The sequence below is a fragment of the Alteromonas macleodii genome, assembly GCF_903772925.1.
Taxonomy (GTDB): Bacteria; Pseudomonadota; Gammaproteobacteria; order Enterobacterales; family Alteromonadaceae; genus Alteromonas; species Alteromonas macleodii_A.
The window spans coordinates 1,081,673-1,139,343 of record NZ_LR812090.1 but is presented as its reverse complement, the minus strand read 5'-3'; the positions used below and the strand labels follow the sequence as shown (position 1 = coordinate 1,139,343).

Annotated in this window: 54 protein-coding genes (2 of these 54 running past the window's edge); 9 read left to right on the top strand and 45 right to left on the bottom strand. The window is 43.9% G+C overall.

The features are described 5' to 3' along the window. The 12 genes from PCAR9_RS20045 to PCAR9_RS04880 form a co-directional block, all read right to left on the bottom strand. A protein-coding gene (locus PCAR9_RS20045) for a flagellar hook-length control protein FliK (protein WP_232091122.1) crosses the window boundary here: on the bottom strand, nucleotides 1-1,099 show its 5' portion. 38 nt of this gene lie to the left of the window's left edge; only the first 1,099 of its 1,137 coding nucleotides appear in the window; it begins with the start codon at nucleotides 1,097-1,099; the stop codon falls past the left edge of the window. Nucleotides 1,100-1,142: 43 nt separating this feature from the next. Beyond that, a complete protein-coding gene (locus tag PCAR9_RS20040) occupies nucleotides 1,143-2,225 on the bottom strand; it encodes a hypothetical protein (protein WP_232091121.1) in 1,083 nt (360 codons plus the stop codon). Nucleotides 2,226-2,575: 350 nt separating this feature from the next. Then, on the bottom strand, nucleotides 2,576-3,022 hold the full coding sequence (gene fliJ, locus PCAR9_RS04925) for a flagellar export protein FliJ (RefSeq protein ID WP_179982661.1): 447 nt from the start codon (nucleotides 3,020-3,022) through the stop codon (nucleotides 2,576-2,578). Between the two features lie 72 nt (nucleotides 3,023-3,094). After that, a complete protein-coding gene (gene fliI, locus PCAR9_RS04920; protein WP_179982660.1) occupies nucleotides 3,095-4,429 on the bottom strand; it encodes a flagellar protein export ATPase FliI in 1,335 nt (444 codons plus the stop codon). After that, entirely contained in the window at nucleotides 4,422-5,204 is a 783-nt protein-coding gene (fliH, locus tag PCAR9_RS04915) for a flagellar assembly protein FliH (protein WP_179982659.1), read from the bottom strand. The genes fliI and fliH overlap by 8 nt, the downstream gene beginning before the upstream one ends. Before the next feature lie 104 nt (nucleotides 5,205-5,308). Continuing rightward, nucleotides 5,309-6,349 carry a flagellar motor switch protein FliG gene (fliG, locus tag PCAR9_RS04910; protein WP_025254367.1) on the bottom strand — a complete coding sequence of 347 codons (1,041 nt, stop codon included), beginning with the start codon at nucleotides 6,347-6,349 and terminating at the stop codon, nucleotides 5,309-5,311. 12 nt (nucleotides 6,350-6,361) lie between these two features. Next, nucleotides 6,362-8,056 (bottom strand): flagellar basal-body MS-ring/collar protein FliF, encoded by a 1,695-nt coding sequence (gene fliF, locus PCAR9_RS04905; RefSeq protein WP_179982658.1) that lies wholly within the window; start codon nucleotides 8,054-8,056, stop codon nucleotides 6,362-6,364. A gap of 12 nt (nucleotides 8,057-8,068) precedes the next feature. After that, complete coding sequence (gene fliE / locus PCAR9_RS04900) at nucleotides 8,069-8,404, bottom strand: flagellar hook-basal body complex protein FliE (protein WP_179982657.1); 336 nt, start codon at nucleotides 8,402-8,404, stop codon at nucleotides 8,069-8,071. 243 nt (nucleotides 8,405-8,647) lie between these two features. Continuing rightward, the gene (locus PCAR9_RS04895; RefSeq protein ID WP_179982656.1) at nucleotides 8,648-9,985 is read right to left on the bottom strand and encodes a sigma-54-dependent transcriptional regulator; all 1,338 of its coding nucleotides are present in this window, start codon (nucleotides 9,983-9,985) and stop codon (nucleotides 8,648-8,650) included. Between the two features lie 16 nt (nucleotides 9,986-10,001). After that, nucleotides 10,002-11,141, bottom strand: coding sequence for a sensor histidine kinase (locus PCAR9_RS04890; protein ID WP_179982655.1), 1,140 nt, complete (start codon nucleotides 11,139-11,141; stop codon nucleotides 10,002-10,004). A gap of 136 nt (nucleotides 11,142-11,277) precedes the next feature. Next, nucleotides 11,278-12,741 (bottom strand): sigma-54 dependent transcriptional regulator, encoded by a 1,464-nt coding sequence (locus PCAR9_RS04885; RefSeq protein ID WP_179982654.1) that lies wholly within the window; start codon nucleotides 12,739-12,741, stop codon nucleotides 11,278-11,280. A gap of 163 nt (nucleotides 12,742-12,904) precedes the next feature. Beyond that, nucleotides 12,905-13,702, bottom strand: a complete 798-nt coding sequence (locus PCAR9_RS04880; protein WP_179982653.1) for a flagellin — start codon at nucleotides 13,700-13,702, stop codon at nucleotides 12,905-12,907. Nucleotides 13,703-13,983: 281 nt separating this feature from the next. On the opposite strand from PCAR9_RS04880, the gene pseB reads away from it, so the two are divergent. Together pseB and pseC are read left to right on the top strand one after the other, a co-directional pair. After that, on the top strand, nucleotides 13,984-14,985 hold the full coding sequence (pseB, locus tag PCAR9_RS04875) for a UDP-N-acetylglucosamine 4,6-dehydratase (inverting) (protein ID WP_179982652.1): 1,002 nt from the start codon (nucleotides 13,984-13,986) through the stop codon (nucleotides 14,983-14,985). Further along, a complete protein-coding gene (gene pseC / locus PCAR9_RS04870; protein WP_179982651.1) occupies nucleotides 14,982-16,151 on the top strand; it encodes a UDP-4-amino-4,6-dideoxy-N-acetyl-beta-L-altrosamine transaminase in 1,170 nt (389 codons plus the stop codon). Before pseB ends, pseC begins: the two co-directional genes overlap by 4 nt. Here the strand turns inward: pseC and pseI are convergent. From pseI to PCAR9_RS04795, 15 genes are all read right to left on the bottom strand, one after another. Next, nucleotides 16,132-17,157: a pseudaminic acid synthase gene (gene pseI, locus PCAR9_RS04865; RefSeq protein ID WP_179982650.1), complete on the bottom strand. Its 1,026-nt coding sequence runs from the start codon at nucleotides 17,155-17,157 to the stop codon at nucleotides 16,132-16,134. The two genes, pseC and pseI, sit on opposite strands and share 20 nt — an antisense overlap. Nucleotides 17,158-17,160: 3 nt before the next feature. Then, complete coding sequence (locus PCAR9_RS04860) at nucleotides 17,161-17,388, bottom strand: acyl carrier protein (RefSeq protein ID WP_179982649.1); 228 nt, start codon at nucleotides 17,386-17,388, stop codon at nucleotides 17,161-17,163. After that, nucleotides 17,378-18,316, bottom strand: a complete 939-nt coding sequence (locus tag PCAR9_RS04855) for a ketoacyl-ACP synthase III (RefSeq protein WP_179982648.1) — start codon at nucleotides 18,314-18,316, stop codon at nucleotides 17,378-17,380. The genes PCAR9_RS04860 and PCAR9_RS04855 overlap by 11 nt, the downstream gene beginning before the upstream one ends. A 1-nt stretch (nucleotide 18,317) precedes the next feature. Further along, complete coding sequence (locus tag PCAR9_RS04850; protein WP_179982647.1) at nucleotides 18,318-18,908, bottom strand: hypothetical protein; 591 nt, start codon at nucleotides 18,906-18,908, stop codon at nucleotides 18,318-18,320. Then, a complete protein-coding gene (locus PCAR9_RS04845; protein WP_179982646.1) occupies nucleotides 18,908-19,552 on the bottom strand; it encodes an acetyltransferase in 645 nt (214 codons plus the stop codon). The genes PCAR9_RS04850 and PCAR9_RS04845 overlap by 1 nt, the downstream gene beginning before the upstream one ends. A 9-nt stretch (nucleotides 19,553-19,561) precedes the next feature. Beyond that, nucleotides 19,562-20,665: a UDP-2,4-diacetamido-2,4,6-trideoxy-beta-L-altropyranose hydrolase gene (gene pseG, locus PCAR9_RS04840; protein WP_269475080.1), complete on the bottom strand. Its 1,104-nt coding sequence runs from the start codon at nucleotides 20,663-20,665 to the stop codon at nucleotides 19,562-19,564. A gap of 20 nt (nucleotides 20,666-20,685) precedes the next feature. Further along, on the bottom strand, nucleotides 20,686-21,381 hold the full coding sequence (pseF, locus tag PCAR9_RS04835; protein ID WP_179982644.1) for a pseudaminic acid cytidylyltransferase: 696 nt from the start codon (nucleotides 21,379-21,381) through the stop codon (nucleotides 20,686-20,688). A 78-nt stretch (nucleotides 21,382-21,459) separates the two neighbouring features. Further along, the gene (locus tag PCAR9_RS04830) at nucleotides 21,460-24,822 is read right to left on the bottom strand and encodes a motility associated factor glycosyltransferase family protein (protein WP_179982643.1); all 3,363 of its coding nucleotides are present in this window, start codon (nucleotides 24,820-24,822) and stop codon (nucleotides 21,460-21,462) included. Beyond that, on the bottom strand, nucleotides 24,822-25,139 hold the full coding sequence (locus tag PCAR9_RS04825) for a hypothetical protein (protein WP_179982642.1): 318 nt from the start codon (nucleotides 25,137-25,139) through the stop codon (nucleotides 24,822-24,824). The genes PCAR9_RS04830 and PCAR9_RS04825 overlap by 1 nt, the downstream gene beginning before the upstream one ends. Then, nucleotides 25,136-25,564 carry a flagellar export chaperone FliS gene (gene fliS, locus PCAR9_RS04820; RefSeq protein ID WP_179982641.1) on the bottom strand — a complete coding sequence of 143 codons (429 nt, stop codon included), beginning with the start codon at nucleotides 25,562-25,564 and terminating at the stop codon, nucleotides 25,136-25,138. The genes PCAR9_RS04825 and fliS overlap by 4 nt, the downstream gene beginning before the upstream one ends. 21 nt (nucleotides 25,565-25,585) lie before the next feature. Continuing rightward, complete coding sequence (gene fliD, locus PCAR9_RS04815) at nucleotides 25,586-27,016, bottom strand: flagellar filament capping protein FliD (protein WP_179982640.1); 1,431 nt, start codon at nucleotides 27,014-27,016, stop codon at nucleotides 25,586-25,588. Between the two features lie 11 nt (nucleotides 27,017-27,027). Then, nucleotides 27,028-27,528: a flagellar protein FlaG gene (locus tag PCAR9_RS04810; protein WP_179982639.1), complete on the bottom strand. Its 501-nt coding sequence runs from the start codon at nucleotides 27,526-27,528 to the stop codon at nucleotides 27,028-27,030. Nucleotides 27,529-27,616: 88 nt separating this feature from the next. Continuing rightward, the gene (locus tag PCAR9_RS04805; RefSeq protein ID WP_179982638.1) at nucleotides 27,617-28,456 is read right to left on the bottom strand and encodes a flagellin N-terminal helical domain-containing protein; all 840 of its coding nucleotides are present in this window, start codon (nucleotides 28,454-28,456) and stop codon (nucleotides 27,617-27,619) included. Between the two features lie 765 nt (nucleotides 28,457-29,221). Next, on the bottom strand, nucleotides 29,222-30,070 hold the full coding sequence (locus PCAR9_RS04800; RefSeq protein WP_118490019.1) for a flagellin N-terminal helical domain-containing protein: 849 nt from the start codon (nucleotides 30,068-30,070) through the stop codon (nucleotides 29,222-29,224). Between the two features lie 705 nt (nucleotides 30,071-30,775). Beyond that, nucleotides 30,776-31,618, bottom strand: a complete 843-nt coding sequence (locus PCAR9_RS04795; RefSeq protein ID WP_179982637.1) for a flagellin N-terminal helical domain-containing protein — start codon at nucleotides 31,616-31,618, stop codon at nucleotides 30,776-30,778. A gap of 239 nt (nucleotides 31,619-31,857) precedes the next feature. Here PCAR9_RS04795 and PCAR9_RS04790 point away from each other — a divergent pair, with 239 nt between their 5' ends. Beyond that, a complete protein-coding gene (locus PCAR9_RS04790; protein WP_179982636.1) occupies nucleotides 31,858-32,832 on the top strand; it encodes a hypothetical protein in 975 nt (324 codons plus the stop codon). A 6-nt stretch (nucleotides 32,833-32,838) separates the two neighbouring features. Here the strand turns inward: PCAR9_RS04790 and flgL are convergent, their stop codons facing one another. The 13 genes from flgL to PCAR9_RS04725 form a co-directional block, all read right to left on the bottom strand. Further along, entirely contained in the window at nucleotides 32,839-34,062 is a 1,224-nt protein-coding gene (gene flgL, locus PCAR9_RS04785) for a flagellar hook-associated protein FlgL (RefSeq protein WP_179982635.1), read from the bottom strand. A 7-nt stretch (nucleotides 34,063-34,069) separates the two neighbouring features. After that, nucleotides 34,070-36,112 carry a flagellar hook-associated protein FlgK gene (flgK, locus tag PCAR9_RS04780; RefSeq protein ID WP_179982634.1) on the bottom strand — a complete coding sequence of 681 codons (2,043 nt, stop codon included), beginning with the start codon at nucleotides 36,110-36,112 and terminating at the stop codon, nucleotides 34,070-34,072. A 28-nt stretch (nucleotides 36,113-36,140) separates the two neighbouring features. After that, a complete protein-coding gene (flgJ, locus tag PCAR9_RS04775; protein WP_179982633.1) occupies nucleotides 36,141-37,091 on the bottom strand; it encodes a flagellar assembly peptidoglycan hydrolase FlgJ in 951 nt (316 codons plus the stop codon). Nucleotides 37,092-37,155: 64 nt separating this feature from the next. Beyond that, nucleotides 37,156-38,268, bottom strand: a complete 1,113-nt coding sequence (locus PCAR9_RS04770) for a flagellar basal body P-ring protein FlgI (RefSeq protein WP_179982632.1) — start codon at nucleotides 38,266-38,268, stop codon at nucleotides 37,156-37,158. Nucleotides 38,269-38,288: 20 nt separating this feature from the next. Next, nucleotides 38,289-38,969, bottom strand: coding sequence for a flagellar basal body L-ring protein FlgH (flgH, locus tag PCAR9_RS04765; RefSeq protein ID WP_179982631.1), 681 nt, complete (start codon nucleotides 38,967-38,969; stop codon nucleotides 38,289-38,291). An 11-nt stretch (nucleotides 38,970-38,980) separates the two neighbouring features. Then, nucleotides 38,981-39,769 carry a flagellar basal-body rod protein FlgG gene (gene flgG / locus PCAR9_RS04760; RefSeq protein WP_015066437.1) on the bottom strand — a complete coding sequence of 263 codons (789 nt, stop codon included), beginning with the start codon at nucleotides 39,767-39,769 and terminating at the stop codon, nucleotides 38,981-38,983. A gap of 46 nt (nucleotides 39,770-39,815) precedes the next feature. After that, nucleotides 39,816-40,559, bottom strand: a complete 744-nt coding sequence (locus PCAR9_RS04755; RefSeq protein WP_179982630.1) for a flagellar basal body rod protein FlgF — start codon at nucleotides 40,557-40,559, stop codon at nucleotides 39,816-39,818. A 225-nt stretch (nucleotides 40,560-40,784) separates the two neighbouring features. After that, on the bottom strand, nucleotides 40,785-42,170 hold the full coding sequence (gene flgE, locus PCAR9_RS04750) for a flagellar hook protein FlgE (protein ID WP_179982629.1): 1,386 nt from the start codon (nucleotides 42,168-42,170) through the stop codon (nucleotides 40,785-40,787). A 14-nt stretch (nucleotides 42,171-42,184) separates the two neighbouring features. Continuing rightward, on the bottom strand, nucleotides 42,185-42,871 hold the full coding sequence (flgD, locus tag PCAR9_RS04745) for a flagellar hook assembly protein FlgD (RefSeq protein WP_179982628.1): 687 nt from the start codon (nucleotides 42,869-42,871) through the stop codon (nucleotides 42,185-42,187). Between the two features lie 31 nt (nucleotides 42,872-42,902). Then, nucleotides 42,903-43,325, bottom strand: a complete 423-nt coding sequence (gene flgC, locus PCAR9_RS04740; RefSeq protein WP_179982627.1) for a flagellar basal body rod protein FlgC — start codon at nucleotides 43,323-43,325, stop codon at nucleotides 42,903-42,905. A gap of 2 nt (nucleotides 43,326-43,327) precedes the next feature. Next, nucleotides 43,328-43,762 (bottom strand): flagellar basal body rod protein FlgB, encoded by a 435-nt coding sequence (gene flgB / locus PCAR9_RS04735; RefSeq protein WP_179982626.1) that lies wholly within the window; start codon nucleotides 43,760-43,762, stop codon nucleotides 43,328-43,330. Nucleotides 43,763-43,965: 203 nt separating this feature from the next. Next, the gene (locus tag PCAR9_RS04730) at nucleotides 43,966-44,796 is read right to left on the bottom strand and encodes a CheR family methyltransferase (RefSeq protein ID WP_179982625.1); all 831 of its coding nucleotides are present in this window, start codon (nucleotides 44,794-44,796) and stop codon (nucleotides 43,966-43,968) included. A 15-nt stretch (nucleotides 44,797-44,811) separates the two neighbouring features. Then, entirely contained in the window at nucleotides 44,812-45,741 is a 930-nt protein-coding gene (locus PCAR9_RS04725; protein WP_179982624.1) for a chemotaxis protein CheV, read from the bottom strand. 270 nt (nucleotides 45,742-46,011) lie between these two features. Between PCAR9_RS04725 and flgA the strand changes: the two genes are divergently transcribed. From flgA to flgN, 3 genes are all read left to right on the top strand, one after another. Beyond that, on the top strand, nucleotides 46,012-46,743 hold the full coding sequence (gene flgA, locus PCAR9_RS04720; RefSeq protein ID WP_232091119.1) for a flagellar basal body P-ring formation chaperone FlgA: 732 nt from the start codon (nucleotides 46,012-46,014) through the stop codon (nucleotides 46,741-46,743). A gap of 102 nt (nucleotides 46,744-46,845) precedes the next feature. Then, entirely contained in the window at nucleotides 46,846-47,175 is a 330-nt protein-coding gene (flgM, locus tag PCAR9_RS04715) for a flagellar biosynthesis anti-sigma factor FlgM (RefSeq protein WP_179982623.1), read from the top strand. 71 nt (nucleotides 47,176-47,246) lie between these two features. After that, complete coding sequence (flgN, locus tag PCAR9_RS04710) at nucleotides 47,247-47,678, top strand: flagellar export chaperone FlgN (RefSeq protein ID WP_179982622.1); 432 nt, start codon at nucleotides 47,247-47,249, stop codon at nucleotides 47,676-47,678. Between the two features lie 158 nt (nucleotides 47,679-47,836). On the opposite strand, the gene PCAR9_RS04705 is transcribed toward flgN, so the two are convergent. Next, nucleotides 47,837-48,274 carry an LPP20 family lipoprotein gene (locus PCAR9_RS04705; protein WP_232091118.1) on the bottom strand — a complete coding sequence of 146 codons (438 nt, stop codon included), beginning with the start codon at nucleotides 48,272-48,274 and terminating at the stop codon, nucleotides 47,837-47,839. Between the two features lie 333 nt (nucleotides 48,275-48,607). On the opposite strand from PCAR9_RS04705, the gene PCAR9_RS04700 reads away from it, so the two are divergent. The 3 genes from PCAR9_RS04700 to PCAR9_RS04690 all read left to right on the top strand — a co-directional run bounded on the left by PCAR9_RS04700 (nucleotide 48,608) and on the right by PCAR9_RS04690 (nucleotide 52,578). Then, on the top strand, nucleotides 48,608-49,789 hold the full coding sequence (locus tag PCAR9_RS04700; protein WP_179982620.1) for a flagellar assembly protein T N-terminal domain-containing protein: 1,182 nt from the start codon (nucleotides 48,608-48,610) through the stop codon (nucleotides 49,787-49,789). 167 nt (nucleotides 49,790-49,956) lie between these two features. Then, a complete protein-coding gene (locus tag PCAR9_RS04695) occupies nucleotides 49,957-50,637 on the top strand; it encodes a transglutaminase-like cysteine peptidase (protein WP_179982619.1) in 681 nt (226 codons plus the stop codon). 6 nt (nucleotides 50,638-50,643) lie between these two features. Beyond that, nucleotides 50,644-52,578, top strand: a complete 1,935-nt coding sequence (locus PCAR9_RS04690; RefSeq protein ID WP_179982618.1) for a bifunctional diguanylate cyclase/phosphodiesterase — start codon at nucleotides 50,644-50,646, stop codon at nucleotides 52,576-52,578. Here PCAR9_RS04690 and PCAR9_RS04685 read toward each other — a convergent pair. The 4 genes in view from PCAR9_RS04685 to PCAR9_RS04670 are tightly spaced (at most 17 nt apart) and all read right to left on the bottom strand, a layout consistent with a single transcriptional unit that may run on beyond the window. Next, nucleotides 52,553-53,149, bottom strand: coding sequence for a helix-turn-helix transcriptional regulator (locus tag PCAR9_RS04685; RefSeq protein ID WP_179982617.1), 597 nt, complete (start codon nucleotides 53,147-53,149; stop codon nucleotides 52,553-52,555). The two genes, PCAR9_RS04690 and PCAR9_RS04685, sit on opposite strands and share 26 nt — an antisense overlap. Next, nucleotides 53,149-54,516, bottom strand: coding sequence for an HlyD family type I secretion periplasmic adaptor subunit (locus PCAR9_RS04680; RefSeq protein WP_179982616.1), 1,368 nt, complete (start codon nucleotides 54,514-54,516; stop codon nucleotides 53,149-53,151). Before PCAR9_RS04680 ends, PCAR9_RS04685 begins: the two co-directional genes overlap by 1 nt. Then, nucleotides 54,513-56,672 carry a type I secretion system permease/ATPase gene (locus PCAR9_RS04675; RefSeq protein ID WP_232091117.1) on the bottom strand — a complete coding sequence of 720 codons (2,160 nt, stop codon included), beginning with the start codon at nucleotides 56,670-56,672 and terminating at the stop codon, nucleotides 54,513-54,515. Before PCAR9_RS04675 ends, PCAR9_RS04680 begins: the two co-directional genes overlap by 4 nt. A 17-nt stretch (nucleotides 56,673-56,689) precedes the next feature. Then, nucleotides 56,690-57,671: the 3' portion of a TolC family outer membrane protein gene (locus PCAR9_RS04670; protein WP_179982615.1), read on the bottom strand. The gene runs 965 nt beyond the window's last position; only the last 982 of its 1,947 coding nucleotides appear in the window; the start codon falls outside the window, past its right edge; its stop codon occupies nucleotides 56,690-56,692.

Genomic DNA, 57,671 nt, shown 5'->3' with positions numbered 1-57,671 from the left:
TCACTGATTGCTCGATAATCCGCGTTTCGCCCATATCGTCTAAACCGTCATTTTCTCCACGGTTTTCGGTGCCACTTCCTCTGCTATTATCGTTTGCAAGTTGCTGGCCATTTTCGTTACCCGAAGAATTATCTTTTCTTACTTCAGCATCACCTAACTCAATGCCTTGTTCAGAAAGCATATCTCTTAATTTAGGCATGGCATCGGCTAGCGCTTCCTTCGCTTGTTGAGATTGAACAACAAAGCTTACGCTTGCTGCGTCACCTGCAACATTTACCCTAACTTGCATGCTGCCCATTTCCGGGGGATCGAGTCGTATTTCAGCCATGGTGTTGCGCGCGTTCACCATCCAGCGAATTTTTTCATTTAGCTGCTGCTGGCCCTCTGGCTTATGAATGTTGACCGCCTTATCAAAGCCTTCAAACTGCTGCTGAGATTTTGACGCTTCAGCGCGAAGCTGGGTGTTTTCTTGTATTACCGTATCGGTTTGACCTACCATACTTGCGAAAGCTTGTTGGGCGCTGGCCTGTGTTTGCGTCATCAAGTTAAGGAACTGACTCGCCTGGCTATCGACCCTTGCAGTCATTGAAGCAATTACTTCGGTATTTACTGCTGCCTCGTTGGCGGCATCACTCACAATAGCCGTCAAATCAATACCAGGCTCTCTACCTTGCTGAACTTGTTGCTGAAATTCATTAATACCAGCAATGATATTTGCCTTCACAGCTTGTTGTTGGGCACCACTTGGCATTACTGTAACTACACGTTCAGCAAATGCCTCGGTAGCTTTTTGTGCGCTTTGTGGGGAAAGTTCACTTAACGCAGTTAGTAAGTCGCTTTGTGAATCACCGGTCATTTCAAAGCTATTATTTATAGGCATAGCACTTTGAGAAATAGCATTTGGGGCATTCATTACTGACGCTGTGGCAGTTGCCTTATTTTTGTCTGCCTCATTAGTTACATCTCCATTTTCTAAGACAGCTCCGTCAACGGCTATGTCAGTGGTTGCGTCAGAATACAATGCTTCTAACTGAGAGCTGGCTTCATCTGAAGATAACTTTTGCATCGCTTTAAGCTCATCAGATAACAGACTCAACACAAGAGATTCATCTGATGCGTTTGTACTATTTGTCAGCGTTTCCTCATCTGTATTGCTTACACTTTAGATCTGCATCGATATCGCTTTCTTTTTGCTGCATGAGTTGTGCAATTAGTGCAGAAAGTTCACTGGCATTTGAATCTAATTTATCATTGGCGAGGATTTGTGACAGCTCAGCGTTTGCTTCGCCGTTAGCACCACTTTGTTCGCTTTCAGCGCCAAGCAATAGTGCGGTCAAAGCACTCAGTGTTTGTTGTGCTTCGGTTGAAAGGGATTCGATAGCGATTTCCCCCTCACTGCTGCCACTATTAAGCTGAGAAAGTAAATGCGCCATTACCGAGGGTGCGTCGCTGGCATCTACACCGTCTGGGATCTTCCAAAGCTTACCGTTTTCTTTTACAGAAAGAACATTAACCGTCTCATCTGAAACCTCAGAAATACCATTGGTTGTTCTGTTGTTAGTTTGCTCTTTGTTATCAGTCTTACCAAAGCGTTCGACTAGGGTTTCAACATAGGCAATCCAGTCGGGCTCTTCATCAGCCTTATCCGGCTTTCCATCAGGCCTACCAGGTGTGGTAATAACGCCTGCCTCAGCATCTTTTTTGCCGCCTTCTCCAATAACAAACTCTGCTTCGGTTACGCCTTTTTGTTCAACCCCACCTTCAATGTCATCTACCGTCAAACTGGCCTTTTCTTTATCACCCGAGTTGAGCTGTGCTTCTGTCTCTTCTGCTATCTCTTTTCGAGCAAAGGCAGCGTTTTCTTCTTTTGTACCTGGCGCTGACTCTGCAGGATTGTCTGTTACTTTCTTTTCAACAGGAAGATTAGTATGTCCGGCATCGCGGTCTTTACCCTTCTTCACTGTTTCATCAGAAACTGAATTGTTAGCAGATGAGCCTGCCGAACGGGTTGTCTCCCCGGACTGAGCGCGTATTGCATCTTTGTCATTTAAAACAAAATCTGATTTGCTCGATTTTGCTTCCTGATAAAGTCGATTAAATGCTTGGTTGTTTTCGCTATTCGCTTGCTGTTGCGTACCAATACCTGTTTCAACCGCTTTAGCTGTGCTAGAAGCAGAAAAAGGTAATGCGGCAATGTCTGTTTTATGTGCGGCAACTTGTTGCATATTGTCCTACCGTCCTACATTTATCTCGTCTTTCACCAAGAAGACGTAATGTGATGCGAATCAATCACTGGGCGTTATTTTTAAACATACCGAGAGAAGTAAATCGCAAACCCACCAACGCTTATCTAAATTTCAATCACTTAGCTCTACTCAGATAGCCTTTATGGCTATCGTTTGGCATTAGGTTTTATGCTCGCTATCGTTGAATTTCTTACTTTGTAATAAGTGTAGAACTTCAAACAAACACTGTTAGAGCGTAATAACCATTGCATTGAAACTAAAGCGCGCTGTTACATTTCATATTGATTTTGCAAGGGTTGAGCCAAAGTGGCTTGAGAACATACTATTTATTAGAAAGGAGAGCGCTTAGCTCTGAAAAATCGTTGTGTGGCAAATTCATCCATCATGGCCTGCTCGGCTTTAGCTTCTTTTTTCTGTTCAGCCAACTTCTTCTTATCAAGCAACAAGGTAACAGCTTTAACTTTCTGCTGCTGCTTTAGCCATATTTGCTTGCGCTGGTCCGCTGCCATTCGTGCACGAGCAATCACTTGCATTTGCTGTTCACACGCTTTATCTAATTTTCCAACAAAAGATAGGTGTTGTTGATAATAAGTCGCCGTAACGCCGGCTTGACCTGTTTGTTGGATACCTTTGATATAATCAATACGGTACTGCTCAAGGCTAGTTAGTTTTTGCTTTTGCTGATTAACATTTTGCTGAGCCTGCTGATAATACTGGGCTTCTCGCTGCTCTTTTTCTCGCTCAAACTCGGCTAGACGCTCTAGTTGTTTAGACATTTTTAGCGCCCTTACTCAAGAGTTCTGATTTCTTCTTCACAAACGTTTTAATACTGTTGACTAACAAAGCCATCATCCCTGCCCTAACCCTTTGGCAAGTGCCGCCATACCTTCTAGGCTTTCGTCATAAGGAATGACTTGCTTTATTCCTTGCTGTAACAAAGCGTTGATTGCAGGCTCTGCACGAATCGCTAAATCAATACGTGGGTCTGACCCTTTTGCATAAGCACCAATAGAAATAAGGTCTTGGTTTTGTTTGTAGTTTGAATAAACCTGGCGAATGCGACGAGCCATAAGTTGATGCTCTTCACTCACCACCATTGGCATTACACGGCTTATCGACGCTTCAATATCAATTGCAGGGTAATGACCGCTATCGGCAAGGGCTCTTGATAGGACCACGTGACCATCCAAAATGGCACGAGCAGCATCGGCTATGGGGTCTTGCAAATCGTCCCCTTCTGTTAGTACCGTATAAAAGGCCGTAATAGAGCCTTGGCGCTCGCTGCCATTACCAGCTCGCTCAACTAATGCAGGTAACCGAGCAAAGACCGATGGCGGATAGCCTTTTGTTGCTGGAGGCTCACCCACAGCCAGCGCAATTTCACGCTGCGCCATGGCATAACGGGTTAACGAATCAATAAGCAACAGCACTTTCATGCCTTTGTCACGAAAATATTCCGCAATAGTTACCGCAGTTTCACAGCCCTTTAAGCGCATAAGCGGTGAAGTATCAGCTGGTGCTGCAACTACAACCGCACGTTTGCGTTCTTCTTCTGTTAGGATTTCGTGAATAAATTCTTTTACTTCTCGGCCACGCTCTCCGACAAGCCCTACAACAACCACGTCGGCTTCACAGCCCCGGGTCATCATGCCTAATAACACACTTTTACCCACGCCACTTCCTGCGAATAGCCCCATACGCTGACCTACACCAACCGTATTGAGTGCGTTAATGGCGCGTACGCCTACATCCATCGGGGTGTTTATGGGACGGCGGATAAGCGGGTTCATTGGCGGTCTAGTCGTCGGCGCTCGGGCTTCGGCATTTATCTCACCTAAACCGTCAAGGGGCTGACCATTACCATCTACCACTCTCCCTAAAAGCCCCATACCTACCGGTAAACCGCTTTGTCGGTTTAACGGCATCACGCGACTTCCTGGTACAATACCGCGTACCGCTTCGGTGGGCATTAAATAAGTTATATCATCGCCAAAACCAACCACTTCGGCTTCTATCTCACCTTCAATGGTCTGTACTAAACATTGACTGCCAACGGGTAGCTGACACCCCACCGCTTCGAGAGTTAAACCGATACCACGAACTAACTTGCCGGCAGCGACTACCGGCGGAGAAGAGACCTGTTTTGTGAGGGATTCAAAATGCGAATGCCAAGGGCTAGTCATCTGACAAACCTTGGTTTAGTAAAAATTTATCTATAACGTTACGGCACCGGCGCTCAATAGACACATCTACGGCGTTTTGTGCAGTGGTAATATCGCAACCTCCGCGTTCCATCGCCGGGGCTTCAACCAGACTCCATCCTTTTTTAGCAATTTCTTCGTCGCCGAAATGCGCTTTTACCAATTCAATATCGTCTGGGTTCATGTGAATTTGATAATCTGCTTGATTAATGGGTAACGCCTTAATGCCTTCACTTAACGCTTGAAGTATCACTTGTTGGTTAGTGCTGACCTCTGTTTTAATAACTGCTTTTGCAAGTGTTACAGCAAGTTTAACCAGCTGGTCACGGGTTTCATCGTTAGCCTGAGAAAGTGGGTCGTGGAATTTTTCAGCAAGCATTTGCCACACTTCGGCTTGTTCAGCCATCTGCTGGCGACCTTCTTCTAAGCCTTGCTCAAGACCTTCGTTATGACCTTGTTCCTTACCTTCGGCCAAGCCAGTTTCAAAACCTTTAGCTTTACCTTCTTCAAAACCTTTTTCCTTGCCTTCCTGAAAACCTTCATCATAGGCAGCCTGGCGAATAGCTTCTATCTCTTCAGCGGTAGGAGGCTTGATTTCTTCTTCAACTTCAGGGGGCTCATACTTCCAATCTGAGCGTTTGTTCAGTGCATTGGTTGTCTCGTCTTTTCTAGCTGCCCTTGGATCATCGACAAACGGTAGATCCCATGCTTTAGCTTCGTTTATTTCGTTTTCACTGAAATTTTTATTACCAGACATTTTTTTATTACCAAAGACTTTTTATTTCGAGGCTGTTTATTACAAAGTTCTTTATTACGAGACTTGTTTCTACCTCAGCTACAGCTCTAAGGGCATCAGAGTGCTTACAAGAACTCTTCACCGCCACCGCCGCCAAGCATGATTTCACCTGAGTCAGAAAGTCGACGGGCAACAGAAAGAATTTCTTTTTGTGCAGTTTCCACTTCACTGATACGAACAGGGCCGAGAGCTTCCAAGTCATCGCCAAGCATTTCAGCAGCACGCTTAGACATATTGCGCATAATCTTATCTTTAAGCTCTTCGTCAGCACCTTTAATTGCCTTAAGCAGCGCATCTTGCTGCACTTCGCGCAATATTGCCTGAATGCCTTTGTCGTCTACATCGACCAAATTGTCGAAGACAAACATAAGATCCTGAATTTGCTGACTCATCTCTTCGTCTTGCTCGCGAATAGCGTCCATCAGCTGACCTTCTATCGCGGTATCCAAGTAGTTCATGATGTTCGCTGCAGACTTCAAACCGCCCATTTTCGCCGCTTGCGTTCCCGCTTGACCAGCGAACTGCTTCTCCATAATTTCGTTTAGTTCTTGCAATGCTGCTGGCTGAACTTCTTCTAGATTCGCAATACGCATCAACAGATCAAGACGTACTTTTTCTGGGAATTGCGCCAAAATTTCAGCGCTTTGCTCAGGCTCTAGATAAGACAGTACAATGGTTTGGATCTGCGGGTGTTCGTTGCGAATAATACTCGCCACCTGCTTAGAGTCCATCCATTTCAGTGAATCTAGACCTTTTGCGCCACTGCCCATTAGGATCTGATCGATAAGGTTTGCCGCCTTATCTTCACCTAAGGCCGCAGTTAGTGCTCGCTTAACAAAGTCTTGGCTCTGGAAACCAATCGTGCTGTAGTTCTGAATCTCTTCAATGAAGTGTTTGTGAACTGACGTAATTTTGGTTTGCGTCATATCGTCCACTTTCGCCATTTCAGAACCCAGCTTCTGCACTTGTTTTGGTTCAAGGTGCTTTAATATCTGCGCCGCATCTTCTTCAGATAAGCTAAGTAGTAAGATGGCAGCTTTTTCTACGCCTTCTAATTTACTGACGTCGTATGACGGTTCTTCAACATTGGCAAGTTCTTCAGCCATAATCTTATCTCACTACTCGTCTTGCATTAACCAGCCCTTAACTACCTGGGCTGATAATTCTGGTTCATTGGCCACTAGCGCGCGTACGGCTTTAAGTACATCTTCGTCTTTGTGCAAGTCAGGTAGCATAAGTGAACCATCTGGCGCAAAGCCTACCTGTCCTTCGTCAAAGTCAGACGTTAACATGCTAATTGTGTCATCGCCTAAGTCTAAGCCTTCATCGGCATCAAATTCATCTGCCTCGTTAGACTCATCTGGGTTGATAAGACGACGTAGCATAGGTCGAATCACAAAGATGATAAGTACTATTATAACCAAGCCACCAACAACTAGCTTAAGAATTGGCAGAAAACCAGGCTGTTCCCACAAAGGCGCATCTTCAATTTCACCTGCATCCATACGAGTAAAGGGTACGCTAACCACTTCTAGCGAGTCGCCGCGGGTTACGTCAAAGCCAATCCCGCCTTGTAATAGTCTGCGAATATTAAGAATTTCTTCTTGTTTGCGTGGCGTTGGCGTCATAGCGCCGTCTTCACCTGCAACTTGGGTATAGTCCACTGCCACTGACACACTTAGTCTGCGGATTACACCTGTCTGTTTTTTAGTATGACTAATGGTGGTATCAAGCTCATAGTTGCGCGTTGACTCTTTTGCCGTGCGCCCTGGCATGGTTTGTTGACTGCCGCCCACAGCATTTTCTGGAATATTAGAATCTAACGGAGGCTGATTTGATAATGCACCTGGAATACCGCCAACACCGCCACCTACGCTGTTCTCTTCGACGATCATTTCACTGCGAACCGCAGGCAAGTCTGGGTTATAGCTACGCTGGGTTTGCTCCATTGCAGTAAAGTCCATCGTAACATCAGCTTGCGCCGTGTAGTTACCTATGCCCAAAACTGGAATCAATATAGCGTCAATTTTTTCTAAATACTCTTGCTCGCGCTGGCGTTCAATTTCGTACTCTTTTCTGGCACGAGCACTCATTGAATCTTGCGAGCCTGAGTTAAGCAGACGACCGTTGCTGTCAGTTACCGTTACTTTAGACGGCTCCATGTTTTGAACTGCTGATGCCACAATATCGACAACCGCATCAACCTCTTCACCAGCAATGACGGCACCGCGTTTAGCGGTTAATACCACTGTTGCGGACGCTTTCTTCTCTCTACGGGCAAACACGTTTTCTTTTGGCATCGCCAGCAGTACTCGAGCTTTTTGAATACTTGCGATATCTTCGATGGTCGAGGCAATTTGCTGTTCACGCGCATGTTTAAGACGTTCCATCTCAACACGCTGACTTACACCAAAACCCATGTCCTGCATGATGATATCGGTACCAGTATCTGAGCTTTTAGTTAACCCTTGGCGTGTCATACCCAGGCGGATATTTTGGAATTCGTCACTTCTTACATAAACAGTATTGCCTTCAAGCTTATAATCGATTTGATTCGCATCCATATAATCGAGAGTTTCGATAAGCTCTTGGGTTTCCATCTTAGCGAGGGGACGATAATCAGGCTCTTGTGACCAAATAAGGATGAAAATAGCAATGGCCACACAAATGACCAAAACAACCACAAGGGCCATCTGGCGCATCATATCTGCGCTACCTAACGTATCCATGAAACCAGATTTGTTTTCTGGCTCATTGTCCGCTGCTTGATTTTGATCAGGAACCGTAAGGTTTGTACCTGTTGCTTCAGCCATAACCTACTCCACCTATACCGGCATATTCATTATTGTTTTATAGGCTTCAAGTACTTTGTTACGTACCTGAACAGTAGCTTCGAAAGCAATGCCTGCCTTTTCTTTTGTCAACATGACTTGGGCTAAACTTAGACTTGGGTCGCCCATTTCAAAGCGCTGTTGAGCATCTTTTGACTCAAGCTGCATACCGTTTACACCGTCAACCGCGTTCTTAAGCATGGTCGAGAAATCGCTTGCAGAGCTGTTTATTTCAGTAAGCGATTGCTGCTGAGGCTCGTTAACTTGAAGACGAGTTTGCCCTATCATGTTTTGCATTTCTTGATACAAACTATTGGCTTTAACGTCCATACCCACTCCTAGCGTTTCTTTAAAAACCGCCTGAACAACGGCGAATAACTAATTATATGAGTGATTTAGCAAAGGGCTTGCCAACTTTAAAAACCCATATATATCAATATGATAAGAGTAAAAAAAAAGGAAGGAAGCCAAATTTATGGCGTTTGATTTGATGGGAGCAACAAAAAACCGCCGCCTTCTTTACTACAGAGGCGACGGATAACGGGGTTAAACGAGAGGTTCAAAACAGCAGTATTAAGCCGGTACTTCAATGCCGTCTTCACGCATGCGCGCTAGTTTATAACGAAGGGTTCTAGGGCTAATGCCAAGTTTTTCCGCAACGTCCTTACGTTTACCATTGCACGAGACTAATGTATCAAGAATAATTTGGTGCTCTTGATAGCGAAGTTCTGAGCCCAATTTGTTGTCTTCAACCTGCTCTTGTGTAACTTCAAGCGGGGCCGACATGTCTTCGTCAATCATTAGATCGCTTGCATCTATTTCATTGTTTTCACAAAGAATAAGTGCTCGCTGAACCACATTCTCTAATTCTCGAACGTTTCCTGGCCAGCTGTATTGCGATAATTTATTGCGTGCTGCAGCACTTAACCTGATTGTGCCTAGGCCCTGTGAACTTGCGTGACGCTGAACAAGGTGCTCCGCAAGTGGAACAATGTCTCCCGGGCGTTCCGATAGAGGACGCCATTCAATAGGAAATACGTTTAAGCGGTAGTATAAGTCTTCTCTGAATTCACCTGCATCTACTGCTTTTCTTAAATCTCGGTTACTCGTAGCAATAACTCGCACATTTAGTTTAACGGTTTTTCGGCCGCCAAGACGTTCAACTTCACGCTCTTGCAGCACGCGCAGCAATTTAGCCTGAAGCGCCAAATCCATCTCAGTTATTTCATCAAGTAGCAGGGTGCCGTCTTGAGCTTGTTCGAACTTACCCGGACAGGCCTGAATAGCGCCAGTAAACGCCCCTTTTTCGTATCCAAACAAAGTGGCTTCCAACATATTTTCTGGAATAGCAGCACAGTTGATGGCAACAAAAGGCGCATCGCTTCGCGGTGACTGGTCGTGAATATAGCGGGATAGCACTTCTTTACCCGACCCGCTTGGGCCCATGACCATAACGGTAGCTTCAGACTTCGCCACTTTCCGCGAAAGCTCAAGTAGCTTCAAACTTGAGGGGTCGGCTACGATTGGCGTACGTGATTCAATTTTTTGTGCAGGCGCGTAGCGCCCCACTAAGTTTAGCAATACTTCTGGCGCAAAAGGCTTTGAAAGGTAGTCCGTTGCGCCATCACGCATCGCTTGTACCGCATCATCAATAGTGGCGTAGGCCGTCATTAAAAGCACAGGCATATTAGGGTATTTAGCTTTAATGCTTTTTAGCAGCGTTAAGCCACTCATTTCGCCCATTTGTATATCGCTAACCACTAGGTCTACATTCTGAGACGACAGCATCATTAACGCTTCTTCTGCACAATCGGCGGCAATCACGTTGTAGTTACCTAATAATAGAGTATCTAGGAGCGCTTCGCGTAAACCCGCGTCATCTTCAACAATTAGTATGGTAGTTTTAGACATTATTCTCTCCTATGACTTACGCGACATGAGTCAATGTTTGTGAGGTTTTAGCATTCGCCGAGCACGGTAATGACACGCTAAAACATGCTCCGCCCTCGGGTACGTCAATTACATTGAGTGCGCCGCTATGCGCACTTACCACCGACTTCACCACAGCAAGACCCAAACCGGTACCGTGAGTTTTAGTTGTAAAGAAGGGTTCAAAGATTTTGGTTTTTAACCGTTCTGGTACACCAGGGCCTTTATCAATAACTGAAACATGTAAACGCTGATTGCTTACTGATGCCTGAACATGCACACACTCGCCTTTCGGGGTGACTTGGCTTGCATTATGTATGAGGTTTAACAACGCCCCCTGAAGAGCAGTTAAATTCCCAGTTATTGCTACGTTTTGCTCAAAACCTGAAAACGTTAGCTTTTGCTGCGCTTGAGCTGTCATGCTTTGTGCATTGCCCTCAATGGAGCCGAATAATTCAGCGAGACTAATTTTGCTTACCACTTGCTCTTCGCCAGATTTAGCAAAAAGCAGCATGTCATTAACCTGGCTTTCCAGCTCTTTAAGCCTGTCTGTTAATTTGTTCGCAAATTGTGTTTGTGCTTCTTCCCCTAACCCTTTACGCGTTAAGTTTGACGCATAAAGCATGGCTGCAGAAAGTGGAGTTCTGATTTGATGGGCTAGTGATGCCACCATTTTTCCAAGAGAAGACAACCGTTGCATGTGGCTAACGCGCGCTTGCAGTCGACGGGTTTCAGTTAAGTCTGTGATAACAATTAGCTGACCTGGCTCATTGTCTAATGGGGTAATGGAAAGCTTCACTCGTCTACCATCAACAAGCGATACTTCATGACCATCATCTGCGCGAGGCTTGAAAGAGCGAGTAATAATACTGCGCCACACTTCCTCTTCCAGCGGTTCGCCTAACAATGCTTTTGCCTGCTCGTTCGCTTGGCGAACAATACCCTTGCCATCAATAACAATAACACCCGCGGGCATTACTTGAAGTAAATGTTCGAGTCGACTCGCCTGCAATCTCAGGGATTCAATATCATCATTTTGCGACGTTTGATAATCATCTTGAGATACCGCAGAGCCGCCATTAAGTGCATAGGCAGATGCGAAATACTCTGTAGATTGTTGTGTGCTATCGAAAGCCATATCATCCTCGTCAAATTGCAGACGCTGTTTAACTATGGCTTAGATAAAGCAGAAGATATGCCAACTTAACATTGGCTTATTTATCAGTAAGATAGATGGTATTTTTGAGAGAAAGCGTAACGTCAATTAGCTGACATTACGCTTCTTCGGTACGCTGAATATCGTATTTTCGCATTTTTTCAACGAGGGTAGTTCTGCGCATTCCAAGCTTGTCGGCGGCACGTGCGACCACCCAATCTTGGTTTTCTAGGGCTTGTTTTATGAGATTCACTTCAAGCTCAGAAAGATACTCTTTAAGGTTAACCCCTTCTGCAGGTAACGAGGACGACACCATGCCGTTTAGGCCGTCGTGATTCTGCTCGCTAACGTCTTCTTCTGGCTCTTGCGCTGCAGCCTCAGCAAATAGTTCATTAAAGGCTTCACGCTCAAGCATTTCTTCTGGATAGTCTGGCTCGTAAGCCTGAACATCACCGTACTGGTACTTTTCCGGTAAATCAGCAATATCAACAATCTGCCCAGGATAAAGGATTGTTAATCGCTCAACTAAATTTGAAAGCTCACGAACGTTCCCCGCCCACTCATGCTCCATAAGCGACGCAATCGCTTGCTCGGTAAAGCGTACGCTTTCAACGCCATCCCCTTGAATTCGGCTATTCAATTCCTGAAGTAATAAGGGGATATCGTCTTTTCTTTGTCGAAGCGCAGGGCTGTCGATCGGGAAAACGTTGAGTCGGTAATACAAGTCTTCTCGAAACTTGTCTTCGCTGATCATGGTCTCCAAGTTGCGGTGCGTTGCCGCAATAATACGTACGTTGCATTGAAGGGGCTTATTCCCCCCTACGCGTTCAAACATACGTTCTTGCAACACACGTAATAACTTAACCTGCATTTGAAGCGGCATATCACCGATTTCATCGAGGAATAATGTGCCGCCTTCGGCTAACTCGAAGCGCCCTTTACGTGCACTGATAGCGCCTGTGAAAGCACCTTTCTCGTGACCAAACAATTCGCTCTCTAAAAGCTCGCCGGGAATAGCGCCGCAGTTTACAGGAATAAATGGACCATCTTTACGTTCAGACAAAAAGTGAACATTACGTGCAACCACCTCTTTACCCGTACCAGACTCACCTAAAATCAACACGGTAGCGTCTGTGGGAGCTACTTGCTCTACTAAACGCCTTACAATTTGAATTTGCTCACTCTTACCAATGAGGCTTCTGAATAATCGGGTTTTTGTTCCCGAAGCACGAGATAAGCTGGGTTTGCGTCTAGAGTATTCTTGGCAACGGTGTATAGCCTGCGTTAAAACAGGGTACGTTAGTGGTGTAGCAATAACACTAACCAGGTTACAACTCGCTGATGCTTGCGTGTTGCTTTCAACTAATGCAACGAACGGTATGTGTGGAAACTTTTCTACCAAATTACTTACAGCGGTGGGCGAGCGGTACTCGATAAGCACGGCGTCTGCACCACTTTCATGGAGGTATCGCTCGCATTCACTGAAGCCTCGTGACTGGCACGACTCTCCCATGAAGGTAACGATAGTTTCCAAGTTTTGAATAAGTTCCTGATTATCACTAATCAGCAAAATGTTCTTCATCAATTCCCCGAGAACGCTTTGTTATTATTTACAGTTTAGCGCATTTCTAAATTGTAACGACAAAAGATCGGAGCGCAACCGCTGTTTTGGGAAATATATCAATAAAAAAAGCAGGTTACCCTGCTTCTTTCGATTAAATTTAGCCTAACCTACACCATTTAGTCTAGCTTAATAGCGATAAAACTTGGCTTTGCTGCTGGTTCGCCTGCGCTTGAACAGTAAGTGCAGCTTGGCCTAATACGTCGTTTGAAGCTTGTTGCGAAGTCGCTTGCGCAAAATCTAAATCTTGAATACGACTTCGAGCCTCTGCAGTATTTACGTTAGCTTGAGTGAGTGAACGCGCAGCACTTTCAAAACGATTTTGTGTAGCGCCTAAATCGCCCCGCGCGCTGCCGAGGGTTTCTATAGCCGCATCTGCTGCACCTAGTGCATCTTCAATACTAGTGCCTGACGTAATATCGATAGATAGAACATCGTTAAGCTGCGCCGCAACATCCTGCGTGTTAACGCTAATCGATTGACCAGGGCTAGAACCTGACTGAAATTCTAGTGAGCCATTTTCAGATAATAACGGCTTGCCAGCAAAATTTGTTTGCTCAATAGTTTGCGAGATGTTTTCTTGTAGCTGAGTTATTTCAGATTGAATAGCACGGCGATCGCCACTGCTAAGCACACCATTACCAGACTGCAAAGTAAGCTCGCGAATACGGTTTACATCATCATTAATGCTGCCTAGACCACCTTCTGCAACCTGCGCGACAGAGATGCCATCATAAACGTTGTTTAATGACTGGCGATTACCTTCGACTTCTGATGTTAATCGGTCGATGATTTGTTGGGCCGACGCATCATCTAAGGCATTGTTTACCTTTTTTCCAGAAGCCAGCTTCTCAAATAAGTTGTCCTGCTTTTCTTGGATTTGACCAATTAGCGATGTTGAGCTGCTGTTATTGATTTGCATAATTGCGCCCTCTCATTAACACTTCATCCAAATATAGCATAACGCTGTATAACTTCTAATCAACACAAAGTATAAAAGTTCATACTCTCTAAGGAAAAACTATAAACGAGAGGCGCTTTTGAGCCTAAGCCTTTGGCACTTTTTAAATAAACATACTGGTAGTTGAATACCTTTATTTTGTAATTATTTTTGATGAATAATCGTTGTGGCCTAATGGTTTATGGCATTGTTGCCGACACATGATATATTTAAACGATAATCATAAAAATCGTGGGCGATCTATGTTTGACGGTAAGTCTATATTGATAACAGGTGGTACAGGTTCATTCGGTCATAAATACACCGAAAACTTGTTGTCACGCTACAACCCCAAGCGCTTAATCATTTATTCGCGTGATGAACTCAAACAGTTCGAAATGCAGCAAAAGTTTAACGCTCCATGCATGCGCTATTTCATAGGCGATGTGCGAGACAAAGACCGCCTTACCCGAGCAATGCAGGGTGTGGATTACGTTATTCATGCAGCCGCTATGAAACAAGTCCCCGCTGCTGAATATAATCCCACTGAATGTATCCGCACTAATATTGATGGTGCTGAGAATGTTATTAACGCAGCTATTGATAATTCGGTAAGCAAAGTCATTGCCTTGTCGACAGACAAAGCGGCTAATCCTGTAAACCTATACGGCGCTACTAAACTTGCCTCCGACAAGCTATTTGTAGCGGCAAATAATATGGTAGGCTCAGGAAAACCTCGATTTTCGGTAGTGAGATATGGAAATGTAGTAGGCTCTCGTGGCTCGGTTGTTCCTTTTTTCGAAAAGCTCATTGCAGAAGGTACAGACCATATTCCTGTTACGCATACAGATATGACCCGCTTTTGGATAACCCTTCAACAGGGCGTAGACTTTGTTCTAAAGAATTTCGAGCGGATGCTTGGCGGCGAAATATTCGTTCCTAAAATACCATCAATTAGAATCACCGATTTGGCCGAAGCTATGGCACCAGGTGTGCCAATAAAAATTGTGGGCATTCGACCAGGTGAAAAGCTTCACGAAATGATGTGCCCCGGCGACATGGCTTTTCATACTTTTGAGTATGATGACCACTTCGTGATTGCGCCAGCTATTAAATTCTTCAATAGAAGTAACGACTTCACCGTAAACGGGCTAGAAGAACAGGGTAAACCTGTGTCTGATGGCTTCGAATATGTTTCTGACACTAACCACCATTTTCTTACAGTTGAAGAAATTATTTCTTGTAATAAGGACGCTGCTAAGTGATCCCTTACGGACGCCAGTCAATTGATGAAGATGACATTAACGCTGTTGTCGACACACTAAAATCAAGCTGGCTGACACAGGGGCCTGCTGTTCCCGCTTTTGAAAAGGCCTTGACTCAATTTTGTGGTGCCGAGCATGCGGTCGCAGTAAATAGCGCTACGTCTGCGCTGCACCTTGCTTGCCTCGCTCTTGGGGTACAACAAAACGATATTGTATGGACAAGTCCCAACTCTTTCGTAGCTTCAGCAAACTGTGCTGTTTATTGTGGTGCGACAGTCGACTTTGTTGATATAGAGCCTAACACTGGCAATATATCTGTTAATGCATTAGAGGCTAAATTAGCACAGGCCAAAGAGCAAGGGACCCTCCCTAAAGCTCTGATCCCAGTGCATTTCGCAGGTCAGTCATGCGATATGAAAGCGATTGCCACACTTGCTAAGAAATATAACTTTTGTGTCATTGAAGACGCTTCCCACGCGATTGGTGGGAAATATTGCGAACGCCCCGTAGGTAGCTGTCAGTTTTCAGATATTACGGTTTTCAGTTTCCACCCTGTTAAAATAATAACGACCATGGAAGGGGGCGCAGCCTTAACTAATAGCAGCGAATTAGCTCGGCAAATACAGCTGATGCGAAGCCATGGCGTTACCGCTAATCAAGACGAAATGACTGAAGAATCGCACGGACCTTGGTATTACCAGCAAGTTCAGCTAGGGTTTAACTACCGCATGAACGATGTAGAAGCGGCCTTAGGTGCAAGCCAGTTAACTAAACTAACTCAGTTCGTAGAGCAAAGAAACGAGCTCGCGTCTTTTTACAACGACGCATTCAGAAAACAAAATAAGATCACGCCGCTTGAGGTTATAACCGAATGCTACAGTAGCTATCACTTGTACGTGATTAGATGCACAGGTTTAAACTCAGATTCACACAAAGCGGCAATCGAAGCCTTAAGGGAAAAAGGAGTTTTTGCTCACGTTCACTACATTCCTATTCACCTTCAGCCATATTATCAAAAATTAGGCTTTAAAAAGGGTGATTACCCTCAAGCAGAACAATACTACGAACACGCGATTACGCTTCCTCTATATCCTTCACTTACCAGAGAAGAAGCGCAATATGTAGTTGATACAACGGTTGATATTGTTAATCAACTATCGCGCTAACCTCTTCAGCTAATATTGGGTCGCCAATATTGTAAGCCCTTGATGCATTTTGACTTAGAAGTGCGTCTAAATGTTGCGGGGCCAAGCCAAAACCTGTTCTGAGCGATTTAACATTGTCATGAGTGAAGGGCTGACCTTTCTCAATGGCCACGCTAGCGTAAAGCGAGCGGCGTCTTAACTTATCTTTTTCACTTACCTCGTAAGTGACCTTACCTAACGCAAGCTCTACCTGACGAACACTTTTCACCATGTCTGCGAATTCGCCTGGCTCCATTGAAAACGCGGAATCTGGACCACCTAAAGCTCTGTCTAAGATAAAATGCTTTTCTACGACTCTGGCTCCCATCGCTGCGGCCGTTACCGGTACCACAGAGCCCATGGTATGGTCAGAAACACCTACAGTGGTGTCGAATGTATCACGCATATCTACCATGGTTTTAAGATTGGCATCAGCAAGAGTAGAGGGGTAATTTGACGTGCACTTTAAAAGTGTTACTTGGTAATTGTTTTCTTGGTGACAGGTTTCTAACGCTAAGGCAATGTCAGCTTGTTGCGCTACCCCCGTTGAGATAATAATAGGTTTGCCCGTTTTCGCAACCGCCCTTATCAATGGAATATCAGTAATTTCAAACGAAGCGATTTTATAGAGGGGAACATCAAGCTGCTCTAAAAGTGCCACACCATCTAAATCAAACGGGCTAGAAAAAAATACCAAGCCCAACTCTTGAGCTACTTTTTGAAGTGGCTCATGCCATTCGTAAGGCATAGATGCTTCTTTGTATAAATCCCATAAAGTACGGCCTTTCCATAGGCCGTCTTTGCGCTTTCCAAAAATGTCATTATCTATATTTATGGCCAGCGAATCAGCAGTATAGGTTTGTACTTTAACCGCATTAGCTCCTGCTTTCGCCATTGCTTTTATCGTATCGACCGCCAAATCAAAATCGTTATTGTGATTAGCGGACAACTCGGCAATGATGAATACTTGATCGGTAAACGGGTACATCTATTAAGACTTATTAAAGTATACAAGTACGTCGTCAATAGACTTTAGCTTATCAAGGTCTTCGTCTGGCACAGTGACGCCAGTTTTGCCTTCAAGCTCCACAAACAAATTGAATAAATCTAAGCTATCTAAACCATACTCTGAAAACGCTTGTTCGCTACCTAGGTTGGTCACATCTGCTGTTACACCAGAATCAGTCATTGCTTGCTTTACGTCTACTTCAGTTAACATATTCTTCATTCCTCTTTAATAGGCAGGTGGCCCACGAAAACCCTACGCCAAATCCGCTCAATACGAGTCGCGTTGAGTTGTCGCTATGTAAATAGTTTTTCAATATGAGCGGGATAGATGAAGATACAGTATTCCCCGTCTCTTCTAAGGCTTTAATAAACTTATCTTCACTGCCTTTGAAGCGCCTTGCTATTGCGTCAACAATAGCCAAGCTCCCTTGGTGTAAAATGAAAGCATCCACACTCTCTTCGGACCAATCATTTTTTTCTAATAATGATTTTATAGCAGGAGCAACATTCAATGAAGCAAAGTTAAAGACCTGCCTTCCATTCATATAAAGCTCGCCTTGCTCTACCTTTAGATGTTCAGCGCCTTTTCCATCCGTACCAAAGGTACAATCTGAAACTAAAAATTGTGGATTTTCTCCCATCCATGTAGCAGAAGCGGCGTCGCCGAACAGCATAGAGGTTGTTCTATTGGGCGTTGTAATCACTTTTGAGTACGGATCGGCGGTAACCAGGACGCCATTTTTCTTACCAGTTGCAGTCAAGAAGCCTTGTAGTATTGATAATCCATAAACATACCCTGAGCACCCCAGTGAAACATCGAAGGCAGCTACATGAGTAGGTAACGCTAGTTTTTGATGCACAAGGGCGGCGCAGTGTGGCAAACCGTGACCGTCTGGGTTTTGAGTTACAACAATTAGTGCATCTATGTCTTCTTTAGCAAGGTCCGATTCAGAAAGTAAAGTTTCCACCGCCTTTACTGCCATATCAGAGGTATCATCACCCTCTTCTAATCTTGGCAAAAACCGAGCACCGAGTTTGGTCTCAACAAATGATGCTGTTTCCTCAAAAGCTTCCGCTTGCTTGAAGTTGTCTACGCCGTCTTTAGGTATGTAGCTTGAAATAGCTTTAATGCCTATCATGCTATTCTCCAACAATAAACTGCACGGTTCCAAAACGTTTACCATCGATTATAACGTCGTTAATCGAAAACTTGTTTTGCATCATCCGCGTAGTTTTTATAGAAACGCTTTCATAAACTATCGGCAGCTCATCGGAAAAGTTAAGCTGCCCCACCAACCACTTTCCTTTATTTAGACTAAAGAGGGTGTTGTGGAGCTTTTTCGTTAGCGCCACTACAAGTTCAACGGTTGTGCAGTTGTTGCGACAAGAAGCAGTAATTTGTTGCTGCGAAGCAACTATTTCAGCATCTTTTACTAAAGCATCCTCGTCAAATGGATAAGATTCGTCCACTGGTGTAGCAGTCTCGACAATTACACCACTTATACTCTCCCGAGTATTCTTATCAAGGAACTGGACAGCGCCAACAATATTTTCTTCAACCCCCACCGCGCCTTGCCCAAGTAAAACTTCACATTGGCGATGAATTAACTGCTTAAATATGAGTTTAGTCACGATTTGATTTTCATCACACACTGCCGTGCTAAGCCACGTATAGAAATCCGTACTGTGTAAATAATCTCGCGAGCCTTTAAACTTGAGTTCTGTTTTCATTATCGAATCCTTTTAGCCGGATTTCCCAACATAGTTGCGCCAGGGGCAACATCTTTGAAAATAGCAGCGCCAGCAGCCACCGTGCTGTACGTACCAATACGTACGCTGTCTCTAACCACTGAATTTGGGGCTATTTGAACGCCTTCTTCGACATGAGCATAGCCACACAAGGTTGAATTAGGGCCGATATCAACTAGATTATCAAGCGTAACATCGTGCCCCAGGTTTGCATTCGCGCGAATAAAGCAGTTGTCCCCTATCTTCGCTCCAGGCTGGAGCACTGCATTGGCTGCAACGACTACCCCGCTCCCCAGTTGAACATTAAAGCTGATGCTTGCAGATGGATGCACCAGTGTCGCCAAACGGTTTTGTGGGATATTTAGCTGTTTAAACTTGTCGGCGCGAACTTTCATTTTTCCAACAGACAGTAGCGCATAAACGAACGAAACATCACCGTCTAAGCTTTCCCATTCATGAGGAGCGCCTAATACTGACCATCGCTCGATGTACTCCCCGACAGGAATATTGTCATTTAAAAACCCTACAAGCTCGACTGGCTCCCCGGCCTTAATTAAATCAAGAACAATTTGCGCGACAACTAAGCCATTCCCGCCACCACCTATGATCACTACCTTTTTCAACACATCCTGCCTTTAACTTATAATTTCATCTACCCACGAGTGGGCGTGGTTGTATGCATCCATAACCGATAGCGCCTTAGCAGACATTTCATTCAATTTATCTGAAGAGCACCTTAAGTCCTCAAGCACGTTAATAACACGTTGTCCAACCTCTTTTAAGTTTTCACATTTTGTATTGAAGTCGCCAACATAAACCACCGCTCCCTTGGCTTCTAATGCGTTTGCTTGCGCAACTTGATTTTGAGCAATGGTGAGGATAACTGTGGGTAAGGCCATCATACAGCGCTCCCAAGATATGGTCCCCCCTCCGCCAATAGCTAAATCAGCTTGTGACATTAACGATGAAATATTCGATGCCTGTACATGTAATTCGATGCCATGTTGTTCACAGAACGTTATTATTTCTTGCTTATGTGGATGATGCTTGCCTATAACAACATCTACGCTGACAGGGTCATCTAACTTTTCATTCCATTTGGCGAGCAGTTCGCATACAAACAAGGTGGCATTATCTTTGTCCATGCCGCCAAAGCAAACAAAAACGCGTTTTACTGATTTGCGCAGTATAGGAGAGATTTGAGTGAACTCTCCTCGCAACGGAAAGTACTCTGGGCCAATCATGAGCCTAGTGGACTTTGGTATTTTTGCACCCCATTTCTTTTGTGCATCGAGTACTAAATTAGGGTCAATTAATACATCGCATTGCAGCGCACGGTCTGCTAGACCATCAATCACAACGACTTTGGCATTAAGGGCTTCTTTCACCGTATCGTGCCATTGAGAGGTAAGCGAAAAATGGTCGACTACGATAATTATGCGCTCTGTTAGCGTAACTGGCTGTATTGCCGCCAATGACATCTCTGCGTCATTCAGTTCTGTACCACCTAACCATTTAGCATGGGGGCACCAACTCCCTTCATATTCGGCAGACTCGGCTACAGGTAGCTCGATAACCTTAAAACCTGCTCGCCTCACTTCATCTAAACAATGACCTTTATGAGGCTTTGAAATAAAGGTTATTGATATGCCACGTTCATACAGCAACTTAGCCAACGTCAGGCAGCGCATTATGTGACCTGTTCCTATGTGCTCAGCACTGTCCGCGCGGATCAGCACCCTAACTGAGTGGCCCACCCTTACAACCCTCGAGACTGTATCGCGCTAAATAAAAGTTCTGCAGTTTCCCAATCTTCCTCGGTATCAATATCTTGTACGCGATATCTTGGCATCAAAAACGCGCTGGCGTGATGAGAGTACATAGGCAAGTTTTGCAAAAAAGCCTCTGCTTTTCCCCAGTAAAATTGCCCGGCATCATGATAGGCTTCTTGTAGATCTTGAGAACGTGTTTTCATTTGCTTTTTATCGAACATTTCAATATCGCCTTGCGGCGTGAAGTAAAAAGCACGCTGAATTGGGAAAGGGAAACTGGTAGCCGCAAAGCAAAAGTTTCTCTTTGAACTTTTTAACTGTGCAAAGGCGCTAGCCAAATCATTAGATGTGACAAAAGGGGCCGTAGCATATAACACACAACAGTATTCTGCCGGTTGCTCGTTCTCAGCTAACCATGTGAGTGCGTGATTAACTACATCGCGGGTTATCGCGTGGTCATCGGACAGTTCAGCGGGTCGGACGAACGGAACTGTTGCCCCCTTTTCAATAGCAAACTGCGCAATTTCGTCATCATCAGTGCTCACAATAACCTTATCAAATTGCGCAGAGTTCAAAGCGGCTTCGATAGACCAGGCAATAATAGGCTTGTTGCAAAAAGAACGAAGGTTTTTTCGCAAAATACGTTTACTACCGCCGCGCGCTGGAATTATTGCTACATTCATATATGTCTCTGCTGTTAGCGTATTCTGGTTTAGTAACTTTTGACGCTAATGGCACGATGACTCAACGATTCAGTCACGCTAAGCCGACTTCTTTTTACTGAAAATGAGTTTTGTCTCACAAAGTGATGTTTCTAACGGCCTTGGACACAACCAAAATCTATCACCGCCTTCATTAGTCATCTCTTTATCGGCCAGAGGTTCAGAAGCTAAAGCAAACATGTTATAGGTTTCAAATGATGTCATACCGCAGGATAGTATAGAGAAGTAATTCTCAAAGAAGCTTCCCCAATCTTCTTGTTCAAGCTTAGGAAACACCAATTGCAATTTATCGCTCGAAGTTAGCGCAAGTACCGCGGTAAAAACGGCTTTTTCGAGTCTTTTGTCATCAGAACCTTCGAATGGACAAAATACAAGCATATTGCTTTCTTCAGGTTTGAGTTGTTTATGTAATGCCACTAGAAGTTCTGGGTCATTTACAATATACGCCATTCGGCTTACACCAGCCTTTCGCTCTTTCAAACCAGGGACACCTGAAATAACTTCAATCTGATAATGGCATTGGGTATCTTCAGCGTTTTGGTTAATTCCTAGTGCACTTAGTACGTCGCTAACAGATTCACTGACGAAGGCTACGCGTTCTCTTTCTGTAAACTCTTGAAGGGCGATTTCTTGTCTTTCTCTTGTAAAACTTGAGACAGTGTCAAAGGCATCTGGGTACATAGAAATACTCGTTAACGCATCATCGAGAAAGTTGTGCCAACACTCCCTTATAGCCTCAAACTTTTCCATCACAAGTTCGTCGTTCTTGAAATGCGTTAGTTTACTAAAAATACTGTTTATATAGTTCGATGTACCATTGAAGTAGAAAAACAGAATAGAGCATTTACGCAAATACGCTTCGACCAAAAATTTTCGCTGGTCGAACACAAGCTTATCAATATCTTCGCGCCCGTTGAATTCTCTTTCAGATAACGCTTTGAAATTGGTGATATCCTCAATTAACGCTTCATGGTTAAAACGTTTAGCAAATCGCTGTTTGAATTCTGCCGCTGGGATAGGAACATGAGCCTGAGTTTGAATCCAGTTCATCGCTGCCTGTTTGTCTTCCAATGAATTGGTAATAATTAGGGAGTCTTGCTCTAAAGGAGGACTGCCGGCAATTTTGGCGCCATCGTTTAAGTTATATACGTCGGCATCTTTAAACGCTGCAAGGGTTTTCTCAATCACAGATTTAGACATATTGAATTCAAATTTGGTATTTACATAGGGTCTTAAATTCCCCGGCACTACCAATGAAGTGTCTATCCGTTCGGCGTGATTGAACAGTTCGCCACCGTCTTTTTTATAATAGCCTGAAGACTTAGAGTGATGATGGTTAACATCAACCATACCGAGATCTACCCCAAACAAATAAACTTGTTTGAAACCCAGCTCTAAGACGTAATTGATAACGAAATTAGAAACGGTGGGATAGGAAAAATGAAGGAAAGGCAAATCTAACTCAGGAAAGAGTTCTTTCATGAATACCGTCGATGACTCCCCCTCTTTGAAAGCGAGATAAGTATTCTTATAAAGCTCTGCCGTATCAGGGTGCACGCCATTACAGCTGATAAAATTAATTTGCTTTAAATACGCTTTGTCACCAATTCGAGATGCCCAGTCAAAAGACGCCCGGTTTGATTCCACTTCAGCGTGAAAATCAGGAACAATGCCATTGCTATACATTGCCTGAAGCGCCGTACCGCACGAAATGACAATTGCATGTTCTCTTTCTTCTTTTAAAAGCGGCATTAGACTATCAAGAGAGGGGCCATTTCCTACAATAAATACGGCAACATCACTTAGGTCTTTACCCAAGGGCTGCACACCAGCTTTGCGATAAAACCCTATATTGTTTTCTACCGCCCACTTGGTATGTGTTGTCCCAAAGCGAGAATGTTCGAAATATTCTCCCATAGCAACTATCAAACGCAGGTCTTCTCTGAGTTTATCGACAGCAGGCAGTAGCACCTCGTTATCGTAACCAAGGGAGAGGTAGGTGTTAGCAATAATATGAGTACCAATGGAATGGAACTGACTTAACAGGTCGCGAACTAAGTTGCTACCATCATCGCCTATGTTGAGATAAATTCGGTGCCGCTTTTCTTCAACCTTGTTAAGTATTGCTGCCCAATCTATCGCATACAGGGAAGCAAAAAAGTAATCTCGATTAGGCTCACAAACAAAAAGCTTTTCAATATCTCGAGACTCACTTAAAGCTTCAAGTTGATAGCCCACTCCCATTCCAAAAAGAAGCATCGACTTAACAGTTTCAGGTAACTCGCCTTCTTCCTCTTCCATCCCTGCCAAATGTTCTTGAATTCTTCTGACCATTTTATGGTGCGAATAATGAATTAGCTTCCCGCCTGCATAACCTAAAATTAAGTTATCCCGGTTGGGCTGTCTAACAAACGCCTCATAAGCCAGTTCAGATTCGCGTTTTGGACTATCACCATAAAGTGGCGTACAGGTCTCTATATGAAAAAGGTTTACTTCTCCACACTGGTTCGCTTGAGGCTCCCACTTGAGCGGAACATAATCTTTGAATTCGTGTGCAATGTCTGGGTAGTACTTTGAGAACGCCGCTATATTTTTATCAAAGGTGTCGCGACTAAGGTGGCTTTTATCCCAATTACTTCTCGTGACTATAGGGTTCCATGGGACTAAATAATCGTCGAATGGTTGCACTGAAGGGAAGGAAAACAAACGTTTTTGTACGTTATCGATGGTTAGCTCTGACAGGCTTCTCATTACTGAGTCGAAGCTCACACTGTGATAGTGCTGATAAAAATAGACACTGGTAAAAGGGCTAACTTGCTTTAATTCACTCAAGTCCTCTAAGACCGAACTTCCATCACGCTGGCTTTGAAAGTAAATCGCCGTCCCTTTCCCAGCGGCAACCTTAAAAATTTCCGGCCACACACCTGTGTGCAAAGAGCAGTGTGTGTATTCAAAATTTGGTTCGTAAAGAATAATACTTTTAAAGTTAGTTTCTCTCACTAGCTTTAAAAGGTGAATGCCTAATCCCAATCCCAGCACCACCAATACGTCAGCATCACCTTCAAGAGGATATGCTTGCCGTGAAAAACCGTTTTTATCTAAAACCGATGGTGAACGTAAAAAAGCATCCACATGTTTGTGGATATTGGCTGTTACCTGGTCGCCATACAATACCTTGCCGCTATTAAAATCGACAATATCGAGCTCTTTATCTTTGTTGATAAACACAGACGTAGACGTGCTTCGCGATTGCATTAACTGAGCACAGATAACAGGCATCACACGTTTGAAGGCTATTAGACTTTTTTCTTTGTTCTTTTTTATCGCATATGCAGATTCGACTTCTAGTGATGTTTGCTGTTCTTCATCATCTAAAAGGTAGAATTTAATGGCTTTAAGCATTATTTTTTATATCTCTTTGCCGCTTTTTGCGCTCTTGAAAAGCCAACTATCTCCTCTTTTGCTGCTAACTTCAACTCAAGCGCTAGCGCTTCGAGTTCTCGGTTAATAGTTAATTCATTTTCAGCAAAAGCTGAGCGTTCATCGTCTGAAAGTCGGCGCAACTCGCGCAGCACTATAGAATGTCGAAGGCTAATAAGGTGATGGAATTGTTCAGTCGAGAGCGCGGCAGGCTCTGCCGCCACGCAAACCGCAATTGCTGCGTTAACTTTACCTAGAAAAAGTGGTGTTAAGGAATGGTTTAATTTATCAAGGTTCAAATGGCTTGCTTACTTTCTCGTTGCGCCCGAAATGCCTCTTCTTTGGCTTCCTGAGGAATTTGCACCCATGCATCTCTAATCGGTGCTAAAAGTGAAGACACTTCATCTAACAAAGCTACGTCATTGTTTACATGAGCTTCATTTAGCTTTTCAATCATAAATTCATATAGGGCGAACATATTTTCAGCAACTTCTCCGCCCACTTTTACGTCTAACGTATCACGTAAATGAATAATAATAGCTGTGGCTTTAGAAATGAAAGTCGCCTTTTCTTTAAGCTCTCTTCTTTCCATTGCACCTTTTGCGTAGGCAATTCTATCTAACGCGCCCTGAAGCAACATCAAGGTTAATTTATGTGGATCTGCATTGGCAACATCTTGCTTCAAATTGCCTTTTTTGTAGGCATTTATACCTTTAAGGGACATACTTTCTCCGAAACTCGTACGTTATAGTGCGGCTAATAATGCCGAGCTTGTCTGGTTCAATTGGGCCACGGTCTGATCTAAGTTTAGGTATTTGTCTCGTAAAATTTGTTCATAGCTAAACATACGAAGCTCTAGGGTTTCCCTATCAGCATAGACATCTTCCCTATTTTCTTTCGCCGTTTTTTCACGTAGAGAAATAAGGCCACCAGATGATGTGAACTCGTCAACGAAATCGTATAAACGAACAGCTATACCTTCGTTTTCATCAGTAAACAATGTAGCGATATCGTCAAAATTATCTTCCAACGCATCTTTTAATCTGTCTTCACCAGACCCGATTCCGAAGTCTGAAGAACTAATTTCAAGCTTTCCATCTTGGTCTAGCTCTATGCCAAGTCTGAATAAGCCACCAAGTTCTGATGAAGAAACATTGTCCCCGATAATTGAAGAAAGCCCTGACTGAACACCTCTTAGTAATGAGTCTCCAGCTAGTGCCCCATCTTCTTCCAACTCGGATTCACCGTAGCGTGTTAATGTACCTATCTCGTCAATTATAGCATTGTAATTATCAACGAAATCTCTAATTTTTTGTTCTAGCCCTTCTTTGTCAAAACCTATTTTCAGCGTTGTTGACAAAAAATTGCCTGCATTGTCTTTTGGTGAAATTTCGTTTACGTCAAAGGTAACGTTTTGAATTGTATTTTCAAACTTGTTCGATTCGCTTTGAACTTCAATACCATCCACAAATGCTATGGCGTTTTTCGCCGACTCAATATTAGCTGCACTAATATTATTAGTACCGCCAGCAGTTGAAAGTCTGTCAAGTTCAGCAGCGCCCGTATCGTTGTTGATAACTAAATCATTGCCTTCACCAGTCTCTTCAGACAAAAACACCAAGCGAGGCCCTTCGGCAGTACCTGTATCTATGATATTTGCGGTTACACCAAAGTTATCGTCGGCACTGTTTATCGCTTCTCTCAGGTCAACAAGAGAAGTGCCTGAATCAACGTTGATAGTAAACGAATCGCCACCAGGAATACTAAAGGTTAACGAGCCTGTTCCAGAAGTTAAAACAGGATCTGTACTGGAAGTAAATGCACCGGCGTCAGTTGTTATACGACTCCCTGACGCAAGCTGTTGTACGGTAATATCGTAACTTCCGCGCAAGGCAGAGCTCGACGCATCAGCCGATAGAACGTCGTCATCTTCAGAGGGGTTAACGACTGTAGGCTCTCGACCATTGATATCAGTATCGCTACGCAAATCGTCTACTGCATCTTTAAAATCTGACAGCTTTGACTTTATTTGACCAAGACCAGATATTTCAGCTTCGATCTGCTCTTCTTTTGCGTTTAGCCTTTCTTCTTTCGGCAATCTCTCAGCATCTAAGAGCTGCTGAACAAGATCGTCAAGTGCTAAACCTGAACCTACACCTAGCGACTGAATAGTCATAACCTACCTCATTAAACCTGATTGTTGATAAACACCCCTACACTATTCCCTACATCCTGCTGTAGTTCTTGGATTCTTTCGGCAAGCTTTAAAAGCTCCTCGGAAGGTATTTGCCGAATAACATCTCCAGATTGACCGTCTTTAACCGTTACTACTGAACGGTTAGTATTTTCGTCGATCGAAAAAGTTAAGTCCCTGTTTTGAACAGTTAGAAATGATTCAACTTTTGCCACTGCCTCTTCGAGTTTAGCAGCATTCCTCTCTCCACCTTGGTTATCGGCGTCTTGGGATAAACCTTGAGACAAATTTTCCTTTTCTAATTCAGCATTAACTTGCTGAGTTAAAGGCGCCTTTGCAAGCTCATCTGTATTGATAACGCCATTTTGCCCCTCTTTAGGTGAACTTAGATTCTCCTTTACAGACGGTGCAGTATTAGCAGCACTATCCGGCGATGCCCCTATTCCTGTACTTGATGCAAAAGGCTGACCATTTTGAATATTCGGTATTTCCACGTTTCTACCCCCTTCTGAAACGACAAAACGGGAGCCTGCCTAAGCAAGCACCCGTTACATCTCAACTAAGGCTAAATTGTATTATAGCTTATCCAAGCAACGATAGCGCAGTCTGTGGACGCTGATTAGCCTGGCTCAGAACTGAAACAGATGCTTGTTGAATAATCTGGTTACGTGTTAGTTCAGCCGTTTCCGCCGCGAAATCTGTGTCTCTGATTTGAGAGCGTGCCGCAGACAAGTTCTCACTGATGTTACTCAGGTTACGAATAGTCGACTGGAATCTGTTTTGAAGCGCACCTAAATCAGCACGAACGCCCCCGATACCAGAAATTGCAGCATCTACAGCGCTAAGTAGTGCAGATGCACCAGCCGCCGTAGAAACACTGTTGCTATCGATACCAAGACCAGCAGTACTAAAGCCAGTGATTGAACCTAGGTTACCAGTTGAAAGATTTACTGAAATCGTTTGACCTGCGTTAGCACCTACTAGGAATGAAGCAGAAAAATTACCATCTAAGATGTTAACGTTACCAAACTGAGTATCCGTTGCGATACGAGAAATTTCAGTTCTTAGCGCTGATACTTCTTTTTGTAGCGCCAAACGGTCGGCAGAAGAATTGATACCGTTTTGCGATTGGATAGATAACTGGCGAATACGCTGTAGGCTTGTTGTGATCTCGCTGATCGCACCTTCGGCTGTTTGCGCTAACGAAATAGCATCATTTGCGTTACGTACAGCTTGGTTCAAACCTTCAACCTGAGATGTAAGTCTGTCAGAAATTTGAAGGCCTGCAGCGTCATCTGCCGCACTGTTAATTCTAAAGCCTGAAGACAATCTTTCGAACGACGTAGATAAACGATCATTTACGTCAAAAAGCTGACGTTGTGCGTTGATCGAAGACACATTTGTGTTAACGAATAAACTCATTGGAATACCTCCTAGGGACTCGTCGACCAATGTGGTACGATCAAATCCTTCCAGTTCATATTAGCTTGGTCACTACTCCGAGCTAACGCCTCTGTTAAAAGTAAAGTAAATTACCCCTCAACTATAGGTATCGGCCAACCCTTTAGATTCTTTAGTCTTATTTTTATTTTTTTTGAAAAAATTATTTAGAATTACCCTAAACCAATGATTTATATAAAAAAGAAATTTAATAAAAATAATCTAACTACGCGAATTCTTCGTAATTTTTTAGATAAATGTAGGTGCAAGTATGAAAGTTGTTCAATGAGGGTACTTCATTGCAGTCGTCAAAAGGCAACCCAATAAAGGTTTGCACATTCAATTTAAGTGCATAGAAAATAGAAGTAAGTGATTAATGCATATCGGCACACGATAAAAGTCAGATTTTTGAAATACTCTTCAAAATTGGCATCGAAGCTGCAAGTAAGAGTTTGAACAGATTGTCTTGCTCTGCAATTTGTTTGAAATTGGCGGGATGTTTCGGTAATACTAAAAAAAAGGCCGAGACAATTTAACTCTCGGCCAATTTGCTCACGTTAGGAGATTGAGCAAATTCAGTTTCTGTCGGCTGGCAGGTATTTAGTAGGATAAACTGGCCTCTCAACCAACACTTCTACACTCTCAGTCCTGTTAGTCGACGCTTTCTTAAGGGAGCGGCCTCATTGGCCGCTTACCTTCTTTAGGGGATGGCCTCTCAACTCCTTCCCAAATAAAGCGTCTAACCTATTAACCACCTAGTAGTGAAAGTGCAGCCTGTGGACGCTGATTTGCCTGCGCCAGGATAGTGGTACTTGCCTGCTGCAAAATCTGGTTGCGGCTCAATTCTGCCGTCTCGGTGGCAAAGTCCGCATCTTTAATTCGCGATCTTGCCGCTGATACGTTCTCTGAGATGTTACTTAAGTTTCTAATTGTAGATTGGAATCTATTCTGGATAGCACCCAAATCTGCACGTAGGCCACCAATTGCCGATATTGCCGTATCAACATCATCAAGAAGTGCTGATGCGCCAGCGGCAGTTAGTACGTCAGCTGAAATAATTCCCAAGCCAGTAGCGCTAAAGCCGGTTACACCTGCTGCAGTTAGTGCTTGAGACGATAGATTAACAGAAATCGTCTGACCTGAGTTCGCGCCAACTAAGAACGATGCTGAAAACACACCAGAAAGGATACTTACACCGGCAAATTCGGTAGTCGTTGCAATTCTTGAGATTTCCGTTCTTAGTGCAGACACTTCTTTCTGTAGCGCTGCTCGGTCTGCAGAGCTGTTAATACCGTTTTGAGATTGAATCGCCAAGGTACGAATACGCTGCAAAGCTGTGGTTGTTTCGGCCATTGCGCCTTCAGCTGTTTGCGCTAATGAGATACCGTCGTTAGCGTTTCGAACCGCCTGGTCTAAACCTTGAATTTGTGAAGTCATACGGTCAGTAATTTGCAGTCCAGCCGCATCATCTGCCGCGCTGTTAATTCTGAAGCCTGAAGAAAGGCGCTCAAAAGCAGTGCTCAGATTATTACCTGTAGTGAACAATTGACGTTGTGCATTTAATGATGACACATTGGTATTAACAAATAGACTCATGGGTCTCTCCTAACAGTTTCGAGTATGGCGCTATTGGTTTTATTATTTGCGCAATTAATTTAAATATTTGGCATAACCTGTGCTTTGAAAACTCTGTCAGTTTATTCTGACGTTTCATTGGCACACTACCAATGGAACTTGCTAAATAGAGAAGTTTCTTCTCTTTGCTGGTCGGTGGGTTTGGTGTTCCAGAACCTCAAACCTCTCACTACCTCCTGGCTCTATTCTCGCCGGTCAGCAGCTCTAACCATCTATCAGCAAACTCCATCTTTTATCGACCTTTGCTTGAAATTACTTTAATATTTTTTTCAAAACCTTTTGTCGACTTAAAGCACTGTATTTCCTAACTTTTAAACTCAGAATCTTAAAGTAAATCTGAATTAAAACGGTGCTATTAACGCTTTTAAACATAAACTTTAGAAGCGTAGAGGATAAAAACATCGTTTATCTCCCCTTTGTATTAGTTATCGTCAAAGATCGATTTTTACTTTAGATATTTTTTCAAATTTTTAGATAAAAAAGAGAATAAATAAAAAAACCTCTTAACTTCATAGTGTTAGGGCTATGGACTGAAAGCACAAATATGTGTGTAGGCGGGCTTTATAACAATTAAGTGGTTGAGATATAAAAAAGCTGGTCTTGAAAAGACCAGCTTTAAACGCACGTGAACTAGAGCACTACCTCCTGGCTTCACGCTAATTACGATTAACCTAGAAGCTGTAATGCAGCCTGCGGGCGCTGGTTAGCCTGCGATAATACAGTAGTACTTGCCTGCTGAATGATCTGGTTACGGGTTAGGTTAGCTGTTTCAGTCGCGAAATCGGTATCCTTAATCTGTGAACGTGCAGCCGATACGTTTTCAGAGATGTTGCTTAGGTTACGGATAGTTGACTGGAAGCGGTTCTGTAAGGCACCTAAATCGGCACGTAAGCTACCAATTGCAGAGATAGCGCTATCTACACTATCAAGAATTGATGACGCTGCACTCGCTGTAAGTACGTTACCACTGATACCAAGCCCTGTAGGTCCAAAACCTGAAACACCCGCAGCAGTTAGCGTAGGTGAAGACAAGTTAACTGAAATTGTCTGACCTGCGTTCGCACCTACTAGGAACGAAGCAGAGAACGCACCAGAAAGAATACTTACACCGGCAAACTCAGTTGTTGTTGCGATACGTGAAATTTCTGTACGTAATGCAGACACTTCTTTTTGAAGCGCAGCACGGTCAGCAGAGCTGTTGATACCGTTTTGTGATTGAATCGCTAGAGTACGAATACGTTGAAGTGCTGTAGTTGTTTCAGATAACGCACCTTCAGCAGTCTGCGACAGTGAAATCGCATCATTAGCGTTACGTACAGCTTGGTTTAGACCTTCAATTTGTGAAGTCATACGGTCAGTGATCTGTAGACCCGCGGCATCATCAGCAGCGCTGTTGATACGGAAGCCTGAAGATAGACGCTCAAAAGACGTGCTCAAAGAATTGCTTACATCAAAAAGCTGACGCTGGGCATTCAATGAGGATACATTGGTATTAACGAACATAGACATAAAGTCTCTCCTACACTCTCAGTCCAGCGTGCGCTGGCTGTCGGAATTTCCGACGTTTTGTTTTAGTAGTCATCAAGACCTGAGGGGTAATTGATGAACTGGCTCTCTCAGAAACTGTATCGACAACATGCAAATTCTCTTTAGAAAAAATTACGATATTTGCCGATTAGCGGTAATATATTGCCGCTTAAAGAGCTAGAATCCTTCACTAAACATCAGATTTTTAAAGGAGATTTCAATTGAATAAAAAACTCAAATTAATTGAAGTTTGTCGTATCTCACCGCCCGCTATACATGCAGCCTTTACTGATTTGATGGAAAATCCCTACGACAAAAGTAGTAATTCATTGTTGTGTTGTTATCGCCAGGCAACTAATCATGTGAGCAAAGATGGGGTAATAGTTATCCTCACTGTTTGCGAAAAAACGTTTCAGGTTGTCAGTAAGGTTCTGATTAGTGAACCTGGCACAGATTTAAGAGATCCTAAACTGATGTTTGACGGGCATAGGGTAATATTAACGGCCTTTGCAAAGACTATTGATGAAAATGCTCAAGCCCACACAAAAATGCTCAGCGTTTTCACTACCACTGGAAAATCTTGGTCTAGTAAACACTGGTTTGGGGATGATGGATGGTGGATATGGAGGCCACAATGGATAAACAATAAAGCGTTCGGTTTTGCTTATCATCGTCCAGCTGAACACATTTCGCTGTATGAAGGCGACCCAACACGAGCCATGCGCATTCACAAATCAAACGTTTTTGGACTAGCTAAAAACAACAAAGGTTTTCCGAATGAAAGTGCACTTCTGTTTAACTCTGAGGGGCACGCCGCTGTTTTTGTGAGACGTGACTCTGATACATTTTCTGCTCATTTTGGCACTTCCAAACCACCTTATACAAAGTGGAACTGGTGTGATTTAGGTATCTATATTGGTGGACCTTGTGCCGTAGCCTTAAGCGAAACCACATTTTTGGTCGCTGGCCGGCACGTAGATTGGGAAAATCGGAAGTTTTCAACGCGTATTTGGCATTTCGATGCAAAAAGCAAACAGCTTACCGAGGTACTAACATTGCCTAGCAGCGGTGATACGAGTTATCCAGGAATAGTATTAAAAGATGATGTCCTTTATATGTCTTATTACTCAAGTCACATCGATAACGAGGCCAGAGTTTACCTGGCCAAGATCAAGGGCATCAATTCGCTATGTTAGCGTCTGTTAAATGTAGTTGAACAAAGATAAGTTAGATACCTGAGGAAAAGTTGTAAGCGCAGCATTTAGCGCAGTTTCTTGCTTTGCGAATTCAGTAGACGCTTCAGCATAGTCAACGTCTTGAATAGAAGAGCGTTGCGCTTTGGCAGCAATTTCCATATCCAAGTTACTTTCGTAAGTACTTTCAGCAATGTTTAGGCGACTACCTATAGAGGCCCGCTCAAGCGATATTTTCTCTAACCCGTTATCTAAACCGACCAATGCATCGGCAATAGCGTCTTGTAATGCGCCATGATTAATGGTGCTATCCGATAGCAATGTTTGCACTTCGTGAATGGTTTGCGCCATGCTCTTTTTCTCTGGCTGATCGAGAGAAAAATCAATGCTCGTACCCGGAGCTGCTACGGCATCAAACTGCATTCCTTTTATTGTGAACGGTTCGCCAGACGTGTAGCCCACTGTGTCAATAACTGCACCGCTGTTTTGATTAACAAGTTGTGCCTGACCTGAGCCCAAAAAGTCTATGCGAAAATCGTTATTCGAGCTATTCACCGCGTCGTAGTTATTGTTAAAAAAGGTATCAAAGGTGCCTTGTTCTGAAATGGTGGCTCCGTCTAACGATCCCACCGTACTACCAGTAACCGAGAAGTTAAAACGAGATAATACATTTTCAAAAACTTCATAACCGTTACTGGTTGATTGAATTTTTGAACTGTTAGAAAGTTGGATAAAATTAACACCAGCATCTCCAGAGAAAGAGATGGCATTACCCCCAGACGCGGGGTTGTAAGTAAACGCCTGGTTTCCAGACTGAAAGCCCGCATACAAATAATTTCCGTCTGCATCTTGGGTATTCATCAGATCGAACACCTCAAGCTTTATTTGCTCTAACTCTGAACCAATAGCACGTTTGTCAGGATCGTCTAAAATCCCATTTCCAGCTTGAACGATAAGCGTTCTCGCACGATTTATTGAGTTGGTAATATTTGTCAGCACAGCCTCTTGCTGTTCAAGCGACCCCGTTACCAAATCATTATTGCGTTGAAACTGAGTAAGCTCATCGATTTCTTCGGTTAAGCGCAGTACTTTCGCTGCTCCAACAGGGTCATCGCTGGGCGTGATTATGCGTTTACCTGAAGCTAGCTGTTCTTGGGTTTTCGCCAAGTCGCCCTGATTTTGCATAATCGAGCGCATGTTTTGATCATAAATTTGATTCGTTGATATACGCATAGCTCACCTACCTTGCTGATTGCAAAATGGTATTAAATAATTCTTGGGCCGTAGATAAAATACGTGCTGCAGCTGCATAGCTCTGCTGGTATTTTATCAAGTTAGCAGCTTCTTCGTCCAAGCTTACGCCCGACACAGACTCAAACCAGTTTTGCGATTGAACTTTCATCGCTTCAGCCGAAGCCAATGAGACACTAGCCATTGATGCATCTTCACCAATACGCCCTACCATAGACGCATAGGCATCTTGAAACGTTCTTGGCGTATTGGTTGCTTCACTACTCACCTGAACTTTATTTTCATTCTGAAGAGCAGCTAAATTAAGCGCATTGCTGTTATCGTTGAACCCATCTGTATTATAGCTAATTGAAAAGCTATCACCTGCTTTTGGCACACCATCTAAGCTCAGATCAAAACCTGGATCAGGACTTATTCCCGCTTGAGTGATAAGGTTCGTTAAATCCGTTGTACCCGTTACAGTAGCTAAAACCGTCCCGCTTCCATCTAACACTTCATAGGTATCGGCAGCCGTAAAGCTAATTTGAGCGGGTGCTGAATTTAAAAGGCCACCCGCTCCATCAAAAGCAGAGGTTCCCACTTCCGTATTCGAAACAGTTACATCTATTACGTTAGCGCTGCCTAAGTTTGTACTGTCAGCCCCAGCTCGTACCGGATTGGCGAAAGCTAAATCCTCTGGGCGATTTGTATCTAAACTTATATTTGAAGCCACATCCTTTGTTGGCTGAATCAAAAACTCGTTACCCACGGTGTAGGGATCGCTCCCTGCAAAGTCTATTTCGATGCCGCCAGGTAGCTCATTAAAACCTGACGTAACAGCAAAGTTTGAAAAAATGATATCATTGCCTGAACCGTCTTTTTTAGGCGTGCCGTCTGGATTTAGAAATGTGATTTCTATTTCACTGGGTACACCAGCGGCAACGGCCGTCACTTCAATTTTGTAATCGGCGTCGGTTAATTCAGCGCCCTTGCCTTCGGTGATTTGTGCTGTAACTACGTAGTCGCCATTGGTGTCTTCATAGGCTAGCCCTCTAAAAGAAGGAATGTCGAAAATGTTACCGCCTATTTGCCCGTCTAAGTCCATACCCAGTTTATTCTGCGTATTCATCGCATCGGCAAAAGCGACGGAGAGCTGACCTACGTCGCGCATTGTTGGTCCTAAAACTTCATTGCGATACCTAAACAAGCCTCCTAAAGCTCCGCCTAAGTCTTCTTCGACGACACGTATTGAAGCATCGTTTTTAGTTTGCGAGCCAAAATTAGTTTCTAGTTTGATCTCTTTGGTCGTTAAATCAGCGTTAGAACTTAACTCAAAAAGATTGAATGCGCCGTTTTCGAGTACGAGTGACTCGCCGGAAGTTAGGTTAATAGTAACAGCGCCGTTTTGAGTGGTGCTCTCTTTTACAGTAATTCCCATTATTGAGGCAAGCTCGTCTATCGCCTGATCTCGTTCGTTAAGAAGAGCACTGGGCTGGTCACTCGTATTGTTGCCGTTTGCAATAACAATATTGCGATTTAAATCACCAATATTGCCTATTAGGGTATTCGCTCTGTTAACCATTGAAGTGAACTCTAAATTGAGCTCTTCTTCTTTTTCCAACATATAATCCGACAAGGTTCTCATTCGGTTATAGAGGGATTCAGATTTACTAAGTACCTGTTCACGAGATGCAAGGTTTGTTGGATCGTCGGCGGCGGTTTGCAATGCAGAAAAGTATTCACTTAACCCCTGAGAAATAGAGTTGGCTTCGCTGGCCAGAAGATTGTCAATTGCCGTAGTTTTACTAGAAAAAGCTTCGAGTTCACCTACCGATGTAATATCACGACGCAGTTGGTTTTGTGCAAATACGTTGATAACGCGCTCAGTATTTCCAATCTCCACACCGAATACTTGGCTGTTTTGAAGCTCCGTGCGCTCGCGGACATAACCAGGTGTATTCACATTAGCAATATTGTTACTCGTAGTTTGAAGTAACTTGTTGCTAGCGTTTACGCCGCTTGTAGCTAATGAATATAAATCAACAGAACTCACTGTATTCTCCTCACCTATAGCTTCTAAACTATGGCATCAGCGCACTAAGACGTTCGCTGTTGTAAACGGCCATTATCTTGCTGGCATATTCAGGGTCAGTAGCGTAACCCGCGTCTTGAAGCGCACTTGTGTAACGCGCAGCATCTGAAGCATTTTCCACAGCATGGCTATAGCGAGGCTGTGAGGTAATAAAGCGCCCGTAGTCTTCCATTGCCTCTTCTACCGATGAATAGGATCTAAATGCAGCTTTTTGTTTCTGTGGCAGCCCGCTGTTGAATTCCAGTGTGTCGACTACGGCCTGGTCGCCCTGCCATCCTTTGTTCGCTTTGATACCAAACAAATTGTGTGAACTACTTCCGTCAGCTTTATGGATAACGAATTTTCCCCAGCCTGTTTCTACCGCAGCCTGAGAAATGATTGCTTTCGGATCCATGCCGTATTTTGCCGCTACTTTCTCAGCAATAGGCATAAGGCTCTCAACAAAGTCTTCGGGACTTTTGAACATGGCATCTTTTTGCGCCGACTGGCTTTTGATCGAATTAGAGGAAAGTGCTAAATCTTGTGCCTCAGCAACCTTGTACTCACGGTTTCTATTTAACGATGAAATATCACCGTCACTTCTTATGACACTCGCTGGCGTATAGCTATCTTCGGTCTGACCCAGCTGTTTCACAATGACATCAGCTAACCCCAGGCCTCCGCCTGATGTTAAATCTGTAGCCAGCTGTTGGTCGTGCATGTCACGGTAAAACTTCACTTGTTGAGAATTGAACGGACTATTTTCATCGGCAAGGGCATCTTGTGCTTTACGCATAGACTTCAACATCATTTGCACAAATATTGCCTCAAACTGCTGAGCAGCTTCTTGCAATACCGTTTCATCGCCTGACGCAATGGCTTCACGCATTTTGTTAATGCTGCCCATATCATGGACATTACGTGCCATATCAAGCTGATTTTTTGTGCTTAGTGCTTCCATCGTATTTGTTCCGCTCTAACCTTCAGTGTTCCTATCAGATACTCTTAAAAACTACTCGCTTGCTTTAGATAATCACAAGCTCACCGCGTAAAGCGCCCGCTTGACGCAGCGCCTCTAAGATGGCCATTAAGTCACCCGGAGCAGCGCCCACTTCATTAACCGCACGCACAAGTTGATCAAGCGTAACGCCTGGCTCAAACTTGAACATTCTGCTATCAGCCAAGTCCACATCAACAATTGACTGCGTTGTTACCACGGTCTCACCGTCAGCAAATGCATTGGGTTGAGCAACCTGCTGGTTTTCAGAAATCGTTACCGTTAAACCGCCGTGGGTAATTGCCGCGGGCAATAAGCGAACATCGCTGCCTATTACGATTGTGCCGGTACGGCTGTTTATCACAACGCGTGCTGGTGCATCTGCTGGCGTGAATTCAAAGTTTTCCAGAGTAGCCAAGAAGCCGACTCGCTGGCCCACATCACGTGGAGCAGTAACTCGGACCGATGCAGCGTCAATGGGTTTTGCAATGATGTAGCCATTTTCAGGCTGCGCACCTAAGCGTTCGTTAATAGTGTCTGCAAGAGCTTTTGCAGTTGAAAAGTCTGGGTAATGAAGATTAAGGGTCAGCGTGTCGCCATTGGCAAAACCGCTTGGAACCGATTGTTCAACCATGGCGCCGTTCGGAATTCTGCCAACAGTAGGTGTATTCACAACAATGCGAGAACCGTCTCCACCCTGCGCACCGAACCCACTAACCACTAAGCTTCCTTGCGCAACTGCGTAAACTTTGCCATCAACCCCGCGAAGAAACGTTTGAAGAAGTGTTCCACCTTGAAGGCTCGACGCTTCGCCTACGGAAGAAACCGTAATATCTATGGTTTGACCAGGCTTTGCGAAAGCAGGCAATTCAGCATGTACAGCCACCGCTGCAACATTCTTAATTTTGGGCTTAGTGTTGGCATCTAAACTAATACCAAAATTACTCAGCATCGTTCTAAAGCTCTGCTCGGTGAATGGGCTTTGCTCCCCTGTACCAGGTAAACCAACAACAAGACCATATCCCACTAATTGGTTACTACGAACGCCCTGTATGCTCGCTAAATCTTTAATGCGCTGCGCCGCTGCTTGTGAAGATAAAAGCAGTGCAAATACGGCTAATACGACTGAAAATAAACGCATGTCCACTCTCCTACCAAAGCCTAAAGAGGCCACCAAGTTGAATCAAAGAACTTAGTTAACCAGCCCTTTTCCTGTGCTCTTGCAAAAGTACCCGTGCCTGAATATTGAATGCGAGCATTGGCTACCTTCGTAGACACTATCTCATTCTCAGGGCTGATATCTGCAGGGCGAATAATGCCAGTTAGACGGATATACTCATCGCCGTGGTTCAACGTTAGCCACTTCTCACCGCGAATAACCAAATTATTGTTTGGCAATACGTCTACAACGGTTACCGAAATAGCACCGTCCAGGCTATTACTTTGGTTTGCTTCTGCATCACCGGTGAAATCACGGGAAGAGCCGATACCTAATTGAATAGATTGACCACCAATATTCACAGCCTGACCGCCAAGACCCGTAATCGTATCTAGGTTTACATTGGTATCTTTGGCTGTAGAAGTATCTGCAGATTTACTCGCAGAAGTGCTTTCGTTAAGGGTAACCGTAATGATGTCGCCAACTCGCCTAGCGGTAACATCTGAGTACAAACTGTTTGCCATGTGTGAACGAAACAAAGACCCATCTTCTACTACCGTTTCACGCGGGTAATCTGGCACTACTGGTGCAAACGAGGGGTCGTTAGCCTGTACAGGTGGTTCAGTTGTACTGGCGCAACCGCCTAGTAGCAGTAGAGCAGCAGATAAACCTAAAATACGCATGACGCTACCTATTAAAGTTGCTGGATAACTTGACCAAGCATTTGGTCGACCGACGAAATGACTTTCGAGTTCATTTCGTACAAGCGCTGGCTTTCGATAAGGTTCACCAACTCTTCAGTTACGTTTACATTTGACGTTTCAAGGGTACCCTGAGAGATGTAACCTAAACCTTGAAGTCCAGGTATACCTTGAATAGGCGCACCGCTTGATGCTGTCTCTACGAAAAGGTTCTGTCCCGTAGGTTGAAGTCCCGTCGGATTCACAAAATCTGAAATATTTAACTGACCCAATACCTGAGGCTCTGCTTGTCCTCGGATACTCACGCTTATTTCACCATCTTGTGAGATAGTGATTTGCTGGGCATCTTCAGGAACAGCCACTTCAGGCTGAAGTAAAAAGCCAGCGCCAGAAGTAACAATTTGACCTTGGTCGTTAAGTGAAAACTGACCATTCCGTGAATAAGCAATAGTGCCGTCGGGCTGCAAAATTTCAAAATAGCCGCGGCCTTGAATTGACATATCCAACGCATTTTCAGTGGTCAGCAAGTTACCCTGCGTATGTGCTTTTTGCGTAGCGACCACTTTTGAACCTGAACCAAGCATTAGTCCAGATGGTAGTTCGGTGTCAGCAGAGGAACGACCGCCTGGCTGGTTGATATTCTGATAAAGCAAATCTTCAAATACTGCGCGGTCTTTTTTAAAGCCTACGGTTGATGCGTTTGCTAGGTTGTTAGACACCACTGCCACATCGGTTTGTGCGGCGTCTAGTCCGGTTTTACTAATCCATAGTGCTGGATGCATGTTAACCTCCGACGTTGCTCAAAGGGCAACGGTGTTTAAAATTCGTTTACAGTATGCGCAACAAAGAATTGCCACGGGTATCAAGCTCTTCCGCTTGTTTCATCACTTTTACTTGAAGCTCGTAGTGACGCTGAAGACTTATCATGTCTACCATCTCTTCAACAGCATTTACGTTAGAACCTTCAAGCATGCCAGACGCCACTTTTACGTTAGCGTTAGCGGGCGCAATTGAGCCATCTTCCATTCTAAATAAGCCGTCGGTGCCCCGCTCCATATCAGCGTAGTTTGGAGAAACTAGCTTGAGACGTCCTACTTCCTCGATAACATTGGCTGGGGCTCCTAGCTGTCTCATGGACAAGGTGCCATCAGCGGCAATGTTAAGATTGTCCAAAGGTACTGGAAGAAAAATAGGGCCGTTGTCGCCTAGCACCACACGGTCGTGAATGTCTGTCAAAATTCCGTCATCGCCTAGTTTGAAGTTGCCATCTCTGGAATAAGCTTCTTGACCATTTTGATCTTGCACCGCAAACCAACCATCCCCTTGAATGGCCACATCTAAATCTCGATCCGTTTTAATCATTGGACCCGACTCATAATTGTTAGACGGGCTTTCAGTCATAGAAAACACGCGGGTTGGCAAACCTTCGCCGTAAGCCGGCATCGATCTCGCTTGCTCTAATTGAGCTCTAAACCCGGTTGTCTGCGCGTTGGCTAAGTTATTGGCTCTAACCCCAGTTCCTAATAGGTCTTGGGATGCGCCACTTGCTGCAATGTAGAGAAGTTTGTCCATGACTGACTTTTGACTCTGATTAAACCTTAAGCAAGATTTTGCAAAGGCGATGCCAACCTGTGGATTTTTAACTCAAGTAGAAAATATGAAAGGTATTAAATTGATATTTAAAGGAAAATAAAAGAGCCGCTGTTGTGCGGCTCTTGTAAATATCGGCAATAATGGCGGGCTTGAACGCCAACGTATTGCCGCTTTTATATTCTAATAGACGGCGCTTTACCTTAACTATCGAATGTTCAGAATAGTCTGGTTCAGTGAGTTGTTAACTTCGAGCGCTCTTGAGTTAGCCTGGAAGTTACGCTGAGCAATGATCATGTCGATTAGCTCGGTGGTCAGGTTAACGTTGGCTTGTTCAAGGGCTGATGAATTAATCTCACCGAAGGTACCGGTTGTTGCTTCACCCGCTAGAGCCTCACCTGAAAGAATACTTTCTTTCCACTGTGTGCTGCTCTCTTGTGTTAGGCCTTGTTCGTTAGAAAAACGCACCAGTGCAACACGAACAATAGGCTCAGAGGTTCCGTTAGAGAAAGTAGCGCGAACTAGGCCATCAGGACCGATATCGATACCTGTTAATCGGCCTACTGGCAGACCATCTTGCTCTAATGACGTTACTTCAAAAGCAGAAGCGAACTGAGTCGGCTCATTAGGCGTAGCGCTATTTACATCAAGATTAAAATCTATGCTTATCTGCTGCGTAGGATCAGAGCCATTTGCAAGGATACCCGCACCTAGCGCTTCAGTTTGCATTTTAAAATCTAGCGTTGGTAAGCCATCTGGCGTTTCCATACCAGAGAAATCACCACCTTGAGAGAAAATAAGTTTAGATGCGGTTACAGCATTACCTGTATTACCGCCCACCGAGTTAACTGCTGTAGTAGGGTCGGTATCGGCACCTGTCGAGTCAGTCATGTCAACTAGGGTATCGTCTATCGCGGTAGCAACATACCATTCATTATCTACGCCTACTGTATTATCTTTAATGAAGTAATAAGTCATTACGTGACTGTCACCTAATGAATCATATACAGTAACTGACGTCGCCGCGTTGTACGTTAACGGATCTTCTGGGTCAAAATCTTGCGGATCTAACGCAGCATCGCCGGCCGGTAAATTCATGCGAATATCGACTTCTGAAGTTTGCGCTGGTGAACCTGATGAATCAGGAATACGCACTGGCTCAGTGGTACTTAGCGCAACTGATGCACTTGTACCGTCAGAGTTTACTGGGAAACCCAGAAGGTTGTCGCCGTTACTGTTAACCACAAAGTTATCACTATCTAACTTAAACTGCCCGGCACGAGTGAACGAGAAATCCCGTGACGTAATTTCAGGTACGGTAGCAAAAAAGCCGTTACCCGTAATAGCAAGGTCAAGCGATGTATTCGTAAACTGAAGGCTACCTTGAGAAAATTGCTGTGCAACTTCTTGGGTAAGAACACCGTCACCCACTTTCGTTTTACCACCTGACAGCAATGATGCCGCATAAACGTCGCCAAATTCAGCTCGTGATTCTTTAAAGCCAACTGTATTAACGTTTGCGATGTTGTTGGCGGTCACATCCAAATCTTTTTGTGCGGCCGATACGCCACTCAGTGCAATATTAAAAGACATTATTGATTCTCCTACTAACTGCCGATTTGGATGACGTCATCAAGATTGATACTGACATCACCATCCAAATTCAAAATTACGCCCTGACCACTGCCGGCCAAGCTGACACTTCCAACATGACGATTGACGGCAGTATTCAGCTGAACACCTTCACCGTTTAGTTCGCCGGTAGCGCTGATAACATATTCACCAGGTTCCATCTGGTTGCCATGTTTATCTTTGCCATCCCATTCAAACTCAATGTTGCCCGCACTTTGTGTACCTGCATCAATGGTTTTGATTACTTCTCCAAACTGGTTCTCAATGTTTATCGTCATGTTTTGAACCGTTTTCTCGTTTACAATAACGCCTGAAAGGCCTTCCCCTTCATTCGCCATGTAACCGACATTGCCTTGAACTAACACGTTTTGACCGATGAGACTCGATGCCTGTAGAGCTTGGTTCGATGTCATTGAGGCCGCAAACGATTCGAATTTCTCGTTAAGCTGGGAGATGCCGTCTGCCATCGTAAACGACGTCATCTGCGCCACCATCTGATCGTTATCAACCGGTGCCGTAGGATCTTGATTTGCAAGCTGTTCAGTTAACATTGAAAAGAAATCTTCTTGGGTTAACTGCTGCTCGGTACCATCGGCGACTTTTACAGTTTCTTCCTGCCAGTACAGGTCGGTATTTAGGCCGGTGTTGTTTATGGTGTTCACTGATTAATCCTCACATTATTCAAGCGGCAAGTTACTGCCCTTGACCTAACTGCAGTACGCGGCGGAAGATTCGTTTGGTGGTGTCCGCTACCTGCACGTTTGTTTCATACGCTTTAGACGCTGACATCATATTCGCCATTTCTTCTACAATGTTGACGTTAGGTTTATAGATATAGCCTTCTTCGTCTGCCATTGGGTTATTAGGTGCATACTCCACCTGAAGTGGAGCATCACTTTCTACTATCCCTTTTACTTGAACACCTGCGCCCTTCGAGTGATCCCGCATGGCGTCTTGTAATGCTGTTGCGAAAACAGGGTGACGAGCTCGATAGGTTTCGTCATAGCTGCTGCTTACCGAGTTTGCATTAGCAATATTACTCGCCGTGGTATTAAGACGGACATTTTCTGCCTCCATACCCGTACTCGAAATTTGCATTACGTTAAATAAACTCATGACTATTGACCTCCTGAGCTAAGTGCTTTTTTCATGCCTTTAATTTTCCCATTCAAAAATTCAAGGCTTGCTTGGTAGCGCAATCCATTGTCTAAAAATCTGTTTCTTTCCGCTTGGACTTCTACCGTATTACCGTCGCCAGTATCAGGTTGAGTAGGTACGCGGTACTGCATGTCAAAATTTGCCGCAACAGACGAAGGATTGCCGCCTAAATGACGCTCATTTGTCCGCACTAATCCTGATGAAGCACGACTTGTTGCGCCACCAGATGCTTCACTCATTGCAGACTGCATGGCTTTGTTAAAATCAATATCTCTGGCTTTGTAACCAGGCGTATTTGCGTTAGCTAGATTCCCCGAAATAACCTCCATACGCTCTGTGCGTATTTTTAGTGCTGACTCGTGAAAGCCCACCAGCTTATCTAGGTTAATAGCCATAACATGACCTCTGACATACTTTAAAAACGTTTCGTGTAGACAAGCTAAACGGAAATATAAGCGTTAACCTTTTGCCGTTTTACTGTCGTTTGTTTAAATAGTTAGCAAGGCAGATGCCACAATGGGATTTTGACGGAAGGTATAGAGGTCAGTAAATCGGCTTGAGTTTTAAAAAACTTTATTTATCAAGCCGATAAGTTAGATCATTTTTTTTGGTAGTAAAGACCAGGGTGGCACTTCACCATGCTGTAGATATCACTGGCAGCACTTATAGATTCTGACGCGCCAAGAAATAGAACGCCGTTAGGCTGCAGTTGTCCGGCAATTTGTTGCAGGATCCGCTGTTTCACTTCTGCCGAAAAATAAATTAATACGTTGCGGCAGAAAACGATGTCAAACCGACCAAGCGCAGCATAGCTCGTAAGCAGGTTCAAACTTCTGAAGCTTACCATACGGCGAACCTCAGGCTTCACTTGCATAAGCCCTTTTTCATTTTGTTGGAAAAAAGCTTGTCTTCGCTGCGGAGATAAGCCTCTGGCAAGAGAGAGCTCGTCATAAATGCCAGATTCACATTTTTGCAGCATTTCTGATGATAAATCGGTTGCCACAATCTCAACGCCCGCTCTCAACGCGCCTGGACGTTGACGTTGGTACTCAAGCACAGACATTGCGATGGAATAAGGCTCTTGCCCCGACGAGCAAGCAGCACTCCAAATGCGAACCTTCTGATTTTTAGTAGATAAGGATGGCAATAGGTCCTTTAAAAGAAGATCAAAGGGATAATTATCGCGAAACCATAAGGTTTCGTTGGTTGTCATTGCGTCGATAACACTTTGTAACAAAGTGCGATCAAAACCACGAACAACAACATCAATCAGTTCATCTGCAGATTCGTACTTATGTTTAAAAAGCAATGAAGCCAAACGGCTGCGGACGAGGTATTGTTTATTCTCACCCAAAACTATGCCGCATTGCTTTTCAAGAAACTCTCTGAACTTTTGGTAGCTCGCGGGCGAAACGTCTTTATTAGCCAATCCTTTCCTGCTCCGTTATTCGCACTCGGTCATTAGCCACTTCTGTACAGCAGTTGCTAATTCGTCTGGGTGAAACTTCGCTATAAAGTCGTCCGCTCCAACTTTTTGTACCATTGCTTGGTTAAATACCCCGCTTAATGACGTGTGCAGAACAACGTGAAGTTTTTGAAGCTCCGGCGTATTTTTAATTTCTGCAGTCAAGGTATAGCCATCCATTTCGGGCATTTCAATATCAGAAACTAGCACACCAACGCGGTTGGTTACGTCGCCATACTCTTCAGCGATTTGTTTAAGACGATTAAGCGCTTCAAGACCATTTTTAGCAAGCTCGATTTCAAGGCCTAATGACGTAAGCGCTTTTTTCACCTGATTCCTCGCTACCGCCGAGTCATCCGCTATAAAGATAATTTTGTTTTCTTGACCCTCTGTCGTTAGCCCCTCGGCAACGTCAGCACTAACTTCAGCGTTTAGCGGGGAGATCTCATTGAGAATTTTCTCTACATCTAGTATTTCAATGAGTTCGTTTTCTACCTCAGTAACCGCCGTAAGATAACTGGCCCGCCCTGTGCCCTGTGGCGGCGGCATGATGGCATCCCAGTTGGTATTGATAATGCGCTCAACAGCGCCAACCAAGAACCCTTGAACCGAACGGTTGTATTCGGCAATAACGATAAACGCATTAGAGAGGTCTTCAATTTTACGACCACGTGTAGCCATACTTAGGTCAATAACCGAAATAGTTTGGCCACGAATGTGTGCTACCCCACGAACCAATGGGTTTAATTTTGGCATAGCCGTAAGCGGAGGACACTGCAACACCTCTCTTACTTTAAACACGTTAATACCAAACCGCTGACGGCCGTTCAGTCTAAACAGCAACAACTCTAAGCGGTTCTGCCCAACAAGCTGCGTTCGCTGGTTTACCGAATCTAAAATACCCGACATAGGTCACCTCTAAGTAATACTGGGCATGATCATTGCCTCTTATGATAAGAGTAGACAATATCACTAAATTTTTGCAGGTCAAACGACAGAAAAATGACACTTAAGGTTTGTTTAAGCATTACTAACCTTTCAATACTGCCAGTTAAATCTTGTCATGTTGAAGCGTGTGCTTTTACACCTAGAACTAAGCATTGTTGTTAAACCCGCTGTTTACAAACATAGATTTCACTAAGCATAGTCAATTAATCGCAAACTGAAACACGAAATGTCATGATGAAAAAGATAAACGAAAAAATGCGTACTGAATTCACTCGCTCGTTCACCCGTTTAGTAGTCGGTTTGCTAATCAGCTTACTAAGTAAACATTGCTATGCAGCGGCGTCCAATCATGAACAAGTTGAAGAAGGTGCCAAGCAGTACTTGATAAATCAACTTAACGATAATGCGCAGGATACTAACATTGATGTGAATATTGTGAAGATAGACGATCGGATAAATATCCCAGACTGTCCAACCGGTTTCCAATATAATGCGTCACAGGAAGCGCTGAACCAATCTTACATATCTGTTCGAGTAAGCTGTAAAAATAATGAGTGGTATTTGTTTACCAGCGGCCAAGTAACGAGAACGAAAGAAATTGTTGTTACGCAGGGCGCAATTAGCCCTGGAACTGTATTAACCTCATCAAATTTAACGAAGGCAAAAGTAGACGTGAGACGTCTACGCTACACGGCATTCACCGATCTAGAGTCGTTAATTGGCGCTAGAATGAAACGCCGGGTTACCGATGGTCAAGCGATACAGTCGAATATGCTATGCTTTGTATGCAAAGGCGATAGAATCACTATTACCGCCGAGGTTGCGGGAATGGAAGTTAAGACAGCAGGAATAGCGCAACAAGATGGTGTGGTTGGCGATAACATAAAAGTCTTAAATGCCAGTAGTCAGAAGGCCATTATTGCTAAAGTCGCAAGCCCTGAAGAAGTCGTGATACACTTGTAAAAGTGGGCTATAAATATCTACTATTTTGTTCTCAATTTAGCTAAAGATATTTGCCAAAAGGCCGATATACATACTAGAGGCAAAAAGTAGTGAGGACTGATTATGGCAATTAACAATATAAACAATGGGTTACCTAAAACCCCCGTTGATAACGGGAAAGTTGCGCAGCAGAACCAGACGCAACAATCTCAACAGCAGGCTTCAGCACAGTCTGCGCAAACAGCACAAGCGCCAAGACAAGATTCCGTTTCGCTGACGCAATCTGCTCAGCAGTTGAATCAAGTTCAGAAAAAAGGGACTGAGGCGCCAGTGAATCAGGAAAAAGTTGATCGTCTTAAAAAAGCGATCCAAAGTGGTGAGTACAAGGTTAACCCTGAAGTGCTTGCTAATAAAATCGCGAAACTAGAATCCCAAATATTTGGAACTAAATAATTTGGTGCTAAATAGTTTGGTGTTAAAAAATCAGCGAGAATTTATCAAACACGTTCAATGAGACAAGTATAGTGACAGAACAAGCAAGCCAGTTAACACAAGCATTATCTCGTCAAGTGGAGCAAATGACTTCACTTGCGTCACTGCTTGAAAAAGAGCTGCAGCTCATTAGCTCGCGTGACGCTGAATCTTTGATGAATTTGTTAGACGAAAAAACAGCCCTTCTGGGTTCTATTCAATCGCTGGATGCAAGCATTGAAGATGCTATCGACAACGAAAATGCGATGTCGGATGACGATGAAGCATTAATGGCTGACGCCAAGAAGCTTCTGGAAGATTGCAAATATCGAACACAGGTTAATCAAAAAGCCGTAGAGCAAGGACAGCTACGCCTCACACATTTGCGGAATTTGATGATGGAAGTTCGAGCAAAAGAATCACTCACTTATGACAAGAAAGGTAAGCCGAAAGGCGGAACTTTAGGCTCTGGAGTGAGTGCTTAGGCTTTTAAATAGTTTTGTATCGTCGCAGAGCATTAACCACGCAGTACATTCACCGCTCAGTGCATTGACTACATAGACAGCTAAGTTCACTCTATTATCACGTATTTTCTAGCATCCCACTGCAAAGTAATTAGCGCGAACCGCCTTTAACTTATTTCCTAGTAATACTTTACATCTTTCACTCGGCGCGGCTTAGCCGTCGACAAATAAATATCGTAGACTTGCTGCATATCTAAAGAAAGCTCCGTAACGTAGGTATCCTCACCCACGGGATAAGTCTTAACAACCTCGGCGCCTCTAATTACTCCCTCAACAGACGCGCGTAACGTTTCACTGTCAACTACAAGGCGTGATACAGACTGATTACCTTCTATTTTTTGACCGTATACCTGCTCGGTCAACTCGCGGTATGCATCTAATTTTGACGCTTTCATCGCCATTATTAGCTTCATACTGTCAGACTCGCCTTTTTGCGATGAAATCGGTGCGTAACCAATCGCCTTTAAAACAGGGTAAGTTTCAGGCTCAACGGTTTCCCATTCGACGTGTTTATCAATAATGCCACAACCACTCAAAGAGATTGCTAGGCCAAACATGGAAGACCGCAAAAGTAATCTCGAATTTTTTAGTCCACTCAACCACATAATTTAAAACCTCTTTGTGCATCAATGACGAGTTAGTGACGCCTAAATATTTACCTTTATAGCCTTTATAGGCTAATAACATTTCAACAAAGCGTTATGAATAACATCAGATTCCATAACGACAGTTTGCAGTCATATACCCTGGTACGAAGGAAGTAAGCAATATATGCGCCCGTTTGTTTTTAAAAATAACTTCCTCCTTTAATTGGCACTTTTTTCGCATAGTTCTCGCAAAGGTTACGACATTATTTAACCGCAATAACTAAACAACCGCAGAGGTGTCACGTGCGACAAGCAAGCAAAACAACGCTAATGGCATGTTTAAGTAGAGCGATGGCCGCTGTTTGCCTACTTGGCCTAATGGCTGGGCAAGCCCATGCCGTTTGGTATGAAGCCACAGGACAGGCTGTGGTAATGAACGGTAACAAGGAAGCAGCAAAACGCGCAGCGACACAGGATGCGCTCAAACAAGCGATGTTATTTGCTGGGGCGTCAGTGCAAAGTGTAGCCAAGCTCACTAATGGGCTTCTGAAAAACGAAGAAATGACGATCCGTTCGACAGGCGAAGTCGAGCAATTAGAGCTCGTGAGTGAAACTTATAACGGTGATGTAGTCACAGTTAGTGTACGTGCAGACATTTTTCCTAGAGGAGAAGTATGTTCAGCGCAGCGGGACGAAAAACACTTTGCCACTACTCACTTTAGGATAAGAAACAGAGCACAGCTGACCCAAGGAAATATTCCGCAATTTGATAAGGCGTTTACACAGCGATTAGCTAAGGCAATGCAAGAACAGACAGATAATCTGAGCCTTACTTACGTTGCTCCCCATACTGCAAAGTTTGATAGCCGTTATACCGACAAAAACGTACGTACTCTATCAGATCAAAGTAACACGCAATTTGTCATTATCGGGGTTATTGATGATTTAAGTGTTGCGCAAAAAGAAGTATCTGTATTTACACCTTGGCGAAGCGACACTTCATATCGTGCGTTCGCAATGTCTGTACAAGTTTATGACGGGATAAACGGCGGTCTTCTGTTCAGTTCCTCTTACGATACTAATGAGGAATGGGCGTTCGATAGGTTTGAAGACGTTGACGAATTTTCGTCAACCTTCTGGCAATCACGCTACGGCCAAGCAATTGATACGTTAATAAGTCAATTGATAGAAGATATTAAAGAAGCAACAGCTTGCCAACCTGTTACGGGGCGAGTGATCAGCATTGCGAACAATAAAATTTCGGTATCTCTTGGACGAGATAATGGCATATCTGAAAAAGATGAACTATACCTTTATCAAGCCAAGGAGGTGGTCGATAATCGAGGTAGAAGATATCTTCAATATACGCTCTACCCCGGTACATTTATTGTTGATAGTGCATATGGCAATTCGTCTGTGATAGTCAACGCTACGTCGGGAATTACTGCGAATATTCAGGAAAACGATTTTGTAGTTAAGAAGTAAATTAGCTTTCACTTTATCAAATGTAAGTCACTGACGTTGGGGGAACAGGGTTGGAATATCAACATACCCGTGTTATACCTATAACTACGTATAGTATCCAATACTTAAACTTCAGATAGAGACAAGTACTCTCTCTTATACTTTAGTATGACCTACATAATAAAAATATGACCCTTTCTCTGTTTGCGTCACACTGCTTAGCATTAGTAGCCTTGCTACTGGCTGGACAACAACTGAGGGATCACTATGTTATCGAGTTTCCAAAGCTCGAACAGGAAGTTAAAAATAATTTTGGCGCTGACAAAGCCTTACATGTCAGTGCGTTAGAAACTAAACTTCACGACCTTGAAAATAAGGCAGTTAAAGAGCAGCTTATCGGTGTAAACGCTTTCTTTGACGAGCATATCCAGTACGCAACCGACGATATCGTTTTCAAACAAAAAGACTATTGGGCCACGCCTTCTGAACTTTTTGGCCATTCTCGCGGAGATTGTGAGGATTATGCCATTGCAAAATACGTAGCTCTGCTACACTTAGGTATCGATAGTTCTAAACTTCGCCTAATTTATGTAAAAGCGAAAATTGGTAGAAGCCGAGTAACACAAGCACATATGGTACTAGGATACTATGATTCCCCTTCATCGGATCCTTTGGTGCTCGACAGCTTAGTGTCTAATGTGTTGCCAGGCTCTCAGCGGACGGATTTAATTCCTGTTTTCAGTTTTAATGATTCGGGTATTTGGCAGCCGGGTAAAACTGCACAAGTTTCTTCGTCCACCAGCAGGCTATCAAGGTGGCGTGATGTTATTGAGCGCATGAAACAGGAGGGGATTAGCAGAAGGTCTTAGGAGTCTATGTCAATAACAAGAGAATTATGGCTCGCCATAGCAGTTGTTGTCCTTGTTGCAATTGCAGGTAGTGTCACAATTCATGGAATAACTACCAAACACTATGTAGAAGAGCAGCTTTATTCAAAAAACCTAGACAACGCGAGCATGCTTGCCCTAACACTTAGTGGACTGGATAAAGACCCTGTTTCATTAGATCTCTTCATAATGTCACAATTCGACATTGGTCACTACGCCTCTATTGTACTTCAAAAATCTGACGGTGAAATTGTTTCTGAATATACTCATGAAGTGCAGTTGGACGAAAATACCCCAAAGTGGTTTTCAGATAACTTTTCTCCTATTGTGAAACCCGGTATCGCCCAAGTAAGCGAGGGTTGGGGTCAATATGGTACGGTTTATGTCGAAACAGATACCAGCTTTGCCGTTGCATCAATGTGGCGCGCCACTAAACGACTTATTTTTGGTTTATCACTGGTCGGCATATTTTCAGGCTTTTTAGGGGGCTGGGCACTGCGCTATATTATAAGGCCTTTAGACAGTGTTGTGCGCCAGGCTGAATCATTTCAGCAAATGCAATTTATCCAGCTAAAAGAGCCTCGTACATTAGAACTTAAGCGCGTAGTGCGCGCTATGAACTTTCTTGCTACTAACTCTAGAAAGATCATGGATGAAGAAAACACACGCCTTGATCTTATGCGCTACAAAACGCAGTTTGATGACGAGTCTGGCGTTGCTAACAGAGATTACTTCATTTCAATCTTGAAAGGGCAGCTCGCTTTTAGAGACACCGAAGGCGTGAACTGCCTTTTCTTTGTGAGGTTCACCGAAGGCGAAGGCTTTTTACGCTCACCTGCGAATATCAGAAAAAAACGTATACGCGATTTTGTTGAGGAAATTAACGACTGCCTTTCACTACATCATCATCAGTTTACTGACAGCCGTATAGCTAGAATGCAAAAAAACGAGTTTGCTATTTTACTTACTGAAACCCATGATGCTGTTGCTATTTCAGAAGCAGTTCATGGCGCCTGTTTAAGCGCGTTTAGCGACGTAGGTGATCCGAAGGTGTTTCAGTCTGTTGTTAAACTTCGCCCAGACGATAGTTTCTCTGCTTTACTAATGCGCGCAGATGCGATGATTGATGAAGCAGAAATGTTAGATATGGATGAACCCTTTATCGAGTCAACCCTCAAAGAATTTATTAGCTTGGTAGAGCAAAAGCGTTGGGAAAAAGAGCTACAAAATACGATTGACGAATGTGGTGTAGAAACCTTTAACTTCCCGGTTTTAGATATTGACCGCAACTTGGTTCACTATCAGAGTTGGGCTGGAGTAACGATAGATGGCGAACTAAGGAAAAGTGGCTATTATACCCATTGGGCGCGCTATTTAGGGCTTTTACCCCAAGTAGAGCTAACAACGATTACTAGCCTCATCAACTATATTAATAACACTAAAACAAACTCAAAATTCGCGTTTCTCTGTTCTGAACAGTTCATGCTGAATCCAGAAATTCTTGCTCAACTTTATTATCAAATTGGAACTAATGAAAAAGCGGCTAAGCAATTGTGTCTTGAGGTGCGAGAATCTACCGCTACACGCTTCCCTGATGAATTTAGAGATTTTTGCACAACGTTAAAAGCCAAAGATTGCGAAGTAGGCTTGAAACGAGTTGGAGAATCCTTCTCGCAACTTTTAAACGTTCAGGAAATGGGATTAGATTATGTGAAAATCGATTCGGCGTTTATGGCAGATATCGATTTCAATCCTGCCAATCACGCCTTCATACGTGGGTTCTGCTCTCTTGCGCATACTTTTGGTATAAAAGTTTATGCAGACGGGGTTAAGCGCTCAGATCACCAAGAGCTATTTATTGAATTAGGGATAGATGGTGTGGTTTCACATATTGAAGTTATAGAGCATCTTTTAGATGACTAAACTCACCTATACGAAGCAATAAGCTTATCCTGTCTTTCGCTTCAAACTTGTGAAGGAGCGTACCAACATATTCTTTAACGGTACGCTCGGTAATACCGTGTTCTCGTGCTATCTCCTTGTTGCTTAACCCTTCCAAAATACCGTTTAATACATCTTTTTCTCGGTTGGTTAGCTCTCGCAGCACAGGTAGATTCCGCTTCGTCTGTAAATTAGCAGCGACATTTGATGTAGTCACTGTTAATAATTCGTTGGGCAACCACATGCCGCCAGCTTCTATAACTCGGGCTACAGAAGACAGTAAAGATTGTGTCCCAAGCGCATGGCAATATGCTCTAGCACCTAACATTAATGCTGTTTGCATCTCTAGGCGGTCATATTTGTACGTAAGTAAAACAAGGTTATCGACTTTCTGTTTTGCCTCAATCAGTAACTGACGCCAGCTTTTATCACTTGCCATAATCCATACGCAGTCACTACTATCGCACTTTAATTCATTGACACTACTATAACTAGACCAAGAGTATTGAGTAAGCGCCCCTTGTAAGTCTTTTTCTGCAATAAAATGTCTCATTAACGCTCCCTCAGCGCAGAGGCTGTAACATTAAATAAGGGCGATAAAATGTAGTTAAGAACCGTTTTCTTACCCGTTAAAATATCTACTTGCACAATCATACCGGGCAAAATATCTAAGGATTCATCTGCAATGCTTCGCTTTGTTTCAAGTCTGACAAGGTAGTAGGTTTCATCTTTTTCATTGGTGATGGCGTCTGCACTAATGTGCTGAACTTCAGCCGACATGCCACCATAAATTGTAAAATCGTATGCACTAAATTTCAGGATGGCCGGCTGCCCTTCTCTAATAAAAGCGATGTCTTTCGGTGAGACTTTGGCCTCAACAATGAGCTGGTCGTCTTGAGGTACTAGCTCGACAACGGCGCTACCCGGTGTAATAACGCCGCCAACCGTGTTGATAAGTAGCCGTTGAACCGTTCCATTGATAGGCGAACGCAAGTCAGCTTGCGACACAACATCTTCTAAACTCGTTTGAGACTGCTGTAACGTCGCCATTTCGGCGGTAGCCTCGGTCAACTCTTGATTCCATCGATTGACTAGCTTGAGGCGGGCTTCTTCCTTCTTAATAATTTCTTCTTCAATAGCATTTAACCCACGCTCTATTGCAACTTTAGATTTGGTGATATTGCCTTCAAGTTCGACGATTTGACGCTCTAATCGAAGAATTTCGATTTCCGACACAGCTCCAGATGCTAACAATGGTTTAGTCACCGCCAGCTCTTTTTTAGAAAGCGTCAGCACATTTTGATATTGGGATAGATTAGCTCGCTCTTCTTCAACATCTTGTCGGCGCTGTAAGATACGCGAATCAGAACCCGCCGCAATTTCATCAAGCTCAGCTAAATTCGAGTTATAGAGTTTTCGCTCATTATCAACGATGGTAGGCGCTTCTTCTTGAAGCTCTCTATTAAACCGCAACACCTCGTCCTGGGTAAGCGCAGACAGGCGCTGAACCTTAGCGGCAAGTGCTGCAAACTGAGTAGTATTTTCCTCTAAACTGGACAAAAAGCGCGTTGGATCAACTTTTAATAACACCTGGCCTCTCTCAACGGTTTGTCCTTCTCGTACTAAGATTTCCTGTACTATCCCGCCATCGTATGACTGAAGCACCTGCAGCTGCTGTGACGGAATAACTTTCCCATCACCTTTGGCAACTTCATCAATCTCGGCGAAATAAGACCACACCACTAACAAAAACAGTACTATTAATACGACATAGAGCAGGCCACGGGCTTTTACCGGCGTTTGCATAATGCGCGACCATTCCGCTTCTAACACCCAATCTTGACCTGGGGGCGGCGCAAGCCAGCCTCGCATTAGCCGCTGTAACCAGTCCTTTTTTTCACCATCACTTTTTAAAATCATGGCGCCCTCTTCAATACTTGACTGGGTTGTCTAAACTGCACGAGTACCTCTTCCTTTTTACCATCGGCAATCACTTTTCCGTTTTCTACAACAATGACCCGCTCTACCAAGTCTAGTAATGTGGTTCTGTGCGTATTAATGATGAGAGTTTTACCTGCCGTTGCCGCCTTAATCGTTTCCTTCATCTGCGCTTCATTAGTTGAATCCATGGCTGAAGTTGGTTCATCCATAATGTAAATTGCAGGGTCTCGTACTATGGCCCTTGCCATCGCCACAGCCTGACGCTGCCCACCTGACAGCAAGCAGCCGCGCTCGCCCACATTTTGCTCTATGCCACTGGCGCTTCCGTTAACTAACTTTGCCAACCCACATTGGGTAATGACTTCCCAAAACTCAGCCTCGTCAATATGTGTATCCTCTGGCAAAATATTGTCTTTTAATGAGCCGTGAAAAAGGCTCACATCTTGCGGTACATAGCCTATTTGTTTACGCAACAGCGTTGGGTCATACTGCTGAAGGTCTATTCCATCCAATAAAAGTTGTCCCGATTCAGGGCGATAAAAAGCCATGAGAAGCTTGTTTAACGTTGACTTTCCGCACCCGTTTTTGCCCAAAATAGCAACGTGCTCTCCTTGCTTGATAGAGAAGTTTATGTCTTTTAGCGCGAGAACGGTTTCATCTGGATACTTGAAGCAAAGCTGGTTAGCGTCAATATTCCCTTTTAGCACGACATTGTTTTTAATCTGTTTGTTGCTACCTGTTTCACTTGGCAGAGACATAATGTCATCAAGGGCATTCTTTGCGGTTTCAGCGTGATGGAATTGAGCAAGCAATGCGGCAGCCTGAGAAACCGGCCCCATAGCTCGGCTTGATAGTAAATAAGCGGCTATTAGACCACCTTGTGTAATCACACCCTCAATAATAAGGTAAACGCCAGTGAGGATGATAACCACACCCACCGATTGCTGGATCCAGAGCGCTGCATTATTGACCGACATTGATACTAAGCGAAGTTTTGCGTTGACTTTGGCAAGGAAGATTGTCTGCTTTTCCCACGCACTTTGATTTCTGCTTTGGTAACCAAACGCTTTAACGTCTTCTAACGACGTTACGCTTTCAGTTACAAGGGAGCTTTTACGAGAGCTAATTTCCATCGATTCTTCAGACAAAGAGCGCATTACCCGCTGCGCCTTCATCGCATATAGGAAAAGCGCAGTAGCACCAATAAGTATTGGAATGATCAGATAAAAATCGATCATGGCGATAATGACTACAAACAGTAGGCCAAAGGGTAAATCAACCAACGCCACTAAGGTGACCGAACCAAAAAACTGCCGAATACTTTCAAAAGACTGTAGGCTATTTATGAATGAGCCACTTTTAGCAGGTTTGCTCGCTAAATTTATAGACAGCACTTTTTCCATTATTTTCGCCGATAGCGTGACATCTAATCGACTTGCCGCCAACTCTACAAAATACTGTCTAAGCATGCGCAATAAAAAATCTGCGGCTAGCACAAGTAAAACGCCAATAGCTAGTGCCCACATGGTTTCTAGCGCAGCATTTGGCACTACCCTGTCGTAAACATTCATTACGAACAGGGGTAATGCGATAGAAAGCAAACTGATAAAAACGGACGCTAAAAGAACGTCGCGATATAAACCTTTTGCCGTTCTTATGGACGACCATAACCAATGCCCTACTGATGACTTGTCTATCTGCGCATTGGTTTCTTGTGCATTCATCTCGGGGCGAGCAAAAATGACATACCCTGTATAGCTGGCAATTAGCTCATCTCTTGGTACTTCGACCACAGCGTCATCTAGCTCCGGATATGAGACTCTGGCATGCGTTTTATCAAGCCCGTGTAATACGCAAGCTTGCTTATCACTTAACACTAAAACAGCGGGTAATATTGCTGTATTGATATGGTCGAAATCGCGTTTTACTGTTCTACTGGCGAGCCCTGCTCGTTTTGCTGCGCGTTCAAACCCCGTAGGAGACAACTCACCGTGGTCTAAGGGCAGTCCGCTAAGCAGGCTAACTCGAGATACATCCAAATGGTGGGCATGGCAGATTGTTATTAAACAATCCATCAATACGCCACCTTGTTTCTCAAGATATGATATGTCGCTGTCGACCTTTTTTTCCTTCATATAGGTCTACCACACCACTATTGCGTTGAAGGAAGCTGGATGATAGCCGCCTCAATTCTACGATTACGGGCATTGGCCGCTTCTGACTCTTCATCGACAAGCGGACGAGTTTCCCCATAACCGACAGCGGTGATTCTTCTAGCCTCTATGTTTGCTTTAGTCATAAGCATTGATGCGACAGCTTTCGCTCTACGTTCAGATAGACGCTGATTGTAGGCGGCGTCTCCATCTAAAGATGCATGACCGTGAATGATCACTCCAGAATTAGCGTCACTATTAAGCGCATCAATAACCTCTTGAAGTGAGTTCTCATACTCAGGTAAAACCTCGGTAGAATTAGAGGCAAACTCAATGTTTACGTTAAATGACTCTATTATATTTGCGTTGTCCACGGTGAAGTCAGCAGCACTTGGTTCTGGCGCCAATTCAGGCTCTTTCGCTTCACAACCAAAGTCATCGACCATGGCACCCGGCGTTGAATCAACACAGTCATCCCATAAATCAACAATACCGTCACCATCAGAGTCGCGTTTTAGAATATTTAGCTCATCTTCAAAGTTAGTGCGAACTACAGGACATACGTAGTTAGGGTCGTAGCTAATTTTTTCTTCTGCTTTATTTAGCACATCAGGTACGCCTTCCTTTGTTATACCTAACGTTTGCGCTAAGCTCCCCGATGCCGCAAGCAGTCTTACTCGTGCTTTTTCTAGCGTATACTGCGCTTCCAAGTAAGCACGACTCGATTCGTAGTACTCATTTTCTGAATCTAGCAAATCCAATAAAGAGCGTTCACCTATAGTGAATTGGTCCATATATGCTGATTTTACTCTGTCTGAAGATAGTCTATGTGCATTCAGCGCTGGAAGTTGCTCTGTAATATTGATGATGTCGTTGTAAGCAATCTGTACCGTTTGTCTCATATCGATACAGGCTTTATCTCTTAAGTCTTTTGCTAAGTCCACCTGTGACAGTGCCTGTCTTATAGCCGCACTGTCCGAC

Coding starts and splice junctions, on each gene's coding strand:
- PCAR9_RS20040 (WP_232091121.1), bottom strand. CDS start 2,225: ATGCAACAAGTTGCCGCACATAAAACAGACATTGCCGCATTACCTTTT.
- fliJ (WP_179982661.1), bottom strand. CDS start 3,022: ATGTCTAAACAACTAGAGCGTCTAGCCGAGTTTGAGCGAGAAAAAGAG.
- fliI (WP_179982660.1), bottom strand. CDS start 4,429: ATGACTAGCCCTTGGCATTCGCATTTTGAATCCCTCACAAAACAGGTC.
- fliH (WP_179982659.1), bottom strand. CDS start 5,204: ATGTCTGGTAATAAAAATTTCAGTGAAAACGAAATAAACGAAGCTAAA.
- fliG (WP_025254367.1), bottom strand. CDS start 6,349: ATGGCTGAAGAACTTGCCAATGTTGAAGAACCGTCATACGACGTCAGT.
- fliF (WP_179982658.1), bottom strand. CDS start 8,056: ATGGCTGAAGCAACAGGTACAAACCTTACGGTTCCTGATCAAAATCAA.
- fliE (WP_179982657.1), bottom strand. CDS start 8,404: ATGGACGTTAAAGCCAATAGTTTGTATCAAGAAATGCAAAACATGATA.
- PCAR9_RS04895 (WP_179982656.1), bottom strand. CDS start 9,985: ATGTCTAAAACTACCATACTAATTGTTGAAGATGACGCGGGTTTACGC.
- PCAR9_RS04890 (WP_179982655.1), bottom strand. CDS start 11,141: ATGGCTTTCGATAGCACACAACAATCTACAGAGTATTTCGCATCTGCC.
- PCAR9_RS04885 (WP_179982654.1), bottom strand. CDS start 12,741: ATGAAGAACATTTTGCTGATTAGTGATAATCAGGAACTTATTCAAAAC.
- PCAR9_RS04880 (WP_179982653.1), bottom strand. CDS start 13,702: ATGCAAATCAATAACAGCAGCTCAACATCGCTAATTGGTCAAATCCAA.
- pseB (WP_179982652.1), top strand. CDS start 13,984: ATGTTTGACGGTAAGTCTATATTGATAACAGGTGGTACAGGTTCATTC.
- pseI (WP_179982650.1), bottom strand. CDS start 17,157: ATGTACCCGTTTACCGATCAAGTATTCATCATTGCCGAGTTGTCCGCT.
- PCAR9_RS04860 (WP_179982649.1), bottom strand. CDS start 17,388: ATGTTAACTGAAGTAGACGTAAAGCAAGCAATGACTGATTCTGGTGTA.
- PCAR9_RS04855 (WP_179982648.1), bottom strand. CDS start 18,316: ATGATAGGCATTAAAGCTATTTCAAGCTACATACCTAAAGACGGCGTA.
- PCAR9_RS04850 (WP_179982647.1), bottom strand. CDS start 18,908: ATGAAAACAGAACTCAAGTTTAAAGGCTCGCGAGATTATTTACACAGT.
- pseF (WP_179982644.1), bottom strand. CDS start 21,381: ATGAATGTAGCAATAATTCCAGCGCGCGGCGGTAGTAAACGTATTTTG.
- PCAR9_RS04830 (WP_179982643.1), bottom strand. CDS start 24,822: ATGCTTAAAGCCATTAAATTCTACCTTTTAGATGATGAAGAACAGCAA.
- fliS (WP_179982641.1), bottom strand. CDS start 25,564: ATGTCCCTTAAAGGTATAAATGCCTACAAAAAAGGCAATTTGAAGCAA.
- fliD (WP_179982640.1), bottom strand. CDS start 27,016: ATGACTATTCAGTCGCTAGGTGTAGGTTCAGGTTTAGCACTTGACGAT.
- PCAR9_RS04805 (WP_179982638.1), bottom strand. CDS start 28,456: ATGAGTTTATTCGTTAACACAAATGTGTCTTCGATCAACGCACAACGT.
- PCAR9_RS04800 (WP_118490019.1), bottom strand. CDS start 30,070: ATGAGTCTATTTGTTAATACCAATGTGTCATCATTAAATGCACAACGT.
- PCAR9_RS04795 (WP_179982637.1), bottom strand. CDS start 31,618: ATGTCTATGTTCGTTAATACCAATGTATCCTCATTGAATGCCCAGCGT.
- flgL (WP_179982635.1), bottom strand. CDS start 34,062: ATGCGTATATCAACGAATCAAATTTATGATCAAAACATGCGCTCGATT.
- flgJ (WP_179982633.1), bottom strand. CDS start 37,091: ATGGAAGCACTAAGCACAAAAAATCAGCTTGATATGGCACGTAATGTC.
- PCAR9_RS04770 (WP_179982632.1), bottom strand. CDS start 38,268: ATGCGTTTATTTTCAGTCGTATTAGCCGTATTTGCACTGCTTTTATCT.
- flgH (WP_179982631.1), bottom strand. CDS start 38,969: ATGCGTATTTTAGGTTTATCTGCTGCTCTACTGCTACTAGGCGGTTGC.
- flgG (WP_015066437.1), bottom strand. CDS start 39,769: ATGCATCCAGCACTATGGATTAGTAAAACCGGACTAGACGCCGCACAA.
- PCAR9_RS04755 (WP_179982630.1), bottom strand. CDS start 40,559: ATGGACAAACTTCTCTACATTGCAGCAAGTGGCGCATCCCAAGACCTA.
- flgE (WP_179982629.1), bottom strand. CDS start 42,170: ATGTCTTTTAATATTGCACTGAGTGGCGTATCGGCCGCACAAAAAGAT.
- flgC (WP_179982627.1), bottom strand. CDS start 43,325: ATGAGTTTATTTAACGTAATGCAAATTTCGAGTACGGGTATGGAGGCA.
- flgB (WP_179982626.1), bottom strand. CDS start 43,762: ATGGCTATTAACCTAGATAAGCTGGTGGGCTTTCACGAGTCAGCACTA.
- PCAR9_RS04725 (WP_179982624.1), bottom strand. CDS start 45,741: ATGTCGGGTATTTTAGATTCGGTAAACCAGCGAACGCAGCTTGTTGGG.
- flgA (WP_232091119.1), top strand. CDS start 46,012: ATGATGAAAAAGATAAACGAAAAAATGCGTACTGAATTCACTCGCTCG.
- flgM (WP_179982623.1), top strand. CDS start 46,846: ATGGCAATTAACAATATAAACAATGGGTTACCTAAAACCCCCGTTGAT.
- PCAR9_RS04705 (WP_232091118.1), bottom strand. CDS start 48,274: ATGTTTGGCCTAGCAATCTCTTTGAGTGGTTGTGGCATTATTGATAAA.
- PCAR9_RS04695 (WP_179982619.1), top strand. CDS start 49,957: ATGACCCTTTCTCTGTTTGCGTCACACTGCTTAGCATTAGTAGCCTTG.
- PCAR9_RS04690 (WP_179982618.1), top strand. CDS start 50,644: ATGTCAATAACAAGAGAATTATGGCTCGCCATAGCAGTTGTTGTCCTT.
- PCAR9_RS04685 (WP_179982617.1), bottom strand. CDS start 53,149: ATGAGACATTTTATTGCAGAAAAAGACTTACAAGGGGCGCTTACTCAA.
- PCAR9_RS04680 (WP_179982616.1), bottom strand. CDS start 54,516: ATGATTTTAAAAAGTGATGGTGAAAAAAAGGACTGGTTACAGCGGCTA.
- PCAR9_RS04675 (WP_232091117.1), bottom strand. CDS start 56,672: ATGAAGGAAAAAAAGGTCGACAGCGACATATCATATCTTGAGAAACAA.